Below are 53,582 nucleotides of genomic sequence, written 5' to 3'. Positions count from 1 at the left end.
GCAGCTGCCGTTCCGACAGCGTCAGCAGACTGCGCCCGTCAAACACGATTTCGCCACCCGGCCGGGCGTGCCGTGGCAGGAGCCCCATCAGGGCAAGGGCTGTCAGTGATTTTCCGGAGCCCGATTCTCCGACGATCGCCAGCATCTCTCCCGGATTGGCGTTAAAGCTGACGCCCTTGACCGGCTCGGCGGTCGCAAAGCGGACGGAGAGATCGCGGACTTCGAGAAGATGGCTCATCAGCGTTCCTCCGAAAAGCGCGGATTGAGCGCATCGTTGAGGCCGTCGCCCAGAAGATTGAGTGCCAATACGGTAAAGACGATCGCGAGACCCGGCAGGGCCGTCAGGTACCAGGCAGTGCGGATCACGTCGCGGCCAGCGCCAATCATCGATCCCCAGGAGACGCGATTGGGATCGCCGAGCCCCATGAAGGACAGCGCCGATTCCATCAGGATCGCGCTTGCGACCATGACCGAGGAGGTGACGATCAGCGGCGGCAGGGCGTTCGGCAGGATTTCGCGGAAGATGATGCGTGCATGGCCGAAGCCGAGGCTTCGGGCGGCCAGCACATAGTCCTTCTCGCGGATGGAGCGGAACTCGGCCCGCGTCAGCCGCGCCACCGTCGGCCAGCTGACAATGGCAATCGCGATTGTGACGGTCGAGGTCGTCGGCTGAGCGATGGCGACCAGCACGACGAGCAAGACGAAACTCGGGATCGTCTGGAAGACCTCGATGAATTTCACCAGGAGATCGTCGACGATCCCGCCGAAATATCCCGCCATCGCGCCGATCGTGATGCCGGCCGAAAGCCCGAGGGCCGTCGCGGCGATGCCGACCGTGAGCGAAATGCGCGCCCCGTGGAGGATGCCTGCGAGCACATCGCGCCCCATCGAATCCGTACCGAGTGGATAGGACGGATTTTGGCCCGGCCAGAGGAACGGTCGCGCAACCATCTCCATCGGATCGCCTGGATAAAAGACGGGGGCAAGAAGGGCTGCAACTGCGGTGGCGATCAGGAACAGGACGCCGAACAAGGCGGTGGGATTGGACAGAAAGACCTTGAGCTCACGCCGCAGGCCGCGCCAGGCAATACCGGGTACGGCGGCGGCGCGCACGTCGGGCGCATGGATATGCGTCCAGCGCGGCTCGATAGGTTTTTCGGGCAGCGGCCGCGAGGCGTCGCTATCGTGCTCGGCCAGATCAATTGCGTTGCCGGCGTAGGTATGAAGCTTCTGACTGGTCATCGGCTGGCTCCGATTCTGGGATCAATCCATGCCTGCAGCAGATCGACGGCCGCGTTGGCGACGATCACAAGGAAGGAGGACAAGAGCAGGATGCCGAGCAGCACGGAAAAATCGCGGGCCATCACGGCTTCGAAGGCAAGCCGGCCGAGCCCCGGCCAGCTATAGACGGTTTCGACCACCACGGCCCCGCCGAGCATGCCTCCGAAATGCATGCCGGCCATTGTCGTGATCGGGATCAGCGCGTTGCGCAGCACGTGACGCGTGGTCAGGAAGAAGGGCGACACGCCCTTGGCGCGGGCGGTGCGGACGAAATCCTGCGACTTGACCTCCAGCATCGCCGCGCGCGTCAGTCGCGCATAGATTGCCAGATAAAAGAGGGAGAGCGAGGTTGCCGGCAACACCATGTAGCGGATCCGGTCGAGGAGTGCCGGTAGCCCGGTGAGCCGCGATCCGATCGTGCTGTCGCCGCCGCTCGGCAGCCAGCCGAGCTTGACAGAGAAAAACAGGATCAGCATCAGGCCGATCCAGAAGCCGGGAATGGAATAAAACAGCAGCGAGACGACCGAAATCACGCGGTCGGCAAGCCTGCCGGAAAAGCTTGCCATCAACGCGCCGAGGAGCAGACCGACGGCAATGGCGATCAGCAGGGCGGCCAGCATCAGCGTCAGTGTTCCAGGCAGCCGCTGGCCAATGAGATCGGCAACCGGCATTCCGTAGCGCGGCGAAAAGCCGAGGCTGAAATGCGCCAGGTTGTCCAGGTAATTGGCGAGCTGCACGAGGAGAGGGTTGTCGAGCCCGAAACGCTGGCGCAGAGCCGCCATGGTTTCCTCAGTGGCCGAACCGGATTCCGCCGCCATCACGTCAGCCGCGTCGCCCGGCGCGAGTTTGAGCAGGAAGAAACTCAATATGACGATGCCGAGCATGGTCGGCACGGCCTGAATGACGGTCTTTCTGATCGTGCGGGCGACCCGCTTGAGTGCCGACATGGATTTCCACCTCGCGTCGCCGGAAGAATTTCATCGTGTTGCGTTGCGATAGTAGTTGACTAAATCTGTGGGTTTTGTCAAATCCATATTAGTAAATAATTCCAAGAATAGATCGAATATCGAAGTCTTTTGAAATTATTTAACGTCATATGAGCATACATTCGAATTTCTTACCGAAGCAGGTCCGGAATTGGGTAAAAAACTCTACGGCTGCGCCGAAGTATGGAAAGGCGAACCCAGAACGCCCGGCAACGGGCACGCACAATCATCGAGGGACCGACCATGCCAGCATTTCCTGCTCCGACACGCCGCAATTTCCTTCTTGCTTCCGTTGCGCTCACCGTGGCGTCGGCAACACGCCTGCCGGCCTTTGCCGCTCCGGTGCGCGGCGGCACAGCGACGCTGCTCCTGTCGGCCGAGCCGCCGGTGCTGACGACCATTGCGAACACTGCCTTCAATTCCGTCTATGTCTCTCCGAAGGTCATTGAAGGCCTTCTGACCTATGATTTCGAGCTGAACCCGCAGCCGCTTCTGGCGAAAGAATGGTCAGTGAGCCCGGATGGGCTCGTCTACACGTTCCACCTGCGCGACGGCGTAAAATGGCATGACGGCCAGGCCTTTACCTCGGCCGACGTTGCTTTCTCGATCAAGACGCTGAAGGAGGTTCATCCGCGTGGCCGCAACACGTTCCTCAACCTCGTCGACGTCGAAACGCCGGATCCGCTGACGGCGATCCTGAAACTCTCCAAGCCGGCGCCCTATCTCATCACCGCCCTTGCCTCCTCGGAGACGCCGATCGTAGCGCGTCACATCTATGAGGGGACGAAGGTTGCCGAAAATCCTGCAAATCTCGCGCCGATCGGCACAGGTCCCTTCAAGTTCAAGGAATGGGTCCGCGGCAGCCACCTCGTCTATGAGCGCAACCCCGATTACTGGGACCAGCCGCGTCCCTATCTCGACCAGCTCATCGTCCGCTTCATTCCCGACGCAGCGGCGCGCTCGATTGCAATCGAAACCGGCGAAATCGATCTTGCGCCCTCCACGCCCGTTCCTCTCAGCGATCTCGAACGTTTGAAGACGGTCCCCGGCATCGCCTTCGAGGAGCGCGGCTATCAATATGCAAACGGTGTCAGCCGTATCGAGTTCAACCTCGAACGGCCCTTCTTCAAGGACATCCGCGTTCGCCAGGCCTTCGCCCATGTGATCGACCGCAAGGTGATCCTCAACACCATCAACTACGGCTACGGCGCGGCCATTCCCGGCCCTATCAATCCCAATCTTGCCAAATGGTATGATGGCGACCTGAAGACCTATCCGATCGATCTTGCCGCCGCCGAGAAACTGCTCGACGAGGCAGGCTATCCACGCGGCAGCGACGGCGTGCGCATCCGCATCAATCTCGACTATGTGCCGAGCGGCGAAACCTATCCGCGTGGTTCCGAATATATCCGCCAGGCGCTTGCCAAGGTCGGCGTCGATGCCACGGTGCGCAGCCAGGACTTCGCCACCTATACCAAGCGCATCTATACCGATCGCGATTTCGATTTCGCCTTCGAGGGAATGAGCAACCTCTTCGATCCGACCGTCGGCGTTCAGCGCCTCTACTGGAGCAAGAACTTCAAGCCGGGCGTGCCCTTCTCCAACGGCTCGGCCTACAGCAATCCGAAGGTCGATGCCTTGCTCGAGGCCGCAGCAATCGAGGTCGATGCCAAGAAGCGTGTCGATCAGTGGCGCGAGATCCAGCAGATCCTTGTCGAGGACCTGCCGGCGATCGACATCGCCAGCCAGCCGGAGCTGACCATCTACAACAAGCGCATCGCCGACCACACGGTCGGCGGAGAAGGCGTCTCGGGCAGCCTTGCCTACGCTTATCTCGCCACAGCCTGAGCCAAGAGGAAAAGGAACACGGATCCGTCATGTCCATTCAACACCCTCCCGGCTCTATCGTGGGTCTCCCGAAATTTTCCGCGCCCACCGACTTTGCCGAAAGCCCATTGTCGCAGGCGCTCAAGCAGCCGGTGCTGCTCGGCCTGTTCCTGCCGATCCAGGCCGGCGGCTGGACGCAATCCACGCTCGAGCGATCCACGGATTGGAGCTTCGATTACAACAAGGCGCTGACGCTGAAGGCCGAGGAACTCGGCTTCGATCTGGTTTTCGCCCTGTCGCAATGGCTGCCGAAAGGCGGTTACGGCGGTGTCTTCAACGGTCAGGCGCTCGACAGCTTCACGACGACGGCAGCGCTTGCCGGCCTGACCAAGAAGATCATGCTGATCTCCACCATGCATGTCCTTTACGGGCCGTGGCATCCGCTGCATCTGGCAAAATTCGGTGCGACGCTCGACCACATCACCGGTGGCCGCTGGGGCATCAATGTCGTGACGGGTCACCGTGCCGTCGAGCATGAAATGTTCGGCTGGCCACGCATCGAGCACGACAGGCGCTACGAACTGGCGGCCGAATTCCTCGAAGTCGTCCAGCGCCTTTGGAGCGATACCGAGAATTTCTCCTTCGAAGGCGAGAGCAGCTGGAAGCTCGGTGGCGGCTTCGTGACGCCCAAGCCGAATTTCGGCCGGCCGATCCTCGTCAACGCCACGGGTTCGGATGCCGGCATCGCCTTTGCCGGCCGCTATTCGGACATTGTCTTCATCACCAGCCCGACGGGCGCCGATATCAACAGCGCGCTTCAATCGCTGCCGGCCCACACGAAAAGAGTGAAGGATGCGGCCAGGGACGTCGGACGCACGGTGCGCACCCTGCTCAATCCGATGGTCATCTGCCGGCCGACCGACAAGGAGGCCTGGGAACTTGCCGACCGGATCGTCGCCCATGGCGACCAGCGCTCGCCGCAGGGCTTTTCGTCACTGAACTCGGATGCGCATGCCTGGAAAGGTCGCGATCCGCAGGATCCCTACCGTTTCGTCGGCGGCAATATCCGCGTCATTGGTTCGCCCGAAAGCGTGGTCGACCAGTTCCTGAAACTGAAAGCGGCCGGCGTCGACGGTCTGCAGCTCAGCTTCTTCGATTTCCGTGACGAGCTCGAATTCTTCGGCACCGATGTGCTGCCGCTGATGAAGCAGGCCGGCCTGCGCCACTGAAAGGGATGATCATGACCAGCAACACCATTTCCGAAATCTGGTATACGCGCTGCCCGGTGCCGACCCCGGTCGGGCTTGCCGCCCAGCTCGGCTATCTCGAGGAAGGCTTCCGCAAGGAAGGCGTGACGCTGAAGTCGATCATCGACTCTCCCGACCGCGCCATCCGCCAGAGCCATTTCAACCATACGCTCGACTGGTCCTTCCGCCACGGCGGCAATGTGCCGCCGATCCGCGCCCGTTCGGAAGGCCGCAAGACCCGCCTCGTCGGCATTACCTGGACGGACGAATTTCAGGCGATCATCACCCTGCCCGGAACCGGGATCAACACGACCAGGGATCTGAAGGGCCGCCGCTTCGGCATCGCCCGGCGCCCGGAAGGCATCGTCGACTTCATGCGCGCGACGGCCTTGAAAGGTCTCCTGTCGGCTCTGTCGCTGGAGGGCCTGACGCTCGACGATGTCGAGATCATCGACATTGCGCTTGCCGATTCCGTGCTCGCCACCCAGGAGGGACCATCGCTCTTCGGTCTCAAGCGTCGTCAGGCCTATGGCGAAGAGATCGCAGCTCTGCTGCGCGGTGAGGTGGATGCGATCTACGTGAAGGGTACGGCCGGCATCAGCGTCGCCAATCTGATCGGCGCCGTTCAGGTGGCGGAGTTCGGTTTTCACCCCGACCCGAAGATCCGCATCAATTCCGGCTCGCCGCGTGTCCTGACGGTCGACGAACTGCTGGCCGAGGAACGCCCCGATCTCGTCCACCGGCTTCTGGAAGCGATCTACAAGGCGGGTGATTGGGCGCAGGCCCATCCAGATGAAACGCGCCGCTTCGTTGCGCGCGAAGCCGGCGCCACCGAGGAGCAGGTGCTGGCGGCAAACGGGCCGGAGATCCACCGCCATCTCGGCCTTGGGCTGGACCCAGAACTGGTCGAGGCAGTCGGCCACTATAAGGATTTCCTCCGGGACTTCGGCTTCCTGGCTGCCGATTTCGATATCGCCGATTGGGTCGACCGCCGTCACGTCGACGGCTTTCACACCCGCGCCGTTGCCTGACAGGAGAACCACCATGCTGCAGGAAACGATCGATCCACTCGACAGGGCACGAAGGCTTGCCAAGGATTTCTCCGAACGCGCCCACCATTTCGATGCGAGCGGTGAATTTCCCTTCGAGAACTTCGCCCGACTTTACGAAGCGGGGCTACTCGGCTTGGTGACAGCGCCCGAGCATGGCGGCCATGGCGGCGGCCTTACAGATGCGCAGGCGGTGATCAGCGAGATTGCCCGCGGCGAGCCATCGACGGCGCTGGTGCTCGCCATGCATTACAACAGCCACTATACGCTGCGGCGGTTCGGAAAATGGCCTGTTCATCTTGCAGAGCGGGTTCTCCTCGCCAACCGGCAGGGTCCAGCCCTGATCAATGCTGCCCAGGCCGAGCCACGCATCGGCTCTCCCGCCCACGGCGCCTTGCCAGAGACGATCGCAAGGCGCGAGGGCGACAGCTGGCGTATTTCCGGGCGCAAGACTTATGTCACCGGCATACCGATCCTCAAATGGGTATCGCTGCTGGCGCTGACGGACGAGGCCGAGCCACGGCTTGCCTCCTTCCTGGTACCGACCGACAGTCCCGGCTTTACGGTCGAAAAGACCTGGAACGCCGCCGGCATGCACGCGACAGCCAGTGACGACATCATCCTTGAAGACGTCGTCATTCCCTTCGAAGACGTGATCGAGGCACAGCCCGCGTCGGAGCCGATCCGGCGGGAGGAGCATGCCACGGCCTTCTTCTTCTCGCTGATCGGCGCCGTCTACCATGGGGTGGCGCTGTCCGCCCGTGACAAGGTGCTCGCCTTTTCGGCCCGCCATGCGCCGGCAAGCCTTGGGGCACCGATCGCGACCGTGCCCCGCATCCAGGACGGTCTCGGCGAGATCGAGGTCCGCCTGTCGACGAATGCCAGGCTATTGCGCTCGCTCGGCGAAGATGTCGATGCCGGCAAGCCGGTCGGCATCGATGCCATGGCCGTGCGCCATGTGGTGATCGACAATGCGGTCGCCGTAACGAACCTCGCACTCGATCTTGCCGGCAATCCCGGCCTCAACAGGGATTTCGGACTGGAACGCCATCATCGCGACGCCATTACCGGCCGCTCGCACGCGCCGCAGAACCACATGGTCCGGGCAATCGCTGCGAAAAATGCACTCGCCCGCCTGGAAGCAGGACGCATCTGAAACTCACCATGAGATTAGAGCACCCGGCCGACCCACGGGGGCTGGCCGGGCACCCATTAAAATCAAGCGTTAGGGCTCAGCCATATCTGGCCAAAACTGTTGTTGATGCCCTGCGCTCCGGGCGCGAAATTCCTGACCTTCTTGCTCGCGACGATCTGCGAGCCGGCGGCGACGAGATCGACCGAGACGACATCCTCATGAATGATGCGCTGGAACTGAAACCAGAGGTCGCGTCGCTTGGCCTCGTCGGGCTCGACGGCAGCGGCTTCGAGCAACCTGTCGACCTCGGGATTGGCGTAGTGGCTGGCATTTGAAAAGACGAGCCCGATCTTGAAGTTCTTCGACCAGTAGGCGCGCTGTACTCCGAGTGTGGGATCGAACGTGTTGGACAGGGATTCGATGACCAGATCGAAGGCGCGGTCCGTGTAGACGGTCTTCAGGAACGTGGCGAGGTCGAACTTGAGGATTTCCGCGTCGATACCGACGGCAGCCAGAGATTGCCGGATGAAATCGGCATAGGAAGGCGGCAGGAAAGAATTATACGCAAGACGAAGCTTGAAGCGCACGCCATTTGCCCCGCGCGGGTAGCCCGCCGTGTCGAGCAGCTTTTCTGCAAGCTTGGGGTCCGGCTCACGAGCCTTGATGCTCGGATCATACCATTTTGGCAATGCCGTGCTGATCGGGCTCGGCGAGACATCGGCGTAACCGAACAGGGCGATATCGACGAGCTTCTGCAAGTCGATGGCATGGGCGATTGCCAGGCGCACGTCGCGCTTTGTCAGGATTTCGTTCTCATAGTTGAAAAACAGCTGCTGCTGCGGTCCCGAATAAGCATAGGTCGTCGTGTCCACGACGAGATTGGGATTGGTCTTGAGGCGCTCGATGTCGGACAGGGGAACGGGGTTGGCGCCGATGTCGATCTCACCCGTCTCGAGCGCGGCGGCACGAGCGGCCGGATCGAGAATGACGCGCAGGATGACACGATCGAGATAGGGCTTTCCGGCATCCCAGTAATTCGGATTGCGCTCGAAGATCAGGTGACTGCCGGGCACCCATTCCTTCAGCAGGAACGGGCCTGTTCCGATCGTCTGGGCAAGCTTGGGCTGCTCCTGCGGCTTGAAGGTTTCGTAGACATGTTTCGGCACGATCGGCGATTCCGAGCTCGAGAGCGCCGTAATGAGATAAGGCGCAGGTTTGGTGAGTACGACGATTGCCGTGTGCGGGTCGGGCGTCTCGACGGCCGCCACGTTCTGATAGGTGATCCGGCCGCGCGGATGGGCTTCCTTAAGCCGGAAAATGGTGAAGGCGACGTCGGCCGACGTGAAGTCCGCGCCGTCGTGCCATTTTACCCCCTCGCGCAGCTTGAACGTATAGCGCAACTGATCCTCGCTGACCGACCACTCGGTCGCAAGAAGCGGGATGGGGTTAAGATCGTAGTCGAAGTCGAACAACCCCTCGTTGATCTTCGGACCGATCGCCTGTCCCGTGCCCGAGGACGTATTGATGGCAATGAGCGCGCTCGGATCGGGATAATAGGCCCAATTGAGCGTACCACCTCTGACGGGCGTCTCGGTTGCAGCGGCGGCGGCAAACTGAGGAAAGCTCCCAATGCAAGCCCGGCAGAGCCTGCAAGGAGGAATTGGTTAAACTGGCGGCGATTGATCGACATGGAAGGCTCCGAAGGCGGCGACGCTCGAAAAAACGTGCACGGAGCCCCATGCCCCGATGACGGAATGATCCCTTCCCGACCCGCCGAAGCAAAGGCAGATTTTCTATCGTAGCGGCGAAGCAAAGCTTGTCGCGCAGGCATAGAAAGCAGCAAAGCCGTGCATGCCCGCTGCCGGCAGCAGCGGACATGCACGCCGAGAGTGACGGATAGGAAAGAGAGCTACCAACGCAGTCGGCCCAAAAGCCGACGCGCATTGCCGCCGGCCACAAGAGACTGTGACTGGGCGTCAAGACCTGCCGCCGCCAGGCTCTGCGCCAACCTCTCCCGAGAAAGGGCGGGAAGGATCGGCCAGTCCGTTCCGGCAAGAACGCGCTCTGCGCCGAAGAACTCCACCAATATGGCGATGATCGAAGGATCGTCGCCCATCGTGTCGAAGTAGATGTTGGGCTTGTGCCCGGCTGCGCGGTTTTGCCGGGAATAAGGACCGCCGCGCGCCGCCTGCACAACCGCCCCGAGGCCAAGGGTTGCGAAGACGAAATTCAGATCCGGAAATTCGTCCAGCAGGCCATTTTCCAGGACAGACAGAAACGCCACGCCGTTCATCAGCCCGCGGCCAAGGGAATTGCCAAGCTTGCCGGCGCCGGCAATGAGGACATCGGCTTGCGGCGCATTGACGGGATGTACGAAGACCGGCTTGCCGAAACGAGCTGCGACGGCGAGCGCAGGACGGGCCACCGGATCACCGATGAACTTGCCGTCGCGATAGGAATCGACGACGAGGCCGGCCAGTCCGAGTTCGCCAAGCGCCCTCTCCGCCTCGCGCGCGGCCACCTCGCCGGAAAAGGGATCGACCGTCGCCAGCACCGCCAGACGATCGGGATGTGTCTTGACGAGGCCGGCAAGCCAGTCATTCACCCCGGCGATCACTGCAGGATCGGTGGCGTTCTCCATGCCGAACAGGCTCTCGATCGTCGTGCTGAGAACGGCAAGCGAGACACCGGCCGAGGAAAACTCGTCGATCAGGGAAGCCGGATCGACAATCTTCTTCAGGACAGTGTCGGCAAGCCCGGCGGATATGCGCCTGCTGCCGTCAGCACCCCATTCTGGGGGCCAAAGATGTGTGTGAATGTCGACGATATCCAGTTCATGGCTCATGCTGACGCTTTCCTTCGAATAACGATTGTCGTTGGTGTCTCATATCTCGCGCCAGGGCGGGTCTCATCGGTGATGGATCTCAGAGCCAAGGCACCCAGCGCCAACAGCGCCGCTACGCGGCCTCAAGCCCGTGAATACGCCTGATTTCCTCGGCGACCAGTGCCTGGAGCCGCCATAGATTTCGATCGCGGATGCCCTTCTCTTCGAGATGCTTGACGGTGAGATAGAGATATTCGGCACAGGACCCCATATGGCCGCAGGCCCTGGCCAGAACCTCGGCGACGCTTTCCAGAGGCAGTCCGCGCAGAACGCGCTTGCCTTTCGGCCCGGCCCAGAACACCAGGGCGCGCAAAGGTCCCTGTGGCGTTTCGATCGGAACCCATCGGATGAAGGAGGAGTCGGTGATCGTGCCAATCTCCCTGCGGATCATGCGACGGATCTGCCCCATGCGGTCTTCTTCCGAGAGCCTGTAGGCGACGCCGTTGCATTGCCCGCCCTGATCGAGCGCCATCATCAGACCGGGAACGGCATCGGTCGCCCGCCACCGCGTCATCTGCAGGCAAAAGGACCTGTGCCAGCCGCGGGCACGGGCGTGCTGCCATTCCACCGCGTCGAAGTCCGGCTTCCAGATCAGCGAGCCATAGGCAAAAATCCATAGCGGCCGGCCCACGGCCTCACGGTGTAGTCTCTCCGAAAGAGCCTGAAGTTCCCCGTCGCTCAGCGGAACACGATTGGGATCCGGTCCGGGATCGGCTTCCAGCCTCAGGCTGAGTGAGACGAGATCAGCCGTCAGCGCCATCGTACGCAAGCCTGCGGGATGGTTCTTTCCTTCCGAGGCGGCCTCATGGATCGGTAAGGCTTTCGACAAGAGCGCCCGCATCCTAGTGGACCGTGAACTGGCTGAAATAGGCCTGTCGCTCACGCACTGCCCGGATCAGCAAGGCGGCCTCGCGCATGATCGCATTGAAGGTCGCATCGTCGGCCGATGCGATGCCGTCCGACATAGTCTGGAGAATTCCGATCAGGCGTCCGACGGATTCCTGCGATACCCCATTCTGGCCTTCCAGCCCTTCGGCAAGAGCGGCGAGCGTTCTCACAATCTCGTCAATGATCTGACGGCGGCGCGCCTGGCTTGCCGGCAGATCGCCAGCTCCAGCTAACGCCGTTTCTTCCAAGTCCCTGTCCATCATGGCTCGCCGCTTCATCGTCGTCGATCAAATCAGTCCGAGGACGAGCGCCAGAATGAAGGCAAACGATCCGGCTGCCGCAGCCTGATGGAGGCGCAGACAGACGGGAGAGAGCCAGTCGGCGCGATGTCGCGGCAAGAAGCGCTGATGATTGTCGACAATTGCCATTGTCGCCTCCGTTAGTACCAGATTGGAGCTGCCGCTCGCCAAAAGGAAAGCTCGTATTCAAGTGCCGTCTGGCTGTCTTCACCCTCAAGACCGGGCGATCCGATCTTTTGTCCGTGCACCCGCCGGTCAAAAAGTCGGGCAATTCTCGCAGCGAGACGGACAAGCATGCCTCGTGTCATAGCAAACCTCCTCGATCGGCCGGTTGTTACGGAGACAGTTCGGTTCGCCTGGCGCTCAAAAGCAGGTCGCGAGGCGACGCCATCTTTCCGAACAGTTTCAGCAGGCGATTTTCTTCAGACTTCGCCAGCCGGTAGCGTCGCGAGAAGTCGAAGACGCTCCACAGTTCCTCGCTCGTTGGCTCAGTCGCGGTCTTTTCCTGCAATCTCTGGTGCATGACCGCCCCCTATTCTACGGCATACAGCGCAGGGCGAGAGCCTGGGAAGAATGCGTCGATCTCGCTTATGACCTCGTCTATGCGCTTGGAAAGCTGCTCGGAGGAAACGGCGTAGTCGGCAAAATCCCGATCGGACCCGTAGATCGCAGTCGGCAGGGTATGAGACATGAAGAAGCCGAACAACGGGCGCAGTTGATGTTCGACCATCAGCGCGTGCCGGTCGCCGCCGCCCGTCGCGGTGATGATGATCGGCTTTGCCCGCAGCTCGCGCGGATCAATCAGATCGATCAGATGTTTGAAGAGACCTGGATAGGAACCTTTGTAGGTGGGGGAGCCGACGATCAGCAAATCAGCGCTGACGATCTCGGAGATCACGGCCTCGGCCTGTCCGTCAAGATCTTTGCGCCAGGTGGCGTCTCCGAGGGAAGGTCCGACATCGAGCATGTCGTAAACCTTGCTGGTAAAACCATGTTTGTCGCTCGCGATGCGGGCGATATGGCTCACGAGCGCCAGGGTCTTGGAGGGACGGTTGAAGCTGCCTGCGATTCCAACGAGTTTGAGAGCGGCCATCGGCTTTCCTTTCGTTGAAATCACTATTGTCTATAAAAATACTGGACTAAAGAAACGACAGTTTACGATCGATGCAATGGGCGAAAAAAATGCCTCTTTCTCCGGCGGCTTGAAGGGTCTTCATCGCATCGTTCCATCTGTGGCCGTGCGGCGTTGAGCCGGTCGATGCTTGTGTTTCAAGCGCCGATGCGGGCTGCGGCGGGAGCCGCAGGCGTGCTCGCGTCACCAGCCCGCGCAGGATCCTGCGGATAGGGCAGCCCATAACGGTCACGAACCGTCTTGCCTTCATATTCCCGCCGATAGACGCCGCGATCCTGCAGGATGGGAATGACCTTTTCGACAAATTCCTCGATATCATCAGGGGCGCGGGGTGGCTGGAGCGTGTATCCATCCACGGTACCGTCCGCCCAGAGATCGATGATGTCGTCAGCCACTTCCTCCGCGGTCCCGAGCAGGAGGCGATGATGGCCCTCCGACCTGCGCACCGCTTGTCTCGCGGTCAGCGTCTCATGCGTCAGAAGGTCAGACAGACCAAGCCCCATGCCCACGGCCTGCAGGCGGTTGGGATCGGGGATGAACCGTTCGGCATCCAGCACGGCGTCGGGATCGAAACCGGTCGGGTCGATGCCGTTCTCTTTGGCGAATCGCGCGAGCAATCCGTCTTCCGAGCCCGTGCCGCTATAAAGCTCGTGCTTGCGCAGCGCTTCCTCGCGGCTTTCGCCGAGGATGACGACAAGACCGGGCACGATGCGGATACCCGACGGATCGCGACCGATTGCGGCGGCGCGGTCCCTCACCTTTGCGCCGAAAGCCCGGCCTGCACCGCGCGAAAGGATGTTGCAATAGATGATTTCACCGTGACGCGCGGCAAGTTCGATACCCCCCTCGGATGCACCGGCCTGGGCGATGACGGGATGTCCCTGCGGCCCTTTCGGCACGTTGAGCGGCCCTCTGACCGAAAAGTAAGCGCCCTGGTGATCGATCGTATGTGAACTTCCCGCGTCCCAGAAACGGTTTTCAGGCACCTCGCCCTCGCGCGCCGGGTCCCAGCTCGCCCAGAGCTCCTTGGCGACATCAAGGAATTCGGAGGCTTTGGCATAGCGCTCGCTGCGCGGCGGCAGCGGCTCGGAACCGAAATTGGCGGCGACATTCGGGTTGAAGGAGGACACGACGTTCACGATCAGCCGGCCGCCCGAAATGATATCGGTCGACTGCACCCGCCGGGCAAAATTGAACGGCGAATTATAGGTCGAGGACATCGTCACGACGAAACCGATATCCGGCACCTGTGCCGAAAGGGCGGTGCAGAGGATCAGCGGATCGATCGTGTGAAAGGGGCGGCTCGCGGGATCGGTCATCAGCGCCGGATGATCGGAAAAGAAGGCCGCATCGAAGCGCCCCTTGTGCGCAAGCTCGGTCAGCCGGCGGTAATATTCCGGGTCGTTGATGTCGTGCCGGCTGCCACTCCTGTATTTCCAGGCATTGGCTAGATAACCGGTGGTGTTGATGCCGACGTTGAGATTGAGTTTGCGGGCCGGTGTCGTCATTGTCAGGCAACCTCGCTGCTCGGGCCGAATGGTGTGATGATCTTGCGGTAACCGACGGCAGCCGGCTTCTTGCCGGAGACGGCGAACTCGCCGACGACGCGATCGTGATAGATGCGCGGATTGTGCGAGGTGATCGTGCGGGCGTTTCGCCAATGGCGGTCGAGCGCCGTGGCACGCTTGGCCGCGGATGCGCCAAGGGCATCGAAGAGAACCGTCGTCGCCTCGAGGATGAGCGTCGAGATGACGGTGACCGCCTGGCTCGTTTCGATATCTGCAAGAAGGTGGATATCGGTTTGGTCAGGATCCACGCCGGCGATATTGGCTTCAAAGGATCGCTGCAGGGCTTGCGCGACATTGAGCACGATCGCGCCGGCAGCATAGGCCGGCCCCCTGACACGGCCGACCACTTCAAGCACCTGCGGATCTTCCGCGCTCGTCGCTCCATTCCCGCGCGGGTAGATCCGCGCCCGGCTGCCGACATGGCGGGCGAGCTCCTTGGCAGCAGCCCGGCCGATCCCGGCAAGGCTTGCCAGGTGGACGAGCTGGAAGAAGGCAGGCGTATAGGGAAAACGAGCCGAATCCGGTTTGATGTGGACGCCCTTCAGCCTGACGTTCTTGAACCGCGCGGTGCCGCTGCCGCTCATGGCCTGCCCGAAGCCATCCCAATCGTCGAGAATCTCCACGCCGGACACCGACGTGGGCACGAGAGCGGCGACCGGTGAACCCGATCCGTCGACGGCGGCGAGGTTGATCCAGTCGGCATAGATCGAGCCGGTGGTATAAAACTTCTCGCCGTTCAGGCGATAGAAATCGCCATCCGGCACGATTGTCGTGGAATGGTCCCCGACCTTGAGGCCGGCGAGCTCCGAAAAGCCGCTGCCGATCATCTCGCCGCGCCCGAGGCGAGTCAGCCACTCATCCTGCCAGCTATTGTTCGGGGCATTGAGGAGATCCTCCGTGAAGCCCAGATGGCTGCGGAAGATATTGGTGATATTGGGATCGGCCGCCGCGAGCTCGATCAGCAGCGCAAAAAGCTCCGGCAAGGTGACCTCGAGACCGCCGTAGACCGCCGGGATACGCAAGGCGCCGAAGCCCGCCTCCCGCAGCCATCGGACTTCCTCGAAGGGCAAGCGCCGCTGCTGATCCCTTTCGATCGCCGCCTCCCCTATCCGATCGAAAATGGGACGGAATCGTGCGGCAATTTCCTCATAGCGCGCCGAGGGGCCACGGCCCCAGCCTTCATCGATCCTGGTCATCAACACGCTTCCTCAATGTCTATGATTGTTCGGTTCTGGCGTTTTGACTGCCGGCTCGCTCACGCCCAGCCAGTCGAGCAGTTGCAGGCGAAGCCGGTTGAAGCCTACGCTACCGGTCAAGCGGGGTCGTGGCAGATCGACCGTCGCTTCGTGCGCCACCACCCCGTCTCGCATCACCAGCACCCGGTCGGCAAGCAGCAGCGCCTCTTCGACGTCATGGGTGACGAGGAGCACCGCTTGGCGATGTTTTTGCCAGAGATCGGCGACGAGGGCCTGCGCCTTCAGCCGCGTCAGCGCGTCCAGCGCCCCGAAGGGTTCATCGAGCAGCAGCAAATGCGGATTGCGCACAAGCGCGCGCGCCAGCGATGCACGCTGGGCCTCCCCGCCGGAAAGATCCTTCGGCCAGGCATCGCCGCGATGGACCAATCCCACTTCGGCAAGCGCCGTCTCCGCCCTCGCCCGGTTACCGCTCCTGCCGAGTCCGGCCACGACATTGCTCCAGACCCGCTTCCAGGGAAAGAGCCGCGGCGACTGGAACGCCACGCCGCGGCGCGGCGAGACAAAGACATCGCCCTCAATCTCATGATCCAGATCTGCCAGAATGCGCAGCAGCGTACTCTTGCCACAGCCGCTCGCGCCCAGCAGGGCGACGAATTCCCCGTGTCTGATTTCGAGGTCGAGATGATCAATGACGGTGCGCGGCCCAAAGCAGCGCACAAGCCCGTGGACGCTGACCGAGAGGCCCGTCGGAGACGGCGCGTGAAAGGACATGCTCATGCTCCATCGAAGCTATGACGCCATCTGAGCAGCACGCGCTCGAGCAGCCGGACGATGAGGTCGGCCGAAAGCCCGAGAAGCGCGTAGATGACGAGGCAAAGGATGATGATGTCGACGCGATAGACTTCGCGTGCGTGGGTGATCAGATAGCCGAGACCGCCTTGCGCATTGACCGTCTCGGCAAATACCAGCGCCAGCCAGGCAGATCCCAGCGAGTACCGCAGGCCGACGAGCAGGTTCGGAAGTGCTCCCGGCAAAATGACCTGGAAGATCAGCACGGTTCGCCCGAAGGAGAGCGTGCGCGCTGCCTCGATGAGGGTTTTGTCGACATTGCGGATCCCGGCGAAAGTATTGATGTAGAGTGGAAACGTCACGGCGAAGGCGACGAGCGTGATCTTCGGTGTTTCGTCGATACCGAGCCAGATGATCAGGAGCGGCACGAGGCCGGCCCAGGGGAGCGTGCGCGCCATCTGCATCGGCGCATCGATGAGGTCCTCTCCGAGGCGCAGGAGGCCGGAGATGACCGCGAGGCCGACGCCGATCACGAAGCCGAAACAAAAGCCGATGACGACCCGCTGGAGCGACAGCAAAAGGGCTTCCGACAGGTCGCCGCTCGTGATCATGTCGAGGAGGGTTGCCCAGAGTGTGCCCGGTCCCGGAAACAGGTCTTGCGAAATCCAGCCATAGCGCGTGGCGAGCCACCAGGCGACCACGAGCGCAGCAGGTCCGAGGCTCTTGCCGAAGCCCCGCGGGAGGGAAGCCGTTTTCTGCTTGCCTGCCGGAACGATACGTTCAAGACCGGCAACCGGGCGAGGATCGGACACGCCCGATCCGGGTAGCGCCGATTGCCCCTCGGAAAGGCTGGTGAGCAACGCCATCAATTCGTCTTTGCCAGCTTCTTGTTCTCATCACGGATTACGTCGCCAAAATCCTCGAGGACATAGTCCTCGACCCTGAAATCGCGCTTGAACTGGCCGTTTTCATGAAAATAGGCGACTTCCTTCTGCCAGCCAGCGAGCACGTCGTCATCGGTTGCGGGAACATACTCCACCCGCGAGCGGCTGGCCTGGAGGTTTGCCGCATCGAGCGAGATCTGCGACAGCTTGGTGACCTGCTCGGCCCATTCCGTCGGATGGGCGTTCACCCAGGCTTGCGCCCGGATGATGCGACGCGCCAGGTCCTCGAGAGCGGCCTTGCGGGCCGCATCCTCGACGGAGGACGTCGGCGCGTAGAGGACGCCCGCCGTGTCGATCACCTTGCTCAGCGGTTTCAGAATGCGCGCGCCATGCTGCTGCTGGGCGATCGCCGTGTTCGGATCCCAAACCACGAAAGCATCGACCTGACTGTTGACCAGCGCCGAGAGGCCGTCCGTCGTGTTGAGGTTCAGGATCAGCTTGTCGTCCCATGGCACGCCGGCCTGTTCCAGCGCCTTGGCGAATTGATAGTGCTGCTTCGTGAAATAGGGCAAAGCGACCTTGTGACCCTTCAAATCGGCAACGTCTTTCAAGGGGGAATCGCCGCGCACAAGGATGGCGCTGCCGCTTTCCTTGCGCTCCCGCGTGCCGGCGAGGATCGTCACTTTCACGCCATTGGCAATCGCCGCCAGCACGCCGGTGTCACCGCCTGCTGCAATATCGACATGTCCGGCGCGCAGCGCTTCAACGAGTGGCGGTGTGGAATCGAAATCCGCCCATTTGATCTTATAGGGAAGATTTTCGATTTCGTTGGCCGCGATCAGCTGGCGGTGCAGGCCCGTCTTGTTCGGGGTGCCGACCGTCAAGGTCACGCTCGAGAGGTCGGGGGCGTCCTGCGCCCAGGACGCACCGGCAGATAGGCTGGCAAGGGCGATGCCAAGGCCAGCGCGGCGGATCAGCACGGTAATGTCTTTCAATCTCACTCTTCGTTCCTCCTGACCGATCGGCCCTGTGGCGCTCCAATGAGCGCAGCGCCGGTGAATGACGGTCAAAAACCTACGAGAGGCAGGAAATGCTGGTAAGAAAATAAACTCTATAGATTTTATAGATTGTGAAAATGCTTTTCTGGTTTTGGTCTGTGCTCGCACCGACCGGCTTCGAAACGGCATGGCCCGGCCGCTAGTCTTGAGCCATCACCAAAGGACAAGGAGACCGACCATGGGCCAGAAGACGATTTCCCGCGAGACATTCCGGCATTGGCTTGCAGATGGGAACGAGCTTGCAGTTCTCGATATCCGCGAGCCCGACGTTGTGGGTTACGCCTCGCCGCTCTTTGCCACTAATCTGCCGACCGACAGAGTTGTACGTGAACTTTCGCGTTTCGTGCCGCGCAAGGTCGTCCGCACCGTGCTCGCCGACGGCGGCGATGGGGCGGCCGAGCGCCTGGCCGCGGAACTTGCAGTTGCCGGATGGCCGAACATCTTCGCGCTCGACGGCGGCATTCCCGGCTGGACGGCAGATGGCGAAGAGGCCGAATTGCCTACATTCGATACGCCTGGCGTCGACTTTACCCTTGCAGTCAAGGAGGAAAAGGGCACGCCGGTCATCTCTGCCGATGAATTGAAGCGACTTCGCGATGCCGGTGAAGATGTTATCGTCATCGACACCCGCACCGTACCCGAGTTTGCGCGTGAGCACGTGCCGGGCGCCGTCAGCGTGCCCGGTGCGGAACTGGTATTGCGCTTCAAGGACGTGGTGCCCTCCGAAAAGACGAGGGTCGTTGTCTCTTGCGCCGGCCTGCCGCGCGCCATCCTCGGCGCACAGACGCTGATCGACGCTCAAGTTCCCAACAAGGTGTCCTATCTTCACGACGGGACCAAGGCCTGGACGGCAGCCGGCCTCAACCTGGAGACGGGCAAGACGCGCACCTACGGACAGGCCAGCGAGACGGCTGTCGAATTTGCCCGCCGCCAGATCGGCATCTTGAGCAGCGGGGATAATCTCCCCGAAATCGATATCACGACCGCAAGGGCATGGGCTGCCGATCCCGATCGCACCACCTACCTGCTCGATGTCAGGACGCCGGAGGAATTCGAAACCGGCCATCTCAATGGCACGCTGTCTTCGGAAGGCGGCCAGCTGCTCGGTGTGGCCTATAGGACCATCGCGGTCAGAGGGGCTCGCGTCGTGCTTGTCGACGACCTCATCGGCGCACGCGCGCGCATCGTGGCCCACTGGCTGCAACGACGTGGTTATGAAATCGCCATCCTGTTGATCGATTTTGCGTCGCAGGAATTAAGCAACGTGGCCTGACGCGCAGGCGCTCTGCACTGACCTTGACCGGAACCGCATCGGCCGGAGATCCAGGAAAAGAGCTGTTAATGGATCTCCGGCCGATTAGACCACATTCCCATCGTCAAACCGTTCAACGGACTTTGCGGATGCCAGCGTAGCCATCGTCGAACGACGGTTCGTATGGCGTTCGCGCGCGGGCCGCCTATTGTTCCCGTGCGAAGACCCGGGACCGCAGGATCTTGAGATAGCCTTGGGAGGAGCGCGACCGTCAGGTCGGGCTCCGCATCGACCTCCAGGGTCTGGCCCGATGGGGTGAGAGCGACGAGCCGACGGGAACCCGGACGGTCCAAAACCCTGCTGATCGTTGCAGGAATGCCTCCCGCCTCGTTTGGTGCCCAGGCAAGATCGTTGGGGCGCAGGAGGATCTCGGCGGGGCCATCGGCGCAACCGGGAGCGTCGACCAGCAGTCCGTCGAAGGCTGCCCGGCCTCTATTCACCGTTGTTTCGATCACATTGGTATCGCCGAGGAAGCGCATGATGAAGGCAGAGGCCGGATTGCGGCAGATCTCTTCAGGTGTTCCTTGCTGGACGATCTTGCCCTCATTCAGGATGACGACACGATCGGCAAGATCAAGCGCCTCCTCCTGATCGTGGGTGACGAATAATGTGGTAATCCCGAGTTCCTCGTGGATCTCCCGCAACCAGCGGCGCAGGTCTCGCCTGACATTGGCGTCCAGAGCGCCGAACGGCTCATCGAGCAGCAGCACCTTGGGATCGACGGCAAGGGCGCGCGCCAAGGCTACGCGTTGTTTCTGGCCGCCGGAAATCTGACCGGGAAACCGCCGCTCCAGGCCCTCAAGGCGCACGAGGCGCACGAGGCGCAACAGATCATTTACGCGTTCCGCAATCTCGGCCTTGGTGCGCTTGGCCGCCCGTGCCGTTCTCATCGAGACTTTCCCATTGGCAGGGGTGATCCATTTCGCGATCAGCTTCAGCGCATCACGCTTCAGCCAATGGCTCGAACGGCGCCTGCAACGCGGCCATGTCGGCACGAGCGGGCAGGAGTAGCGTAGCGGCCCGCCATCGGCGAGAGTGGGCTATTGCCCGCGCCATGGCAGGCCTTGCGACTTGCGCTATGTTCTCATCAAGCACTCTGGCTTGAGGTTTCTTTTCCGGAGGATTGCTGACAACGCCCGCAAGTACAAGGAGACGATCAATGGCAACAGTCAGGCTTCTGAGCGACGAAGAAGCGGCTGCAATTCCTGCCGTGAAAATGGTGTTCGACGACATCAGAGCGACGCGTCAGACCGATTTCATCAACAATTTCTGGCGGGCGCTCGCCAATGATCCTGCGAACCTGAAACGTGTCTGGGAGACCGTGAAATCGGTAATGGGAACTCCTGGAACCCTCGATCCGCTGACCCGCGAAATGATCTACATAGCGGTCTCCGCCGCCAATGCCTGCCAATACTGCGTGCAATCCCATACCGCAGCTGCGCGCGCACGCGGGATGACGGACGCCCAGCACGGCGAACTACTGACGATCATCGGCCTTGCCGCGCAGACAAACCACCTTGCGCTCGCAATGCAGGTTCCGCCCGATCCGGCGTTCGATGTCCACTGAGCGAAAGGGCATCGAGAAAACTGCCGAAGTCAGAAAATCCTGTAAATTTAGAACAATTTCTTACAGATAGGCGGAGTTCTAGGACAACTTCGAATACCTTTCCGTTTTTGCCAATGCTATAGTCTATATAAATTGTAGACTATTATTGACGCTTCGCTTCCTGATATTGGCCTCGGCCGGTTCAGTCGCTGCGAAGCTCAACGGAGAGGCGCCATGAGCAGGCAGGTTATCGAGTATGACGGATTGCCGGTCGGCATCGTCGTGCCGGACAGTGATAGGTTGAAGTTCATTGCCGTCAGATATGAGGTCTACGATCTCGATGAGCAACGGTTTGCGTCCGCATCGGATGTCCTGCGCGCCATCCACATTCTGATGGCGGGCCGCAGGACAACGGCAAGACAGGCAGCCTGACAGGAGGCCTCCCAATGGGGCGACTGCGACGCATACTTCGACTGGCGGTACGCCACCGCGAGCTGGAACGGGGTCTCATCATCAACGAGTTTCGAGCCCTGTTTCTCGACGACTTCGACGCGGGCATCGCCGAGGCGGAGATGCGGACAAGCTTGCGGGAAGTCTCCGATGAGATTTCCTTCCTAAATCGTCGCTCTCGCTAGGCACCACAGCAGCCTCGTCATGGCAGGGCTAGATCATCGTCACGTTGATCAGGAAACAGGAAGAGGCTAGCCGTGGCGATCCTGCCGTACGGCAGCGAATTGTCGTGCGTGCCGAGCCGGTTGAAGCCGGCAAGCCAGCCGTTGTTCGTACCGTTCGTCGTGAAGGAGAGCACCTAGGCCATCCAACGGGAGCGAACCTCAGATACGCATACTCCAGTTCCCCATCACACGGATGTCGCCTGCACCGCGTGCGTGACGTTGCCAATCCATTCATTCAGCGACGCAGCGGCGGCATGGCTCTGTGAGACGATCTGCGGCACCAGATCGATATCGGCAACACTGCCAAGACCCAGGAGGCCCATCGCAAAAAGACCCCGAACTGAACGGTGCGCAGCAATAGTGCGCCCGCATTCATCGGCGACGAGACCAAGTTCGAGTGCATCGCGCTTTGCCAGACCGCAGGCAACAACGGATCTTATAAGGGAACTATCATTGCTGGACGGACGAAACCGGCAGTCCACCGTGAAATCGGCGTGAAGTACTTCGAGGCCTTGCGAGACCGACAGCAACACGCCATTGCTGGCAATGCGTTCAACCTTGCCCTTCCTCAATGTGATGGCGCCACTTTCGATAGCCTGATGCAGGTGCCTGTAATCGTCTGGCGGCAACCGGTGGCGATGGCTGTCATACACTGCTTTCACATGGCGTTTGAACCTTGCGCGTTCATCCGGCCTCAACTCCTCCCAAAGCTCGCGTGCCTGTAGCCGAAACCCGTTCATGATGCCCTGCCATCCAGAACCCTCAGCGTCCGCCCGCGTTGCCGCATCGCGCAGATAGCGGAACGCACCACGCAGCGTTCGCGGGATGGGTTCGCCCGCAGCCGCGGATCCGACTGCCGCCTGGGCATGTGATTGCGGCAGAAAGCCGGATTCGGAAATGAGATTGATATGAGGGACCTTGCCGTCTTTCAGAAGCGCAAGGGCCTGCCCCACGGCTTTGACACCGCCTCCGATCACGACACCGCTTTGGGCTTCGACGGGTATCGTGGGCTTCTCCAGACTGTCGCGCAAACCATAGCCCGTCGCCAAGAAGACGACGTCGAAATGCTTCCTCTGGTCATTGCCGAAAAAAACAGAAAAGCCCATCTGCGGATGGCGATCGACTGCGGTAACGATCTCCGGAAGGAATTGAACAACCACGTCTGGCCGTGCCATCAACGCCTCAGCGAAACGCTTGTAGACGTAGTTGCCAAACACCCGTTCCGGAACGAATGAGTGCTCGAGCCCTGCAGAATTGGCGGGAAGGCCACCATGCCAATCCCCGTCTGCTTCCAGCCAGCTCTGGAAGTCGTCCCTGCGCCTGGGATCGACGGACAAGTCACGAACACGACTGTTCAGTACCGTTGCCACAGCATGGTTTACGCCCTCTCCGACATCGATCTTGGGTCGAGGATCGAACATTATCAGGTGAAAAGGACGATCGATGCCTTTGAACAGAGCGATTGCGGTCATGATGCCGGTAAAGCCCCGGCCGACGATCGCAATTCTTGCAAGGCGGTCCACGTCTTTCCCCTGAGGGGCAAAAGAGTGGGGCGAGAGAAGAGTCATGCGTTGGCTCCTTCTGCGTCGGATCAGCTCGGTTTACAAAAACATAGCCGGGACTGTTCTTGCCGCGTTAATCTCTACAAAGATGATAGACAATGGTCGCCGGATAGCAAGATGTATTCGGCAAGTCATCCTCGCCCAACCCCTCGCCACAGGACGCAAACCGTTTAATTCGCTGGGTAATTTCTCAAACGGGGCTGCCGCGAAATGCGACCTTTGACCTGCGTCGAAGGCAGAATTTTCTCTTTTTCTATCGAATATATAGGAAAATAAACGAGCTTTCGTCGTCGTCGCGAACCTTTGCAACCTCCCCCCGCGGCAGCAACCGGCCTAGCATCGCTCCCTACAATGGAGACGAGTGCTCGCGGTTTGAGGAGGTTGGCATGGCAGATTTGAACCGCAGCTTGAGTGATCTGTCAAAAGAACCGCCCCCGTCGTCAGACGTTTCCAGATTGTGGGACGCGCTTTGCGGTGAGGCGATGGATGCAGCCTCGAAGGATCCGTCCCTGGCCCGTACAATGAATTCCGCAGTTCTTTATCATGCGAGTTTTGCTCAGGCGCTCGCGCAGCGCATCGCCTTCAAACTTGCCAACCACGACCTTGATCAGGATGAGCTGTTGTCCGTGATCGCCCAGGCGCTGATCGGCAACCCGGATATCGTCGATCATGCTGCTGCGGATTTGGCGGCGATCAAGGAACGTGACCCCTCAAATGCGGAAATCCTGACGCCATTCCTATATTTCAAGGGATTCGTGGCTTTGCAGGGACAGCGTGTCGCGCATTGGCTTTGGCATCATGACCGCATCCATATGGCTCGGCACGTGCAAAGCCGCATTTCCGAAGTCTTTGGGGTCGATATTCATCCCGCTGCGAAAATGGGAAAGAGCATCATGCTCGATCATGGAAGCGGCCTCGTTATCGGCGAGACAGCGGTTGTCGAAGACGACGTATCGATCCTTCAAAACGTGACCTTGGGCGGAACCGGAAAGGAAAGCGGTGATCGCCATCCGAAAGTAAGGCGTGGGGCGCTTATCGGAGCCGGAGCAAAAATCCTCGGGAACGTAGAGATCGGCGTGGGCGCCAAAGTTGGGGCCGGCAGCGTGGTCGTCAGTTCCGTTGCGCCCTACACCTCCGTCGTCGGCATTCCGGCGACACCGACCGGAAAACGCCATTCAAGCCTTCCCGGCATCACGATGGATCAAGCGATGGCAGAGCCGGAATACATCATCTGATGCAGGCTTTCGCAGACGCTGCTGTCCCGGACCCTATCTCGAAGGGACTCTGGAGCGGATATTGCCCCTCGTTGCGTTCTGGTTTCGCATCTTTCGAGGAACCGTACTCGCCGCTTCAGGCTCTGCTATCTTTGCCCAATCGGGAATAACAATAGCATCATTGCGACCAAGCCCAGACCCGCACCTACCATCTGTGAGGGAGCGAGCCGCTCGTCAAAAACAAAATATGCAATCACGTTGATGAGCAGCAGCTGAGCAACGGCGGAAACCGATATGGCGAGCCCCATTCCACCCTCTCTCATCAGCCGCACCATGATCAGATTACCCACACAATAAAGCGCGAGCGACAGGACCAGCACAAGAATGCTGTTGGTCGCGATATAGGTGCGTGAAGCGGTCGCCGCGCCGAGGAATGTTGCCATTGCGCCGGCGAGCCAAAGCAGAAATTCTATTCTCATAAGTGACCTTCGTTCGTCTTTCCGCAAGCTGCATACAGCTGTCGGCCGAGGATCGCCAGCATTGGATTCCACCTGCGGATCGGCTGTTCGGGCCTAGTCGGACGCCTCTCTCGAGCCTCGCATCGAAAGCGTGATGACGTTCTCGATGCGCAGCGGCAGGCTCTTGCCGACATCGTCTTTCAACATCCATCGGCTGATTGCGGGTCTTTTTGAGACCGCCGGCGGTAGAATTTGTCAAGGAGCGCCTCGATTTGAGTGCCTTATACTTCGCATCAGCAACGACCTTCGGTCATCATCTCAACAGTCGACGATCCTCGGCGGTTCATTCCTCCCGACCCGCTACGTCGGCTGTTCCCCCTCTGGAGGTTCTTGACCTTCACACCTCGAGGCCCGGCTTTACGCCCGCGGCCTCTTTTTTTGTCCATCAGGCACAGATCCCGTTGCCACACAGCCGTTGTTTGCGCGCTCTTTTCAGAGCGCGACTTTTCCAGAAAACGCCATCGGCTGGAGTTTGTTGTCTATAAATTGCAACCCGCACCGCCTGCCCCTGAAACAGACGGCGACGCGTTTCTCAGCACAATTTCGAATTCTGTCTTTGGATCGGAGGATTTGATCTAGCTTTTCAACCCCTGGCGGGTGCTCGGACGTGGCCCGGTGGTGTGTCGTGAACTCGTCTCCAGGCCCGCCGAAACTGGCGAGCCGACGAAAAGCCGATGCGTTCGGCGACGTTTTCCATATCGAGTCTTGAACCGATGATGAGTTCTCGTGCGAGCGCAATTCGCATGCGGTTTACATAGTCAGTAACGCTCATGCCGGTGTGCTCGTTGAAAAGCCGTGACAGATTGCGCGGGCTCGTCGCGGCGATCTTGGCAAGCGCCTCGACGGACCAGTTCTGCGACGGATCGGCACCGACGGCATCTTGAGCTCTGTGGATCGCCGGATGGAGGTGGTTTCGCCCTTCCAGCCACGGCGACAACTGGGGATCACCGCCGGCCCTTCGCAGGTAGATGACCAGAGTGCGTGCCACGGCAAGCGACACGGCGTGGCCGACCTCTTTTGCAACAACGGCTAGCATGAGATCGATCCCAGCAGTGACGCCTGCACTGGTCAAGCGCTCGCCGTCCTCGACATAGAGCCGGTTCTCGCGGACGCGAGCGGTCGGAGCAAGTCGGACGAGGTCCTGCAGCATGGAATGGTGGGTGGTGCATTCATGCCCCTCGAGCAGCCCCGCGCGCGCCGCAAGCAAGGCACCGGAACAGATCGTCGCAAGCCGGATGCCAGGACGAACGATCCCCCTCAGCCATTCAACGATTTCCGCTTCGAGAGCCGCGTCTCCCGGAGCAGTCTCAACCGCTCCAGCGAGCGGTTCATCCACCGCACCGGAAACAACGAGAAGTGCGTCATCGGGCAGGCGTGCCGGAAGCGGGGAAATCCTGGCCAGGTCGAGACCGGTCGAACTTCGCACCTCAGCGGCAGGTCCGATGTAGGTCGGCAAGAACGCTATCGATTCCTGTTCGAGATTGGCTCTGCGCAAGACTTCCATCGGACCTGCGATATCGAGCAGGAGCGCCCGCGGCGGCACGACCACAAAAACCGGGATGATGCGCCGGGGGCCTTCCACCATTATGCGGCCGCTCGTGCTGAAAGCCCGTTGAGCACCTGCTCCACGGTAACGATACGGGCAAAACGATCGGCAAGGACCAATTCCGTGCGCGCCCTGATCTCGGCGGCACTCCATTCGCGGCCGGATGTATCGGTCATTGGAAAGGTCAGTGTCGCCTCGCCGACATAGTCGACCTCATAACCGAGGTCGGAGGCGTGCCTGGTCGTCGTCTCGCAGCACTGCTCTGTGCGAATGCCGGAGATGATAATGCGCCGGATGTGGTTTTCAGTCAGCCAGACGTCCAGGCCGCTGCCAACGAGCGCGCTGTGGCGGCGCTTGCGAAACACCGCATCCGCCTCGATCTGAAGCGGCGTCAGCGGACGGACGAAACCCGAGCCTTCAGAGAAAACGCCGGCCTCCTCGACGTGAAATATCTGGACGACCGGAAGACCGGCCCTTTTCGCGCCATCGACCAGCGCCTGCTGAGACGCGATGTAAGTCCCGATCTCATCTTCGCGAAAATAGGGTCGATGACGGAAGGATTCCTGGGCATCGATGACGAGGAGTGCGGTATCTGCAGACATGTGATTATCTCCAAGGATGAGCGTGAAGACAGTCTACCGACAACACCATACTGCGAAATGCCGATTGCGGACAGATAGCGGACAGATCGCGCCAACCCGAAGACCGAACACCGGAGGGCCCCATTTGTCGAAGGCACTCACACAGATTTGCTGCGCAATCACATCACCGGGCGTCCCGACATGACCGGCATCCGATGCGGAAGCGTCCGTTGGAAGAAACGGATGCCGCCGATCATTCTGTCCTGTCCGTTGGATTCGCAAAGCAGCTCCGCATCGGCCGGCGGCCTAAACATCGATCTTGTAACCGAGGTCAATGTCGCTCGCCGCTTTCCCATGAAGCCCCCAGTTTGAGGCAGGCACTTCGACGAGGATGGTATTGACATCGGAGGCAGGGATACCGAGGGATGAGAGCTCCCTCGCCAAGCCAGCGTAGAGCCGCCGCTTGGCGTCGTCCGTACGGCCGGAAAAGAGGGTTACCTCCACCACCATATAGGAGGAACCTTTCCCGGGCGGGGTGATGATGGCGCCGTCATCGTACTCAAAGAGACGCACACACCGGTCGTCACTTGGCAGTTTCAAAGCGTCCAATAAGGCACGTTGCACGGCTTCGATAAGTTCGAGCTTGCGCTCTCCTATCCATCCACGCCGTGTCTCGATCCGAGTCGAAGGCATCAAAATCTCCAGTCCAGCACGTGATGTAGATCTTAAGAGTTCGGGATGATCGGCATGGCGTTCTTTTTACAATTCATCGCCGGGCAGCGTTCGCCCCGCTCCAAGGTTCGATTGATGATAGCCGCGACGCTGGTTCATCGATTGGCGATCTGGACCCGTCTGCGCTCAGTCGTTCCTGGCAAGCGCTGCGTTCCGTTATGCCCCGGTCAGTTGTGTCTCGCCCGTCGTGACAACGCCTTCATCGTGCGACCGAGCAAGCGGTTCTGAAAAAGCGTGACGTGGATGGCGTGGATCATCATGTGATGTCAGAAAGAAGCGACGGGCGACGTCGATATAGCCATTATAGACGAGACCACCATTGATCGAGACAAGCAGGTTCCGGTGCCGGCGGTAGAGACGCGGAATCCGGTACCATGGTATGCTGGGTCTCTGATGATGGAGAACATGCAGGTTGTTGTAGAGGAACAGCAGACCGAACAGCGGGCTGTTTTCAACGATGGCCGTGCGTTCGTGGTGATGATCGGCAAAGCGGTGTTCGGCGTAGGAGCGGAGCCTGCTGAGGGACGCGCCGCCATAGACGAATCCCAGCAGATAAAGCCAAATCGGCATTTGGCAAATTGCGCCAATCCAATAAAGAACGACCGCCATGCCGATGAAGTGCCATGCCCACAGTATCGCACGATGCCTGTCTCCGCCGGTGACCCTGACGAACTCTTCCCCCGCAAAGTTTAGGATCATGACGAGGGGGCCAAGGGTCAACCGTCCCAATAGCGTTGTATTCCAGACAGCCAAGCCGCGGCCGAAGCGGCCCATGCGGTTCCAAGCCAGCTGGGTAAAGTATGAGGATTCCGGATCCTCAATCGGATCAGTCAGATGTTCGTCGCGGTGATGGACCAGATGGGCCTCGCGATAGATAGCATAGGGCAACCAGAGTGATAGGGGCGGCCAACCGATCGCATCGTTGATTCGCCGATTTCGCGTCGGGTGCTCGTGTATCACCTCGTGTTGCAGCGATCCGTGCCAGGCAATCAACCAGCTTCCGAGCGCGGTGACGACAGCGAGCGGCAATTTCTGCCAAAACCAGGTCAGTGCGAGAAAGCCGCCATAGATGACGAGCGCCAAGGCAACGGTCTGCCATTCAATGCGTGCAATGGAAACGACGGACTGGGAGGGAAGATTTTCGACACCCGTACGGAGCGGCATTCACGAGATCCAAAAAAGCAATATCTTGAAACATCACTATGAGGCGATCAAAGCGCGCTTGCGCCACACAAGTTTGCCGACAGCGTTTCGAAAAAGGAAAACTCGTGCGCCCCAGCGTAAAATCGCAAAATATTTATCTATTAAAAATATAGACTATTCCAGCAGCCGCCGTAGCCCGCTGACAATTGGAAATTTGATTCGGCAAATGGGATGCGTGGCAAGCGGAATTGTCGCTCGAATGGAAGCGCGCTCGGCCAGCCAGGCGGGTCGTGCCGGGTACAAGCGCGCCAGTGTGTGAAGGCATCATCGATCGCGAAGCGCCATCAACACGACTGACCGCGCGCTTCCTCTCAGAAGGCGATTTGGACCTTCATCGACCGATTTCGGTCGCCGGCCACCTCAAAGGCGCGGATGGCATCGTCCAATGGATAGGTCTCAGTCAACAGGGGCCTGAGATCGACGCGACCTTGGTTGACGAGGTCGATGGCAAGAGCGAATTCCTCGTGAAAGCGGAATGTTCCCTTCATCTCGATTTCCTTGGCGACCACCACGTTCTGCGGGATCGAAACATCTCCGCCAAGGCCGAGCTGGACGAGGGTCGAGCGGGGTCGGAGAACTTCAAGCCCCGCACGGACTGCGCGTTCGTTTCCAGACGCTTCGAATTGGACGTCAAAGTAGCCCTTTTTTTCAGCGTATGCCGACAGCTTCTCAGGGCTTTCCGCGACGTTGATGACGCGATCGGCCCCCACTTCCAGAGCCTTGTTCAGGACCGCGTCCATAACATCTGTTGCGACGATCTCGCGCGCGCCGTGCGCCCTTGCGGCAATGATGGCGAGCGCACCGATCGGACCGCAGCCCGTCACGAGCACACGTTTGCCGGTCAGCGAGCCTGCGCGGTTGACGGCGTGCAGCGTCACCGCAAAAGGCTCGGCCATGGCGGCTTCGCCGATCGACACGCTTTCGGCGATCTTGTGGCACTGCCACGCCTCTGCAATCAAGCGCTCGCGAAATGCGCCCTGGATGTGCGGCATCGGCATGGCGCTGCCGTAAAAGCGCATGTTAAGGCAATGGTTCTGCTGGCCCTTCAGGCAATAGTCACAGGCACTGCATGGCCGGCTTGGCGAGACGGCGACACGATCCCCCACTACGAGATCCGAGACACCCTCGCCAAGTGCCTTGACGACCCCGGCAACCTCATGCCCGAGGATCATCGGCTCGCGAAGGCGCACCGTCCCGAAGCCGCCGTGATTGTAGTAATGCAGATCGGAGCCGCATATCCCTCCTGCCTCGATCGCCACTTCGACCTGACTGCGCCCCGGCGCCACGACAGGCCGCTCCTCTATGCGAAGATCCTTGGCAGCGTGAATGACAAGAGCTCTCATCGATGTGGTCCTCAAATGACGGGGGTTGGAGGTGTGGCGCCGGCGAAGTGGGCGGCGAGATTGTCTCGCACCAACCTGCCCATCGCCTTGCGGGTTTCGATCGTCCCGGAGGCGTGATGGGGCTGGAGGAGTACGTTGTCGAGCCCCAGGAAACGCGCATCGAGCTTCGGCTCGCCTTCGAAAACATCGAGCGCCGCCGATCCAAGTGCACCACTTTCAAGTGCATCGAGCAAAGCGTCTTCATCGATATTGGAGGCACGCGAGATATTGATGAGCATACCGTCTGGACCGAGCGCTTCGATGACATCCTTCGAGACGATGTGGCGGGTCGCCTGCGATGCGGCGAGCGTCACGAACAGGAAGTCGGAACGCGCCGCAAGTGCGACAGGATCGGCGACAAAGGTCATGCCCGCGGCATAAGGCTTCTCGCTCACGTCCGAATAGGCAATGTCCATGTCAAACCCGCGAAGACGCTTGGCGACCTCGAATCCGATCCGGCCGAGCCCGAGAACACCAGCGCTGCGACCCCAGACTCGTCTCTTCAGCGGATAGAGCCCACGGTTTTCCCAGCTGCCGTCCCTGACCCAGGTCTCGGCGCCAATCATGCCCCGAGACTGGACAAGCATCATCGCAATGCCGAGATCGGCTACATCATTGGTCAGGACGTCGGGCGTATTGGTGACGCGCACGCCCCTTGTCCGGCATGCACCAAGGTCGACGGCATCATAGCCAACCCCGTAGACCGAGACGATTTCAAGCCCGGGTAGCTTTTCGATCATCGCGGCCGACGCACCGAGTTCGCCGCGTGTTGCCACCGCGCGGATACCGGCACCGTGGTCGGCAAGGAACTTCTCCTTGTCTTCGGCCTCGTAGAATTTGTGGACCGTATAATCCCGCTCGAGTTCGACCAGATCCCATTCCGGATAGGGTCCGACCAGAAGGATTTCAGGTTTTGTCATGGTTTCCTCCACTATCTTGATTATTCGTGCCGGCGGTTGGCGAGCGATGCGACGCTTGCCAACGCAACCGAGACCATCCGTGCAAGCGGCTGGTCGATTTCGATCGTTACGACGTCGCGCTCGCCGAGAGGCAACTCCAGGGTGGCTAGCTGGCTGTCGAGGAGTGCGAGCGGCATGTAGTGACCCTTGCGACCACTCAGCCGTGCGGCTAGCGTTAAGCGATCGCCCTGCAGGAAGATGAACGAAAGAGGTCGGCCCGCCCTCGCCCGCAGGAAGGTTCGATAGGACCGCTTCAGCGCCGAACAGGAGATCACGGTCTCTTCGACCACGGCAAGTTCGTCGCCGAGGGTCTGCAGCCATGGCCAGCGATCCTCGTCTTCGAGAGCCACACCCGCCGTCATTTTCTCGATATTGCTCGCCGGATGACGGCTATCGCCTTCGACGAAGCGGTAGCCGAGATGGGACGCCAGAAGCTTTCCCACCGACGTCTTGCCGCATCCCGATACGCCTATCACCACGATGGGGCCGAGATGCGGGCTGGTGTTAAAGGCAAGTGGTGATGCCGCCGTCGACATAAAGCGTGTGTCCATTCACAAAGGAGGAAGCCTTGCCGGCAAGAAAGACGGCCGCGCCGACCAATTCCTCGACATTGCCCCAACGGGCGGCGGGCGTGCGCTTTTCAAGCCAGGACGAGAACTCCTCACTGTCGACAAGCGCCTGATTGAGCGGCGTCTTGAAATAGCCGGGCGCTACGGCGTTGATCTGGAGACCATATCTCGCCCAGTCGGCGCACATGCCGCGCGTCAAATTCTTCACAGCGCCCTTCGTCGCCGTGTAGGGCGCGATCCCGGGACGGGCGAGCTCGCTCTGAACGGAGGCGATGTTGATGATCTTGCCGCTTTTGCGCTTTATCATGTGACGAGCGACTGCCTGACCGACATGAAACACGCTGGAAATATTGGTGCGCAGAAGTTGGTCCCACTTCTCGACGGGAAAGTCCTCGAGCGGCGTGCGGAACTGCATGCCGGCATTGTTGATGAGGATGTCTATCGGCCCGATTTCGTCCTCGATGCGGTCGACGCCAAGACGTACCGCCTCGGCATCGGTCACGTCGAAGTCGCAAGCCGACACGGTGACGCCAGCCTCTCTTACGCCGCGGACGGCAGCGTCAAGTTTTGTCCGGTCCCGACCGTTGAGGACGATGTCAGCGCCGTGATCGGCAAGGCCCCTGGCGAGCGCAAGACCGATGCCTTGCGACGAGCCGGTGACGAGCGCTCGCCGCCCGGAAAGGTCGAATAACGGAAAGCTCATTGACTGTCTCCAACCGCCTATGCGGGAATGCTGGACCGGTGCGTCAGATATCGACGACCAGACCCTTCGCCTTCAGGACCGGCTCCAGCTTGCTGACCTCGATGACCGACTTGCCCTGCTTGTAGGCCTCGATGAAGCCGGCTTCGGCATCTTCGCGCAGCTTCGACAGCCTTGCCGCCTCCTGGGCTTCGGCCCGCCGCACGACAACCAGCCCGTCAGCATCGCCAACGACGATGTCGCCGGGATTGATGATCTCGCCGCCGACGATGATGGTGTCATTGACGGCCGCGATCGTCTCCTTGACAGTGCCCTTGATGCAGACGCTGAGCGAAAAGACCGGAAAGCCGAGGTCGCGCAATTGAAGCGTGTCGCGCACTCCCGTGTCGGTCACGAGACCGCCGATGCCCTTTGCAAGGCAGGCATTCGCCAACACGTCGCCGAATGAGCCGGCCTCTTCGTATTCGCCGGCCGAGACCACGATGATGTCACCGGGCCTGGCGTAATTGATGGCGAGCTGCAGCATGATGTTGTCACGCGGCGCGCATTTGACGGTGAAAGCCGGCCCGCACAGTTTCATGCGATAGTCGACCGGCTTCAATCGGGAGGAGAGCGCCCCGCGTCGGCCCTGCGCCTCATGGATTGTTGCGGGCGAGAACTTGGAAAGCGCCTCGATGTCGGCCTTGCTCGGCCGTTCGGCGATGTCTTTGATGTGGATCATAGGAAACCTCGGGCAACGGTTTTGGGAGCGGCGGGCAGACCCGCCGCCGGCATTGATGGATGATGTCTCAGATTGTTTGCGGCAGATGCCGGCTTAGGGGATCGGGTCGAACTTCAGCTGCGAGAGCGGTACGACCTTGTCGGTACGGGTCATCTTGTATTCGGTGTTCGGGCCAAGCCAGGTGTCCCAGATCTTGTTGATCTCGCCGCTGTCGTCGAGCTTGTGCAGGATCTCGTTGACCTTGGCTGTAAGCGCCGGCTGATCCTTCTGCATGCCGATGCCGATCGGCTGGTAGAGCATCGGTTCGTCGATCATGCGCATCTTCTTGCCGCGGGTCTGGGACTCGTTGACGAGCTTGGTGGTGGTCATGGTATTGGCGACCATGCCGCGCGCCTTGCCCTGCTGGACCGCGAGATAGGCCGAGCCGGTATCCTGGAATGTCAACGGATCGGACTTGTTGAGCTTGATCGACATCTCAGAGGTCGAACCCTTGGTCGAGGCAAGCCGCTGGCCCGCATAGTCGGCCTTCGTCTTGCCCGCATCGTCGGCCGGCACGATCAGCATTTCCTTGGCGACATAATAGGGATCGCTGTACTGGATCTGCTCGGCACGGCTGAGCGTATAGGCGAGATTGGCGACGGTGATGTCGACACGGCCGAGCTTGACCTCCGGAATGCGGGCTTCGACCGAGATCGGCTTGATTTCGGCCGTCACGCCGAGCCCCTTGGCGATCGCCTTGCAGAGGTCGACGTCGAAGCCGACCATCTCGCGCGTCTTGACATCCGGCGAGGAAAAGGGCGGCACGTCGGCATAGGTCGCGCAACGCAGCGTCTTGTTAGATAGGATCGTATCGAGCTGATCGGCCTTCGCCGGCAGCGCGGCGGCGCCGACGAGGACCAGGCTTGCGGTCATGCATTTCCAGTTCATTGCTGTTCTCCTTGTTATGAAGTCGTGCCCCGTCAATGCCGCAGGTCCGACAAGAAGCGCTGGGCGCGCGGATGACGGGGATTTTTAAAGAATTCGTCCGGCGTTGCCTTTTCCAGGATCTCGCCGGCGTCGATGAACCAGATCCGATCGGCGACATCGCGGGCGAAGTTCATTTCGTGCGTCACACAGAGCATCGTCATGCCTTCTGCCGCCAGACCCTTCATGACGGTCAGAACTTCGCCGACCATCTCCGGATCGAGCGCGCTCGTCGGCTCGTCGAAGAGCATGACCGGCGGCTCCATCGCCAGCGCCCGGGCGATCGCCACACGCTGCTGCTGTCCGCCGGACAGTTGGCCCGGATAGGAATTCGCCTTGTCGGCCAGACCGACGCGGTCAAGCAGCTTGATGGCCTTGTCATGAGCCACGTTCGCCGCCAGACCCTTGACCCTGATCGGCGACATCGACACGTTTTCGACGACGGACAGATGCGGGAAGAGATTGAAGCTCTGGAAGACGAAGCCGATCTGGCTGCGCAAGCGGTTGAGTTCGCCTGCCCGCATCCTGGCGTGAATGTTCTGGCCCTCGAATTCGATCGAGCCGCTGCTGATTTCCTCGAGCCGGTTGACGGTACGGATCAAGGTCGACTTGCCCGAGCCGGACGGCCCGCAGATGACCACGACTTCGCCGCGCTTTACCTCGGCGTCGATGTTCTTGAGCACCGGATGGTCGCCGTAGCTCTTGCAAACCCCCGTCAGGCGAATGGCCTGCCCGTCCTGCGGCTTTGGTTGAGGCGCGGTCATAGTTGCTCCGTAAGTGTCTTGAGGGCCACGCTCTCGGCCGGGAGACGCACGTTGACGGGTCCGGCACGGCGACGCGTGATGCGCCGCTCGACGGTATTGGCAACATAGGTCAGGCTCCAGCAGAGCACGTAGTAGACGAGGGCAAGCACAAGGAAGACCTGGAAGGGCTGGGTGAGCAGCTGGTTGTTGACCTGGCTTGCCGCAAAGGTCAGATCCGGGACATTGATGACGTAGCCGAGCGTCGTATCCTTGATCGTCGAGACGAAGGTCGAGATCATGCTCGGGATCATGTTGTAGAGCGCCTGCGGCAGGATCACATATCGCATCGCACCCATGTAGCTGTGCCCGAGGGCGCGCGCGGCATCCATCTGCCCCTGACCGAGCGAGACGATGCCGGCCCGGACCACTTCGCTGAGAAACGCCCCCTCGTAGATGACGAGCGTCACGAGCATGATCCAGAAGCTCGGCACGTCGGCGCCCGTCCAGAGCGGTACGAGAAAATAGAACCACAGGATCAGCATCAGGAGCGGCACGCCGCGCGTGACGTAGACGAGACCCGTCACCGGCCATCTGAGGGCGGAAAACTTCGACAGGCGGGCAAGCGCCAGCAGGATGCTGACGGGAAAGGCGAGCGCGATCGCCAGCGCCGACAGAAGAAGCGTATTGGCAAGGCCGCCGAGCGGGCCGTTCGGATACTGGCCGATCAGAAGCAGGAGCCAGTAGTCCTTGATGATGGCGACGATGTCCTGGATCATCGGCGCACCTTCCAAGCCGGGTCGGCGCGCATCGAGATCGCCGCGCCCGTGCTCATGATGATGAGCGAGAAGAACAGATAGATCACTGTGCCGATCAGGTAGATCTCGAAGGTGCGGAAGCTGACATTGTCGATCTCCTTGACCGCATGGGTCAATTCCGCGGCCCCGACGACGATGGCGAGACTGCTATTCTTGAAGAGCGAAACGGAATGATTGATCAGCGGCGGCAGCGCGTTGCGGATGCCCTGCGGCATGATGACGAAGCGCATCGCCGAGACGTAGCCGTGGCCAAGCGCCTTGGCTGCCTCCATCTGCCCAGGACTGACGGCACGAAGACCGGAGCGAAGGTCCTCGCTAAAATAGGCGGCCTGGCAAAGCCCGAGCCCGATGACCGCAAAGATTGCTTCGGCGTTATGCTCCGCAAGCCAGCCCGTCACGGCATCCGGCATCAGCGTGTAGATCCCGAAGTACCAGAGCATGAGCTGCACGAGGGTCGGGACATTGCGATGGTAGGAGACATAGGCCTTTACGACCGGATCGGCGAACCGGATGGGCGAGATGCGCAGGCAGAGCAATAGGATGGCGAGCGTCATGGCGAGCAGCCATGAACCGGCATAGATGACGAACGTCATGACGATGCCATGCGCGAGCATGGAGAGGTATTCCGGATTGGACAGGATCGCAGAGAGATCGAATCCGCTCACGGTCTTGCCCCTTCGCTGCGATCGTCGGCGGCCGGCGACTGCGGCTTTGCGGTCTGCAGGCCGCCCATGACCTGCAGGGTGGGGGTGATTTCCATATGGCCGATATTGACGGCAACCGGAGCCGCGATGGCAAAGGCGATCGCATCGGCGATGTCGCTTGCCTGCGGCAGTTCGAACCCGTCGATGAACCGTTCGCGCACGCTCGGATCATTGCCGTGAACGTGGTTGAAGATATCCGTCGCTACGCGGCCGGGGCAAATTTCGGTGACGCGTACCCGTTTGCCGAAGGCGTCGATGCGCAATTGGTTCGACAACATGGCGACACCCGCCTTGACGGCGTGATAGGTCGAGTTGCCCCCAAAATTATAGTTGCCGGCAATCGAGGAGATGTTGATGACGTGACCGCGATCGCGCGCGACCATACCCGGAACAATCAGACGGCACAGATGCAGGACGGCACGCAAGTTGACGTCGACGAGAAGATCGATGTCGCCTTCGTCGGCTTCGAGGAATTTCTTCGGCCGGTCGACGCCGGCATTGTTGACGAGAATGTCGAACTCAACGCGGCCGGCAAGTTCGGCGATCGCCTGGCGATCGGTCACGTCGATGGCGTGGGCGATGCAGCCCGTGCGGGCAGCAAGTGCTGCCAAGGCGTCGCCACTGCGGGCGATCGCGTGCACCTCGATGTTTTCGCGGGCGAACCGCTCCACGATCGCTGCGCCGATACCGGAAGAGGCGCCGGTCACCAATGCTGTCTTGTAATCTGCGAATGGCATCTGCGTTCCCTTGTTGTTGGCTTGGACCTTAGCGGAGCTTTGAACCCTTGCCTAAGACCGATTATGTCTGGAGTAATAAGCAACTCTTATGGATGCGGCTCAGGCGTCGAACCCCTTCTCGCACAGGGCTCCGCGCGGTCGTTCTGGCCTGACGACGCCGGCGGGCGGGCGCGTTGCAAAAGCGCGGCAGCTCTGTAAACATGCATCGCAAAGCCTGTAACGCACTGTCGCAAATGGATATAAAACGCCTCAAGTCCTTCATCGTCATCGTCGACAGCGGCAGCATCACGCGTGCAGCCGACATCCTGCATCTCGCCCAGCCGGCGCTCAGCCAGCAGCTTGCGGCGCTGGAGGACCATTTCGGCCAGAAACTGCTGATCCGCAGCCAGCAGGGCGTCAGCATGACGGATGCCGGACACGCCGTGTATCGACATGCCCAGATCATCCTCAGGCAGATGGAACAGGCCCAGGCCGATGCGGCCGCCGCCGGCAATTCGCTTGCGGGGCGCGTCTCGGTCGGCCTCGTCCCCTTCAGCAGCGCGGCGATGTTGTCGGTCGATCTCTTGTCCGAAACCAGGAAGCGCCATCCCGGCATTCTCCTGCATCTGACTGAAAGCGTCGGCCAGACCTATAGCCAGTTGATCATGAACGGCCGGCTGGAAATGGCGCTGATCCATGGTGTCGGTCCGATCAAGGGCGTCCGTTTCGACCCGATCCTGAGTGAGGAATTCTACCTCGTCGCGCCCCAGGACTTCGCCATAGAAGCGGATGCCAAGCCAGTCCCGATCGGTGCGCTTGACGGCATCCCGCTGCTCTTGCCGCCGGCCTACAACTTCGTGCGCAGAGCCGTAGACACGGCATTTACCCGTAGCCGGATCAACCTGAAAGTTGTCGCTGAAGTCGAGGTCGTCAGAACGCTGGCGCGTGCGGTTGCAAGCGGGCTTGGGGCGACGATCATGCCGAAAGCGATCGCCGACCGTATCGTCGCGGAAGCAAGCGAGCCGCTCGTCCGCCGGCTCGTTTCTCCCCGCATCGAGGAAACCCTGTCGCTCTGCACGTCCGATCAGAATGCCCTGTCGGAACCCGCCCTTGCCGTTCGAGGCATTCTCGTCGAACTAACCGAACGCCTGAAGGTCTGAAAAGCCCGCCAGAGACGGGCCTTCGAGCGCATCTGAACCATCAGCGCATGTTGGCGCAGAACTCAGCAATACGCGCACATCCTTCGCGCAGCATCTCCATGCTCGTCGCATAGGAGATGCGGAAATACGGGCTCATGCCGTAGGCCGCGCCCTGGACCGTTGCGACGTGGTGCTCGTCGACGAGCCCCGTGACGAAATCGACGTCACCCTCGATCTTGCGCCCCCCCCTGGTGGTCTTGCCGATCAGCGAGGCCATGTTCGGATAGACGTAGAAGGCGCCTTCCGGCTTGTGGCAGCGCAGACCGTCGATCTTCGACAGGGCGTCGACGACGTAGTCACGCCTTTCCCGATAGATCGCCGCCCTCTCCTTCAACAGTCCCTGAGGGCCGTTGAGCGCAGCGATCGCAGCGGCCTGGGCGACCGTCGAAATACCGCCGCCATTCTGGCCGTTGACGTTGCTGATGGCCCCGATCAGCGCCTTGGAGCCGCTGGCGCAGAAGCCCAGTCGCCAGCCGGTCATCGCATAGGCCTTCGAAACGCCATTCATCGTCAGCACCCGGTCGTAAAGTCTGGGTTCCACCTCAGCGATGGTGCAGAACGCGAAGTCGTCATAGACCAGATGCTCGTAGATATCGTCGGTCAGGATCCAGACATGCGGATGGCGCAGCATCACCTCTGCGATCGCCGCCATGTCGGCGCGTGAGCAGGCAGCCCCCGTCGGATTGTTGGGAAAATTCAGGATCAGCCATTTCGTGCGTGGCGTGATCGCGGCCTCGAGGTCTTCCGCACGCAGCTTGAATCCGGCCTGTTCGAAACAAGGTACGGCCACCGGCACGCCGCCCGCAAACTTGACGATGTCGGCGTAGCTCACCCATGACGGCGTCGGGATGACAACCTCGTCGCCGGGATTGCAGGTCGCAAGCATCGCATTGAAGATTACCTGCTTGCCACCGCCCGAGACGACGATCTGGCTGGCGTCATAGTCGAGGTTGTTGTCGCGCTTGAACTTTCCGGCGATTGCCGCCTTCAGCGCCGCGGTACCGTCCATCGGCGGATATTTCGTATCGCCGGCAATTGCTGCAGCATGGGCCGCTTCGATGGCATGGGCAGGTGTTGGAAAATCCGGCTCTCCCGAAGACAGGCTGACGACCTTGATCCCCTTGGCGGATAATTCACGGGCACGCTGGGTCATTGCGGCTGATGCGGATACGGAAACGTTCTTCAGACGGTCGGCTATGGATGACATGGAACAGATCTTTCGCTCTTGGGATGGATTCGACGATCAGCGGGCGACGTCACGAGGCAAGTTCGGATGCGGGTGCCAACACTGCGCCGACGGCTTCGATTTCGTTGCGGATCAGGCTTGCGAGTTCGAGCGAGCCGGGGGTGTCGCTATGTACCAGGATGGACCGCGCCGGCATCGCGATGATGCTGCCGTCGATCGCCTCGACGGTGCCCTCGAGAAGAAAACGGCGTACGCGTGCGCGCACCGACGCCTCGTCCTTGACGAGCGCCCCAGTAAGGCCGCGGGCGACGAGATTTCCAGCCGCATCATAGGCGCGGTCGGCAAGGAAGAGCGCCAGCGTTCTCAGCCTGGCCCGCTTGGCCGCTTTCTCGATCTCGCTGCCGGGCGTGACGAAAATCACCAACCTGTCGTCCACCTTTGCGATCGCGTCCATCATCAGGTCGGCCAGCAGCGGGTCCCGGTTGACCATGTTGCCCATCGCGGCATGGAAGCTGAAGTGAGCAACACTCATGCCTTGCGCGCTGGCGATCGCCGAAAGCGCGCCGAGCTGATAGAGTAGTTGCTGGCGCAGCTCGTCCGGCTGGAGTGACATCTCGCGGCGGCCGAAGCCGGCGCGATCGGGCAGGCCCGGATGGGCGCCGATGCCGACGCCGTTTTCCTTTGCAAGACGGACCATGCGCCCCATCGTCTCCGGATCTCCGCCATGGAAACCGCAGGCGATATTGGCCGACGAGACGATCCTCATCATCGCTTCGTCGTCACAAAGCCGATAGGGCCCAAATCCTTCGCCCATGTCGGAATTCAGATCGATCTTCATCGCGTCCTCCATTTCAACACGCTCGCGCCGTCAGCCGATCACGCCGAGCGCCCGCTTGACCATCGCTGCTGTGCGTCTGACATCATCGACATAGCGGGTGACGGCCTGCTCGATTGCCCTTGCCTCGGCATGGGTCGCGCGAACGAACCTTACCCTGCTGCCGATACGCGCCTGACCGAGCCGCCACAGGTCGCTTTCGATCACACCCGCAATCTTCGGGTATCCGCCTGCCGTGTTTGCATCGCTCATCTGAATGATGGGCTCACCGCCCGGTGGAACCTGAACCACGCCGGGAACCACGCCGTGCGAGCGCATTTCGACAGGCACACCGGGCTTAATCGGTTCGCCGGACAGCCGATAGCCCGTCCGGTCGCTCTGCGAAGAGATCCGCCAGGCCTGGCTCCAGAACCGGCCGGCGTCGGCGCCGTAAAGCTCGTGCTCGCCGGCGACGATGGCACGAACCGAAAGCTCTCCATCGATGGCCTCGGGAAAGAGATCGCGCAAGGCGACCTCCGGTTCGATGACAGAGGTGCCGCCCTTCGGGAGCGGCAACGCCTCGTCGGTGGTCGCCATCGAGAGCGTGTCGCCGGCAGTCAGCGGCCTGCCGCAATTGCCGCCGAACCCGCCGCGCAGCGTGGTGCTGCGCGATCCCATGAGGAGAGGCACATCGAACCCACCGGCCACCATGACGTAGGCACGTGCCAGACGACGGGGCTGCTCGATTTCCAGGACATCACCCTTGGCTGCGCGATGTGTGCACCATGGCAACAATGTACGTCCGGTGAGGCGTGGCCAGCCTTCCGCGCCGGTGACGACAAAATCCGCGTCGGCGGCAAAACGAAGCTTGAACGGAAAGGTCTGTACTTCGATGGCGGCAGCACTCTCGGGGTTGCCAAGCAGAATGTTGCCGATCCTGACGGCGAGCGGATCCATGGCGCCGCTCGCCGAGACGCCGATGTCGCGAAAGCCGGGCCGGCCGAGATCCTGGATCGTATTGAAGGGACCTGTCTGGACGATCTCGATCACAGTTCGATCCTTTCCGGCACGAAACGCACGCGGTCACCGGGTGCCATCAAGGCGGGTGTCGACGACGTCGGGTCGAACATCTTGAGATCGGCATAGCCGATCGAATTCCAGCCGTTTGGCCCGGTCAGCATGGCGACGCCGGTTTGCATGCCGCCGATCGTGACGCTGCCCTTTTCCATCCGAAGCGACGGCACGGTCTTGCGCGGCATGTAGATGCGTGGGTCGAGGCCGTGCAGGTAACCGAAGCCCGGCGCGCTTCCGAGCGCAAAGACCCGGTAGGACGCTTCATGGTGGATCCGCACGATCTCCCGGTCTTTCAACCCCGACAGGTTGCAAAGGGCAGGAAGATCGGTAGCGAATTCTCCGCCGTATTGAACGGGGATTTCGATCGTCTTGCCGGCCAGATCGATGCTGCGGGCCTCCTGCCACGCGGTCTGCAGCCGCTCGACGACAGGGGTCGGATCCTCCGGCGTCTCTTTCAGGATCGCCAACAGATTGGTCATGCCCGGAATGACTTCCGCCACGTCATGCCATGTCGAAACCAGGCGCGACGCCGCCCAGATGAGGCGCTGGGCGGGAAGATCAAAGTCGCCTGGCGCCTCGAGCAGGAAGGATTTCGCCCCGATGAAGGAAACCCGCGCACCGTCGCGAACGGCCGTCAGCGTCTCATCTCGCGGGGCATGGTTGTTGGGCTGTATCGTCATGTAAATTGCTCGAGTTCGAACAAGGGTTCGCCAAAGCCCACCAGGGCATCGGCATTGGCCAGGCGTCGCCGCACTATGGCTGTGCGACCGGCAGACAGAGGAAGGAGGATCGGCCCGACAGCGATGAAGCCGAGGATGTCGTCTTCGCCGACCCGGTGCGGCGCGCTGTTGCTCGCCTCGCCGCCCGGTTCCGACGGTCGAAAATGGCCAGCCAAAGGCGCCTTGAGGAGGAAAGTGGAAGCGGACGCCTGCGGGGTAGTGGTCGAACCGGAAACCGCAACTTCCTTTCCCTTGGCAATAACGATCCGCAGATGGCCTTCGGGCGTGGTGATTTCCAGCCCCTCGACCCCTGCCCTCGTCAGCGCATCGGCGAGCGTGGCAATCGTTTCGGCGTCAGTAAGGTCGATTTTGCTCATGTCGACCTCCGCCGTGCGAGCCATTGTTCGAGATAATGGATATCCGTCTCGCCGCGGCCGAAGGCCTCGTCATCAAAGAGCGCGCGTAGGAAGGCAAGATTGGTCGAAATTCCACCGATCTCGGTCGCAGCCAATGCCTCGCGCATCCTGGCGATCGCCGCCGGTCGGTTCGGTGCATGCACGATCAGCTTGGCGATGAGGGAGTCGTAATAGGGAGAAACCCTGTATCCTTCATGGATGTGCGTATCCACCCGCACGCCCTCACCTTCGGGAAGTGTCAGACGACCGATCATCCCGGCCGACGGCAGGAAGCTATCCGGATCCTCGGCATTGATGCGGCATTCGATCGAATGGCCAGCGCATCGGACCTCGGCCTGATCAATCTCCAGGCGGCGGCCCTGGGCGACCTTGATCTGCTCCTGGACGATGTCGAGACCGCTCGTCATTTCGGTGACAGGATGTTCGACCTGCAGGCGCGTATTCATCTCAATGAAATAGAACCTGCCGTCCTCGAAGAGAAACTCGAAAGTCCCGACGCCGCGATAGCCGATCTGACGGCAGGCCTCCACGCAGGCCAGCCCGACGGGATCGATGATCCGCGGCGAGAGACCCGGGGCTGGCGCCTCCTCGACCACTTTCTGGTGGCGACGCTGCATCGAGCAGTCCCGATGGCCGAGCCAGAGGGCATTTCCGTTGTTGTCGCAGAGGACCTGGATCTCGATGTGACGAGGATGCTGAAGGAACTTTTCCATGTAGAGCTCGGCCGAGCCGAAGGCCTGTCGCGCTTCCTCACGGGTCAGCGCGACGGCCTCATGCAGCTGCCCCGCATCCGTAACGACGCGCATGCCGCGACCGCCACCACCGCCAGCGGCCTTTATGATGACGGGATATCCGATCTTGCGGGCGGTGCGTTCGATCACATCCCGGTCTTCCGGAAGGGCCGTGTCCGGACCGGGCACGCAGGGAACGCCGGCTGCGATCATCGCCCGCTTTGCGGCGATCTTGTCACCCATTGTTGCGATGGCCGAGGCTGGCGGTCCAATGAAGACGAGGCCGGCTCTTTCGATCGCCTCCGCAAAAGCCGCCTTCTCCGACAGGAAACCGTATCCGGGATGAATGGCGCCGGCACCGGTCAGCCGGGCGGCAAGCAGGATTGCATCCTGATTGAGATAACTCTTTGCCGCCGGAGCAGGTCCCACGCAGAGGAAGTGTTCAGCGTCGCGCCGGTATGGCGCCTGCCTATCGGCCTCCGAGCAGATCATGACGGTCTTGATCCCAAGAGCGTGGCAGGCACGCTGGATCCTCGTTGCGATCTCGCCGCGGTTGGCGATCATCACGGTATCGAACCGGAGGGGCGCCCCGGCACTGTCGGAAAACTGCCTCATGCCGTGATCTCCGCAAGGAGGTCCCCGGTCTCCACCTCGCCGCCGTCGATCTCGGACAGACGTGTGATGCGTCCCGCGCGCGGAGAGGTAATACGGTTGAAGACCTTCATGGCCTCGATGATGAACAGCGTCTGACCTTCCTCGACCGTCTCGCCCAACCGCACGAACGCTGGTTCGCCGGGAGAGGGAGCGCGGTGGAGGATGCCGAAGACGGGCGCCCTGACTGTCACCGCGGCAGTGTCGGCCGTAACCGGTGCCGTAGCCTCGTCCTTGGAAAGGTCAGATAAGATCGGAGCGGGCGCGGCTACCTGGTCGTTGAGGCGAAAGATCCGGACTGTCGTGTCCTTCTGTGTGACCGTCAGCTCGGTGACGTTCGACCGGCCAACGAAGTCGATCAAGGTCTTTATCTTTTCCAGATCCATGAGCATCTCGGTATTTTGGAATGCAACTTCCAGCCGCGCCCGACGGCGACGACTGCATGACCATTCCCTAGCATGATGCTTGTGACGATGGGGTCAGACGAAGTTTTGATGACCGGCAATTTGCGCCGGCCGGCACCAGTGAAGCACGGTGCGCGGAGAGTTCCATACTCTTCGGCTCCGACCTTTCGATGCGGGGGATATGTCTAGTCGGAGGTCTTTGAGAGCATCCCGAACGCTCTGCGATCTCGCAGGCACCTTCCACACAAAAGAAGCGCATCGGAGCTTTCAGCATAGCGGCCGCACCATAGGCGCGGTTTGGGGTCTCGGTCTTGCGCCGTGGCAGGCGCCCTCGTGCTGGGAGGCGGCTCTCGTATCCTCTCCGTCCTCTTCGTCGTGACAGACAGCCTCAAGCCTGATTTTGGTGCTTGAATCGCAGATTACAGATTGGTACGGCGATTCACATTATCATACTGCAATATGAATTACTTGATTGAAAATCAGTCTATGTGCTGATAAACATTGCTCTAAGATCAGCTTGCAGTCTGAGAAATGTGAATGAAAAGCGATAGTCGGAAAAGGGGGCGCCTACGCCTCGATGAAAGACTTCGGACGCTCCAACCGATTGACCGGTTCAAGGCACCGCCGAAAGGATGGGTGCGTGCGCTGCGTGACGCGCTCGGGATGACGGGTGCGCAGCTCGGCACGCGCATTGGCGTGCGGCCTCAAACCGTAGAAGCCATGGAGAAATCGGAAGCCGCAGGCACGATCCAACTTAACACTTTGCGTCGCACAGCTGAGGCGCTGGATTGCACACTCGTCTACGCACTTGTTCCCAACAGTTCACTCGAGGCCATCATCGAGGCGCGCGCGAGAAAAATCGCAACGCGCGAGCTTCACCGCGTCGCGCATACAATGCGGCTCGAAGCTCAGGGCACGGATGAAGCGGACTTCGAATCCCGCGTCCAGGCATACATTCGCGATAGGCTCTCCGAGCGCGACCTCTGGAATGAGACATGACGGACCTGTTTCAGGAGCCCGAGGACGCAACACCCCTTGAACCGCATGAGAGAGAGGGCCTACTTCAGACATGGATCACGCACCGCCGTGATCTCAACGAGGCGGAACAGGAAAACATCGTCGACGGTGCGGCCTGGGCGCGTGGTCGTCGGCGCGTATCGCTTGAGCGAATGCTCAGCGAGGACTTCATGCGAACACTGCACAAGCAGATGTTTGGCTACGTCTGGGAATGGGCCGGAACCTTCCGAACGACGGAGCGCAACATCGGCGTCCAAGACTACCTCATCGGAATGGAGCTCGCGAGCCTGTTAAGCGACGTCCGCTATTGGGTTGAGCACCAGACATTTCCACCGGATGAAATTGCGATCAGGTTGCACCATCGCCTGGTCGCGATCCACCCGTTTCCAAGCGGAAATGGCCGTCACGCTCGCCTGGCGGCCGATCTTCTGATCGAACGTCTTGGCGGCGACCGTTTCAGCTGGGGTGGCGGAACTCTGGCCGATGTCGGTGAACTGCGCACTCGCTACGTCGCGGCCCTTCGCGCCGCCGACAACCATGATATCGCGCCGCTGCTAGAATTCGCGCGCACCTAAGAGGCTCGGCCTCTATGCGCATCGTTCGCTTGAACGGATTCGAACCTCCGACACGGCATTTTAGTGTCGAAGCTCCAATAGCAATTTTAGACGATTCGACTGGATAAAAGCGCACTCCCGATAGGATCAGGAGTTCAGCGCGTTGTTAAGATCATGCAACCCGATCATCAGCATCATGGGGTCCGATGGTGAAGGTAAGAAGCCGATCGCCTCATAGAAAGCGCGTGCGTCACTGGAAATTGCATGCACCAGCACGCCGCGGATTCCGAGGATTTCAGCAGCATTAAGCAGGCGCAAGCCCGCGTCGCGGACTAGTGCCCTACCGATACCGCGGCCTTGGTAGGATCCATCAATGGCGAGGCGGCCAAGCACTGCAACCGGAATAGGATCAGGCATGTTGCGCCGAAACCGGCCAGGTGTTTCCGGCTGCTTCACGGCGCCAGAGGCGAGCGCGTAGTAGGCGATGACGCGGTTTGCTTCGCACACGACGAAGGTGCGCGATGCGCCGCCTGCCTGATTGGCGCGGGCGCGACGGCGCAACCAGTCATCCAGTTCAGGCACGCCGGAACTGAATTCGGCCAGTTCGTGATGATCACCAAGTGGGACCGGTGAGCTTAGGGTCACGCCTCATCCCATGGCGCTTTGGTCGACATGGTGCGTTTCAGGCGATCGTTGGCCTGTGCGGGGGCATCCAGCCGGGCGAGGTACTCGGCGTAGATCTCGGGACTAACCGTGAATATGGTACGGTCGAGCAGCACTTCCTCGGCACGGCGCTCGGAAGCCTCCAGCATGAAATCCGTACGCGTTTTGCCGAGTAGCTCGGCGGCACGGTCGATTAAGTTGCGGGTCGCAGGCTTGATGCGCATATTTAGCGGTACGCTTGCGTCCGGGCTTTTGGTCCGTTGCGATGTGGGCATGGGAAGCTCCTGTGTACACGCATGAGATAACGTAACGACATCATCTTTACAAGCCTGTAAGGATGATGTCGTTACGTATTGCAGTCTCATCCTTTTGATTCGCGACCGCCTCGAACGGATTCCAACCGAATTCAGGTACGCGGTATCACCGCACAGGTTGTGCTATTTAACGCCTGACGCATCCTATGCAGTGCGCCGAGTGGCGTCAAATCTGTCCTGGTTGGACTTAGGGATCGCTGAGGTTCTGGCAGGCGAAGAAGGCTTCAATGGCCGGTCATCTTGAGAACAGCTTCGGGAAGACGCTCCCCCTGTACCTTGATCTTCGAAGCTTCCTCGTCGATCTCTGCGAGGTCCGTGAGCGTCAAGTCGAGTCCGGCACCCCCGATGTTTTCCTCCAGGCGATGCAGCTTCGTCGTGCCAGGGATCGGCACGATCCAGGGCTTCTGCGCCAGCAGCCAGGCGAGCGCGACCTGCGCAGGCGTTGCTTGCTTGCGGGTGGCGATCGTCGTGATGACCGAGACGAGTTGCATGTTGGCCTTGCGTGCCTCGGGCGAGAAGCGAGGCACCATATTGCGGAAGTCGCCGTCCTCGAACTTGGTATTTTCGTCGATCTTGCCGGTCAGGAAGCCTGCGCCGAGAGGGCTGAAGGGGACGAAGCCGATATCGAGGTCTTCAAGTACCGGCAGCAGTTCCTCTTCAGGCCCGCGCCAGAACAGCGAGTATTCGCTCTGGACGGCGGTGACAGGCTGGACTGAATGCGCGCGCCTGATAGTCTGGACGCCAGCCTCCGAAAGTCCGAAGTGCTTCACCTTGCCTTCGGCGATGAGGTCGTTCACGGCGCCCGCCACGTCCTCGATCGGAACGTTCAAATCGACGCGATGCTGATAGAAGAGATCGATGTGGTCGGTCCTCAGGCGCTTCAGTGCGGCGTCCGCGACGGCCTTGATATGCGACGGCCGGCTGTTGGTGCCACCGGTGCGCGCGCCGGTCTCAAGATCTATGTCGAAACCGAACTTGGTGGCGATCGTGATCTGGTCGCGAATGGGCTGCAGGCCCTCGCCCAGCAAGGATTCGTTGGCGAACGGACCATAGGCCTCGGCCGTGTCGAAATGGGTAATCCCGCGCTCATGGGCGTCGCGAAGAAGCCTGATCATCTCGCTCCTGTCACTCGGGGCGCCATAGACGCCGCTCATGCCCATGCAGCCGAGCCCGAGTGCAGACACTTCAAGTCCCGAATTTCCTAGCTTACGTTTTTGCATCGTCTTTCCTTCGATTGTTCGTCGCGTCATTGTCCGGAGAGGAAGTCCGAGCTGACGCTGAGTTCTTTCCATGCATCGATCTCGCGCCGCTGTGCGTCGACTTCATTTCCGACGATCTTGACGGCGTCGCTACCGAGAAGGAGTCGTGCCGGCAGTTCAGATCTGCCGATCAGACCGAGTAGCACCGCTGCGGCCCGTTCCGGATCGCCGGGCTGGGTGCCATGGGTCTTGTCATTCTCCTTGCGCCGCGGTCCTGCGGTCGTGGCGTAGTCGTCGATCTTCATCTTCGCCTGCTGCAAGGACCGGCCCGCGAAATCCGTCCGGAACGCACCCGGCTCGACAATCGTCACGCCGATACCGAGCGGTGCGAGTTCCTTGCGCAGCGCGTCGGACAAGCCACCGACAGCAAACTTCGAAGCCGAGTAATAACCGGAGCCTGGTGCAGCCAGCCTGCCGGCGATCGAGGATATGTTCAGGATGGTACCGGAGCGGCGCGCCCGCATTCCGGGTAGCACCGCCTTGATCATCGACACAGTTCCGAAGAAGTTCGTGGCGAAGAGATCGGCGACTTCCTGGTCGTCCCCCTCCTCGACCGCCGCGCGATAGCCGTAGCCGGCATTGTTCACCAGCACGTCAATCGAGCCAAACCGCATCTCCGCCTTGGCGACGACCTCGGCCACCTGGGCCTTGTTCGTGACGTCGAGCGCGGCGGCCAGAGCCGTGTCAGGGAACCGAGCGGCGAGATCCTGCACCTTCGCAACGTCGCGTGCCGTTACCGCCGCGGTGTGGCCGGCTGCAAGAACGGCTTCTGCGAGGCTCTGTCCTAGTCCGGTCGAGCAGCCCGTGATCATCCAGGTCGTCATCGTGTTTCCTTCCGATTTTCCAGGGCTTGGCCGAGTTACGTCCGTGGCGGGGCTTCGACGCCGGAATAGACCAGCACTTGATCCGGAAGACGCGCGCCCTTGACTGGATCGCCGCCACGGCCTTGTTCAATTCCGCGATCTCGTCGGGAGCCAACCTGACGAAAGCGGCACCGATGTTTTCCTGCATGTGCGGCATCTGGGTGCTGCCGGGGATCGGAACGATAAATGGCTTCTGCGCCATCAGCCATGCCAGAGCGATCCGAGCAGGCGTGGCGGTCTTGCGTTCGGCCCACGTCCTCAACAATGCGACCAGAGCAAGATTGTTCGGCAGGTTGTCCGGTGCGAAGCGGCCTTCGATGCCACGGATATCGCCCTCGGCAAACCGCGTCCGCTCGTCGATCGCGCCGGTCAGGAAGCCGACGCCGAGCGGACTCCATGGAACGAAGCCGATGCCCAGCTCCTCGCAGAGCGGCAGGACGGCGTCTTCCGGTCCCCGCCACAGCATCGAATACTCGCTCTGGATCGCGGTCAACGGCAATTCTGCGTGGGCGCGGCGAACCGTCTGGAGACCCATCTCGGAGAGACCCCAATGGAGAACCTTGCCTTGCGCCTGAAGATCCTTCACGACGCCTGCAACGTCTTCGATCGGAACGGCCGGGTCGACGCGATGCTGGTAGAGAAGGTCGATGCGGTCGGTCCGCAGGCGCTTGAGCATGCCGTCGACCGCGAGCTTGATATGAGCCGGCCGACTGTTCAGGCCCGGCAGCCGCTTGCCGGTCTCCAGGTCGATGTTCCAGCCGAACTTCGAGGCGATGACCACCTTGTCCCGAAATGACTGCACGCCCTCGCCCAGAATTCGTTCGACCTCGTGCGGCCCATAGGCTTCCGCAGCGTCGAAGAGCGTGACGCCGTTCTCGTACGCAATCCGGATGATGGCGTGCATCTCCGTGCGCGTTGGAATGGTCGTCTGATAGGTGCGGCTCATGTTCTGGACGCCGATGCCGATGCTGGACACCTCCAGCTGTCCGAGTTTTCGTTTTCCGAGCGCCGCGCTCCGGGAAGTCGGGCTTGCAGTCGTCGCCGATTGGGCGGCCGCTGGAGAGAAGCTGGCCTCCACCAGAGGCATGGCAGCGACAGATCCCGCCGCGCCAAGGAAGCTGCGGCGGCCCATCTTTAACGTCTTCTCGTCCCTCATCGGAAATCCTTTCGAGCTCATGGGCTTCACGGCCCGCAATATAGCCCTCGCCGATCTCCAGGATTAGATGGCATAATCCGCATCTCCCTATAAGCAGGACTAATGAATGCCGCACGAGAACTACAACGACCTCGCCGCCTTCGTGACCGTCGCGCGCGAAGAGAGCTTCACCAAGGCGGCCGTGAAACTGGGCATCTCGCAGTCGGCATTGAGCCAGACGATCCGCGGTCTCGAGGAGCGTCTCGGCCTGCGGCTCTTGACGAGGACGACGCGGCGCGTGTCGCCAACGGCCGCGGGCGAGCGGTTACTGCAAACCGCAGGACCTCGGTTCGAGGAGATCCAGGCCGAGCTCGTCGCCTTGAGCGCGATGCGAGACCGGCCGACAGGCACCGTCAGGATTACGGCAGGCGAGCATCCGGCGATCTCCGTCCTTGCGCCCGCGCTGGACCGGTTCCTTCCGGACAATCCCGACGTCACCGTCGAGATCATCGTCGACTACGGCCTGACCGACATCGTCGCCGAACGCTTCGATGCAGGAGTGCGCCTCGGCGAGCAGGTCGCCAAGGACATGATCGCGGTCCCGATCGGCCCGGAGCTACGCATGGCGGTGGTCGGCTCGCCCGCCTATTTTCGGCAGAACCTGTGGCCGGAGACGCCGCAGGATCTCACGGCCCACAATTGCATCAACATGCGCCTGCCGACGCACGACAGCATCTTCGCCTGGGAGTTCGAGAAGGACGGCCGCGAACTTCGGGTCCGCGTCGAAGGACAGCTCGTCTTCAACAATCTGGCAATGCGCCGCGAGGCCGCCCTTCGGGGACTGGGGCTTGCCTACATGCCCGAAGATCAAGTGGACGCCGATCTCAAGAAGGGAGAACTGATCCGGGTGCTGGAAGACTGGTGCGAACCCTTTACAGGTTATCATCTCTATTATCCGAACCGGCGGCACCCCTCGCCGGCGTTTTCTCTCGTTGTGGAAGCGCTCCGGGTTCGCAGATAACGCGCTAATCAACGCATCGTGATTGATAAGGCAGCCTTATGACCACATGCGGATTTCAGTCCCTAACCCCCCCGTGTCCGCTCCCTTATTCTCCTGCGACGACCGAAGACTGCGGCCCTGCCTTGCCAGGTGTCCCATACGCGCAGTCACCAGCAACGGGGAAGACATGACGAAGCAATCACGAGCGCAGCAACTGATGGGGATGATCGCGCCCAAATTGGCCGAACTGACCGACAATGTCCTTTATGGCGACGTTTGGGAGCGGCAGGAGTTGTCGAAGCGCGACCGCAGCCTGATCACGGTCGCTGCTCTCATTGCCCTGAACCGTCCCGATCAGCTTCGATCGCATCTCGGCATCGCGCTTCAGAACGGAGCGACGAAGGAAGAGCTCAGCGAAGCCATAACCCACCTCGCCTTCTACGCCGGCTGGCCGAATGCGGTGACCGCAGCGGGTGTCGCAAAGGAAGTGTTCGAGGGAGCGTCCGAATGAAGAACGTTGCAGGCCTTGTCGCAGGCGCATTGCTTTCCGGCTGCGCGGTGGCCTTGATCGGATGGCAGGTCCACGCGGAGCAGAACCGCACGACATTCCCGGATCTCGACAGGCTGATCCATTACACCACCGTCACGCGCGGCGAAGTCACCGAGCACATCATGACGTCGCGCGAGGCGATCGAGGCCGTCAAGAAAGGTCAGCCGGTTCCACCCGAGACGCATGTCGTGCTCGTCGACTATAGGGGCGGTCAGGTTTTCCGCTACTTCGTCATGGAGAAGCGCGAGGGCTGGGGCGCGGACTACGACGACAACCGCAGGACTGGAGACTGGCAATTCCAATGGTTCAAGCCCGACAAGACGATCAACATGGCCGAGAACACGGCGCGCTGCCAGTCTTGCCATACCTCGCGGGCCGACCGGGACTTCCTCTACACGCACAGCGACATGCGGCGCTTCGAATTCGAATGATGCCGCTTCCCGTTCGCCTGCTCCTTCATCTTGCCGCACTTGGCCTTCTCGTTGCGTGCCTCGCCTATTGGTGGCTCGACAACCTTGCCCACGAGATATTCGGCACGCTTCTCTTTACGCTGTTGATCACCCATGTCGCCGTCAATTGCCGCTGGTACGGTGCCGCCATGCGCGGCCGCTACGGCGTAGCAAGGGTTTTCAACACGGTCACGATCGCAGGACTGGCCGTCACGATGGCGACGATGCTGGTGACAAGCTTCCTGATATCGCGCGATGTCTTCGCCTTCGCCTCTCCCGACGGGGCGTTCGCCGTTCGGGAGATCCACATGTTCACCGCATACTGGGTCGTGCTGATCGTCTCGGTGCATCTGGGTTTCCGATGGCGGATGGTAATGACGGTGCTTGCCAGGATGTTCGGCATCGTCGAGACAAATATTTGGCGATCGGCGCTATTGAAGGCAATGGTGGCGATCATCGCGGTGTTCGGCGTCAGGAGCTGCTTCAAGATGACCTTCGGCTCCAAGCTGATGCTGACCTACACGCTCGACATGTGGGATTTCAACGGTTCGACGCTGGGCTTCTTCGTCAACTACGGTTCAATCATGGCCCTTGTCGCCACCCTGGCGCACTATAGCGCCGCGTTCATACGACGGCGCGAGCGTTTGTCAGAGGCGCCCCCCAGCACTGCAGACGCTGGCGTCAGGCGGTCCTGAGGCGTCGGGAGTTTTTGCCTGACGAGCGCATCGACGCGCTCGGCTATCTCCTCGGCCGCGACCGCATACGGCATGGGACAGAGACGGCAATGGCCGTGATGCGGACATTCGGCCGGAACCTCGCCATTCGGTTTGCACATAGGTTTTCTCCGGAAATTCTGAACCGGCAGCGGGCGAGCCTTCTGTCGCCCGCTGCCCGCCTTTCAGGCTGCCAGTTGCAGTGTGCCAGCGAGCTGCGCGAAGTCGCCGACCGAAAGGGCGGGGCGGACGGCGAAATCGATGACCGCTTGGAAGACTTCCGGTGGCGCATCCTTCTTCATGGCCCCGAGCAGCGCAGCACGTTCGGCCGGATTGATCGCCGGGATCATGATGCGCATAAATGCCATGCTCTTTTCCGGCGGCAGGGAGGCGATGATACGCATCTCGATACCCAGCATTTCATGGTCGGTGAAGTTGCGCCACAGAAGGGGGCCAGTCACCGTTTCCTCCTCGTGCATATGCGCGAA

At 60.9% G+C, this 53,582-nt stretch carries 60 protein-coding genes and 4 pseudogenes (2 of these 64 running past the window's edge); 18 read left to right on the top strand and 46 right to left on the bottom strand.

Going from position 1 to position 53,582, the window contains the following annotated elements; all coding sequences use genetic code 11:
• The 3 genes in view from AC1DM5_RS25670 to AC1DM5_RS25660 are tightly spaced (each overlapping or abutting the next) and all read right to left on the bottom strand, a layout consistent with a single transcriptional unit that may run on beyond the window.
• A protein-coding gene (locus tag AC1DM5_RS25670; protein WP_477820054.1) for an ABC transporter ATP-binding protein crosses the window boundary here: on the bottom strand, positions 1–238 show its 5' end (the start). Its footprint begins 758 nt before the window's first position; 238 of the gene's 996 nt are visible here — the first part of the coding sequence; its start codon is at positions 236–238; the stop codon falls past the left edge of the window.
• Positions 238–1,242, bottom strand: coding sequence for an ABC transporter permease (locus tag AC1DM5_RS25665; RefSeq protein WP_477820053.1), 1,005 nt, complete (start codon positions 1,240–1,242; stop codon positions 238–240). The genes AC1DM5_RS25670 and AC1DM5_RS25665 overlap by 1 nt, the downstream gene beginning before the upstream one ends.
• Positions 1,239–2,228 (bottom strand): ABC transporter permease, encoded by a 990-nt coding sequence (locus tag AC1DM5_RS25660; protein ID WP_113320712.1) that lies wholly within the window; start codon positions 2,226–2,228, stop codon positions 1,239–1,241. Before AC1DM5_RS25660 ends, AC1DM5_RS25665 begins: the two co-directional genes overlap by 4 nt.
• A 282-nt stretch (positions 2,229–2,510) precedes the next feature.
• Between AC1DM5_RS25660 and AC1DM5_RS25655 the strand changes: the two genes are divergently transcribed.
• Genes AC1DM5_RS25655 through AC1DM5_RS25640 form a run of 4 tightly spaced genes read left to right on the top strand, consistent with a single transcriptional unit; the run spans position 2,511 to position 7,546 of the window.
• A complete protein-coding gene (locus AC1DM5_RS25655; protein ID WP_113300554.1) occupies positions 2,511–4,115 on the top strand; it encodes an ABC transporter substrate-binding protein in 1,605 nt (534 codons plus the stop codon).
• Positions 4,116–4,144: 29 nt separating this feature from the next.
• On the top strand, positions 4,145–5,323 hold the full coding sequence (locus AC1DM5_RS25650) for an LLM class flavin-dependent oxidoreductase (RefSeq protein WP_477820052.1): 1,179 nt from the start codon (positions 4,145–4,147) through the stop codon (positions 5,321–5,323).
• An 11-nt stretch (positions 5,324–5,334) separates the two neighbouring features.
• The gene (locus tag AC1DM5_RS25645) at positions 5,335–6,372 is read left to right on the top strand and encodes an ABC transporter substrate-binding protein (RefSeq protein WP_477975952.1); all 1,038 of its coding nucleotides are present in this window, start codon (positions 5,335–5,337) and stop codon (positions 6,370–6,372) included.
• Between the two features lie 13 nt (positions 6,373–6,385).
• Complete coding sequence (locus AC1DM5_RS25640) at positions 6,386–7,546, top strand: acyl-CoA dehydrogenase family protein (protein ID WP_477820050.1); 1,161 nt, start codon at positions 6,386–6,388, stop codon at positions 7,544–7,546.
• 62 nt (positions 7,547–7,608) lie between these two features.
• Here AC1DM5_RS25640 and AC1DM5_RS25635 read toward each other — a convergent pair.
• The 7 genes and pseudogenes from AC1DM5_RS25635 to msuE form a co-directional block, all read right to left on the bottom strand.
• Positions 7,609–9,215: pseudogene (locus AC1DM5_RS25635) on the bottom strand (ABC transporter substrate-binding protein).
• 219 nt (positions 9,216–9,434) lie between these two features.
• Positions 9,435–10,370: an amidohydrolase family protein gene (locus AC1DM5_RS25630; protein ID WP_477820049.1), complete on the bottom strand. Its 936-nt coding sequence runs from the start codon at positions 10,368–10,370 to the stop codon at positions 9,435–9,437.
• 112 nt (positions 10,371–10,482) lie between these two features.
• A complete protein-coding gene (locus AC1DM5_RS25625; RefSeq protein ID WP_477820105.1) occupies positions 10,483–11,169 on the bottom strand; it encodes a gamma-glutamylcyclotransferase in 687 nt (228 codons plus the stop codon).
• Between the two features lie 82 nt (positions 11,170–11,251).
• Positions 11,252–11,560, bottom strand: coding sequence for a hypothetical protein (locus AC1DM5_RS25620; RefSeq protein ID WP_477820048.1), 309 nt, complete (start codon positions 11,558–11,560; stop codon positions 11,252–11,254).
• 24 nt (positions 11,561–11,584) lie between these two features.
• Complete coding sequence (locus tag AC1DM5_RS25615; protein ID WP_477820047.1) at positions 11,585–11,725, bottom strand: hypothetical protein; 141 nt, start codon at positions 11,723–11,725, stop codon at positions 11,585–11,587.
• Between the two features lie 205 nt (positions 11,726–11,930).
• Complete coding sequence (locus tag AC1DM5_RS25610) at positions 11,931–12,119, bottom strand: hypothetical protein (protein WP_477820046.1); 189 nt, start codon at positions 12,117–12,119, stop codon at positions 11,931–11,933.
• Between the two features lie 9 nt (positions 12,120–12,128).
• Positions 12,129–12,689: an FMN reductase gene (gene msuE / locus AC1DM5_RS25605; RefSeq protein ID WP_477820045.1), complete on the bottom strand. Its 561-nt coding sequence runs from the start codon at positions 12,687–12,689 to the stop codon at positions 12,129–12,131.
• Here msuE and AC1DM5_RS25600 point away from each other — a divergent pair.
• Positions 12,649–12,846, top strand: a complete 198-nt coding sequence (locus tag AC1DM5_RS25600; protein ID WP_477975968.1) for a hypothetical protein — start codon at positions 12,649–12,651, stop codon at positions 12,844–12,846. The genes msuE and AC1DM5_RS25600 overlap by 41 nt on opposite strands.
• Before the next feature lie 19 nt (positions 12,847–12,865).
• Here AC1DM5_RS25600 and AC1DM5_RS25595 read toward each other — a convergent pair whose 3' ends face one another.
• Genes AC1DM5_RS25595 through AC1DM5_RS25575 form a run of 5 tightly spaced genes read right to left on the bottom strand, consistent with a single transcriptional unit; the run spans position 12,866 to position 18,166 of the window.
• Positions 12,866–14,236, bottom strand: a complete 1,371-nt coding sequence (locus AC1DM5_RS25595) for an NtaA/DmoA family FMN-dependent monooxygenase (RefSeq protein WP_477820044.1) — start codon at positions 14,234–14,236, stop codon at positions 12,866–12,868.
• Between the two features lie 2 nt (positions 14,237–14,238).
• Positions 14,239–15,492: an acyl-CoA dehydrogenase family protein gene (locus AC1DM5_RS25590; protein WP_477820043.1), complete on the bottom strand. Its 1,254-nt coding sequence runs from the start codon at positions 15,490–15,492 to the stop codon at positions 14,239–14,241.
• A gap of 12 nt (positions 15,493–15,504) precedes the next feature.
• Positions 15,505–16,269, bottom strand: a complete 765-nt coding sequence (locus tag AC1DM5_RS25585; RefSeq protein ID WP_477820042.1) for an ABC transporter ATP-binding protein — start codon at positions 16,267–16,269, stop codon at positions 15,505–15,507.
• Complete coding sequence (locus tag AC1DM5_RS25580) at positions 16,266–17,147, bottom strand: ABC transporter permease (RefSeq protein ID WP_477820041.1); 882 nt, start codon at positions 17,145–17,147, stop codon at positions 16,266–16,268. Before AC1DM5_RS25580 ends, AC1DM5_RS25585 begins: the two co-directional genes overlap by 4 nt.
• A complete protein-coding gene (locus AC1DM5_RS25575) occupies positions 17,147–18,166 on the bottom strand; it encodes an ABC transporter substrate-binding protein (RefSeq protein WP_477820040.1) in 1,020 nt (339 codons plus the stop codon). Before AC1DM5_RS25575 ends, AC1DM5_RS25580 begins: the two co-directional genes overlap by 1 nt.
• A 235-nt stretch (positions 18,167–18,401) precedes the next feature.
• On the opposite strand from AC1DM5_RS25575, the gene AC1DM5_RS25570 reads away from it, so the two are divergent.
• Entirely contained in the window at positions 18,402–19,496 is a 1,095-nt protein-coding gene (locus AC1DM5_RS25570; protein ID WP_477975949.1) for a rhodanese-like domain-containing protein, read from the top strand.
• A 184-nt stretch (positions 19,497–19,680) separates the two neighbouring features.
• Here the strand turns inward: AC1DM5_RS25570 and AC1DM5_RS25565 are convergent.
• Positions 19,681–20,425, bottom strand: a pseudogene (locus AC1DM5_RS25565) (sulfate/molybdate ABC transporter ATP-binding protein); the annotation flags it as partial.
• A 269-nt stretch (positions 20,426–20,694) separates the two neighbouring features.
• Here AC1DM5_RS25565 and AC1DM5_RS25560 point away from each other — a divergent pair.
• The 3 genes from AC1DM5_RS25560 (at position 20,695) to AC1DM5_RS25550 (ending at position 21,716) form a co-directional block, all read left to right on the top strand.
• The gene (locus tag AC1DM5_RS25560; protein ID WP_113184984.1) at positions 20,695–21,102 is read left to right on the top strand and encodes a carboxymuconolactone decarboxylase family protein; all 408 of its coding nucleotides are present in this window, start codon (positions 20,695–20,697) and stop codon (positions 21,100–21,102) included.
• Between the two features lie 213 nt (positions 21,103–21,315).
• Positions 21,316–21,513, top strand: a complete 198-nt coding sequence (locus AC1DM5_RS25555) for a hypothetical protein (RefSeq protein ID WP_477820038.1) — start codon at positions 21,316–21,318, stop codon at positions 21,511–21,513.
• Between the two features lie 14 nt (positions 21,514–21,527).
• Positions 21,528–21,716: a hypothetical protein gene (locus AC1DM5_RS25550; RefSeq protein WP_477820037.1), complete on the top strand. Its 189-nt coding sequence runs from the start codon at positions 21,528–21,530 to the stop codon at positions 21,714–21,716.
• Between the two features lie 17 nt (positions 21,717–21,733).
• Here the strand turns inward: AC1DM5_RS25550 and AC1DM5_RS25545 are convergent, their stop codons facing one another.
• Both AC1DM5_RS25545 and AC1DM5_RS25540 read right to left on the bottom strand, forming a co-directional pair.
• Positions 21,734–21,889, bottom strand: coding sequence for a hypothetical protein (locus AC1DM5_RS25545; protein WP_477820036.1), 156 nt, complete (start codon positions 21,887–21,889; stop codon positions 21,734–21,736).
• A 51-nt stretch (positions 21,890–21,940) separates the two neighbouring features.
• Positions 21,941–23,278, bottom strand: a complete 1,338-nt coding sequence (locus AC1DM5_RS25540) for an FAD/NAD(P)-binding protein (RefSeq protein ID WP_477820035.1) — start codon at positions 23,276–23,278, stop codon at positions 21,941–21,943.
• Positions 23,279–23,703: 425 nt separating this feature from the next.
• On the opposite strand from AC1DM5_RS25540, the gene cysE reads away from it, so the two are divergent.
• Positions 23,704–24,552 carry a serine O-acetyltransferase gene (gene cysE / locus AC1DM5_RS25535; RefSeq protein ID WP_477820034.1) on the top strand — a complete coding sequence of 283 codons (849 nt, stop codon included), beginning with the start codon at positions 23,704–23,706 and terminating at the stop codon, positions 24,550–24,552.
• Between the two features lie 125 nt (positions 24,553–24,677).
• On the opposite strand, the gene AC1DM5_RS25530 is transcribed toward cysE, so the two are convergent.
• The 5 genes from AC1DM5_RS25530 to AC1DM5_RS25510 form a co-directional block, all read right to left on the bottom strand.
• Positions 24,678–25,010 carry a hypothetical protein gene (locus tag AC1DM5_RS25530; RefSeq protein WP_113184976.1) on the bottom strand — a complete coding sequence of 111 codons (333 nt, stop codon included), beginning with the start codon at positions 25,008–25,010 and terminating at the stop codon, positions 24,678–24,680.
• Between the two features lie 622 nt (positions 25,011–25,632).
• A complete protein-coding gene (locus AC1DM5_RS25525; RefSeq protein WP_477820033.1) occupies positions 25,633–26,634 on the bottom strand; it encodes a GlxA family transcriptional regulator in 1,002 nt (333 codons plus the stop codon).
• Complete coding sequence (locus AC1DM5_RS25520; RefSeq protein ID WP_477820032.1) at positions 26,634–27,197, bottom strand: isochorismatase family protein; 564 nt, start codon at positions 27,195–27,197, stop codon at positions 26,634–26,636. The genes AC1DM5_RS25525 and AC1DM5_RS25520 overlap by 1 nt, the downstream gene beginning before the upstream one ends.
• A 285-nt stretch (positions 27,198–27,482) precedes the next feature.
• A complete protein-coding gene (locus AC1DM5_RS25515; protein WP_477820031.1) occupies positions 27,483–27,869 on the bottom strand; it encodes a tautomerase family protein in 387 nt (128 codons plus the stop codon).
• A gap of 195 nt (positions 27,870–28,064) precedes the next feature.
• Positions 28,065–29,072 (bottom strand): fatty acid desaturase, encoded by a 1,008-nt coding sequence (locus tag AC1DM5_RS25510; protein ID WP_477820030.1) that lies wholly within the window; start codon positions 29,070–29,072, stop codon positions 28,065–28,067.
• Here AC1DM5_RS25510 and AC1DM5_RS25505 point away from each other — a divergent pair.
• Positions 28,978–29,370, top strand: coding sequence for a hypothetical protein (locus AC1DM5_RS25505; RefSeq protein ID WP_477820107.1), 393 nt, complete (start codon positions 28,978–28,980; stop codon positions 29,368–29,370). The genes AC1DM5_RS25510 and AC1DM5_RS25505 overlap by 95 nt on opposite strands.
• A gap of 52 nt (positions 29,371–29,422) precedes the next feature.
• Here the strand turns inward: AC1DM5_RS25505 and AC1DM5_RS25500 are convergent, their stop codons facing one another.
• The 10 genes from AC1DM5_RS25500 to AC1DM5_RS25455 all read right to left on the bottom strand — a co-directional run bounded on the left by AC1DM5_RS25500 (position 29,423) and on the right by AC1DM5_RS25455 (position 37,404).
• A complete protein-coding gene (locus tag AC1DM5_RS25500; RefSeq protein WP_477820029.1) occupies positions 29,423–30,454 on the bottom strand; it encodes an L-idonate 5-dehydrogenase in 1,032 nt (343 codons plus the stop codon).
• An 11-nt stretch (positions 30,455–30,465) separates the two neighbouring features.
• Entirely contained in the window at positions 30,466–31,413 is a 948-nt protein-coding gene (locus tag AC1DM5_RS25495) for a 2-hydroxyacid dehydrogenase (RefSeq protein WP_477820028.1), read from the bottom strand.
• Positions 31,414–31,433: 20 nt separating this feature from the next.
• The gene (locus tag AC1DM5_RS25490; protein ID WP_477820027.1) at positions 31,434–31,988 is read right to left on the bottom strand and encodes a gluconokinase; all 555 of its coding nucleotides are present in this window, start codon (positions 31,986–31,988) and stop codon (positions 31,434–31,436) included.
• On the bottom strand, positions 31,957–32,724 hold the full coding sequence (locus AC1DM5_RS25485) for an SDR family oxidoreductase (RefSeq protein WP_477820026.1): 768 nt from the start codon (positions 32,722–32,724) through the stop codon (positions 31,957–31,959). The genes AC1DM5_RS25490 and AC1DM5_RS25485 overlap by 32 nt, the downstream gene beginning before the upstream one ends.
• A 43-nt stretch (positions 32,725–32,767) precedes the next feature.
• Positions 32,768–33,442 carry a 4-carboxy-4-hydroxy-2-oxoadipate aldolase/oxaloacetate decarboxylase gene (locus AC1DM5_RS25480; RefSeq protein WP_477975947.1) on the bottom strand — a complete coding sequence of 225 codons (675 nt, stop codon included), beginning with the start codon at positions 33,440–33,442 and terminating at the stop codon, positions 32,768–32,770.
• 93 nt (positions 33,443–33,535) lie between these two features.
• Positions 33,536–34,369: an ABC transporter substrate-binding protein gene (locus AC1DM5_RS25475; RefSeq protein ID WP_477820024.1), complete on the bottom strand. Its 834-nt coding sequence runs from the start codon at positions 34,367–34,369 to the stop codon at positions 33,536–33,538.
• Positions 34,370–34,401: 32 nt separating this feature from the next.
• Positions 34,402–35,169: an amino acid ABC transporter ATP-binding protein gene (locus AC1DM5_RS25470; RefSeq protein WP_477820023.1), complete on the bottom strand. Its 768-nt coding sequence runs from the start codon at positions 35,167–35,169 to the stop codon at positions 34,402–34,404.
• The gene (locus tag AC1DM5_RS25465) at positions 35,166–35,924 is read right to left on the bottom strand and encodes an amino acid ABC transporter permease (protein WP_477820022.1); all 759 of its coding nucleotides are present in this window, start codon (positions 35,922–35,924) and stop codon (positions 35,166–35,168) included. The genes AC1DM5_RS25470 and AC1DM5_RS25465 overlap by 4 nt, the downstream gene beginning before the upstream one ends.
• Positions 35,921–36,628 (bottom strand): amino acid ABC transporter permease, encoded by a 708-nt coding sequence (locus AC1DM5_RS25460; RefSeq protein ID WP_477820021.1) that lies wholly within the window; start codon positions 36,626–36,628, stop codon positions 35,921–35,923. Before AC1DM5_RS25460 ends, AC1DM5_RS25465 begins: the two co-directional genes overlap by 4 nt.
• Positions 36,625–37,404 carry an SDR family oxidoreductase gene (locus AC1DM5_RS25455; protein ID WP_477975945.1) on the bottom strand — a complete coding sequence of 260 codons (780 nt, stop codon included), beginning with the start codon at positions 37,402–37,404 and terminating at the stop codon, positions 36,625–36,627. Before AC1DM5_RS25455 ends, AC1DM5_RS25460 begins: the two co-directional genes overlap by 4 nt.
• Positions 37,405–37,637: 233 nt before the next feature.
• On the opposite strand from AC1DM5_RS25455, the gene nac reads away from it, so the two are divergent.
• Positions 37,638–38,543: a nitrogen assimilation transcriptional regulator NAC gene (gene nac, locus AC1DM5_RS25450; protein WP_477820019.1), complete on the top strand. Its 906-nt coding sequence runs from the start codon at positions 37,638–37,640 to the stop codon at positions 38,541–38,543.
• 40 nt (positions 38,544–38,583) lie between these two features.
• Here the strand turns inward: nac and AC1DM5_RS25445 are convergent, their stop codons facing one another.
• The 7 genes from AC1DM5_RS25445 to AC1DM5_RS25415 are packed head-to-tail and all read right to left on the bottom strand — an operon-like array spanning position 38,584 to position 44,559.
• Complete coding sequence (locus AC1DM5_RS25445; RefSeq protein WP_477820018.1) at positions 38,584–39,789, bottom strand: pyridoxal phosphate-dependent aminotransferase; 1,206 nt, start codon at positions 39,787–39,789, stop codon at positions 38,584–38,586.
• 49 nt (positions 39,790–39,838) lie between these two features.
• Positions 39,839–40,606, bottom strand: a complete 768-nt coding sequence (locus AC1DM5_RS25440; protein ID WP_477820017.1) for a 5-oxoprolinase subunit PxpA — start codon at positions 40,604–40,606, stop codon at positions 39,839–39,841.
• A gap of 30 nt (positions 40,607–40,636) precedes the next feature.
• Positions 40,637–41,632, bottom strand: coding sequence for a 5-oxoprolinase subunit C family protein (locus tag AC1DM5_RS25435; protein WP_477820016.1), 996 nt, complete (start codon positions 41,630–41,632; stop codon positions 40,637–40,639).
• The gene (pxpB, locus tag AC1DM5_RS25430; RefSeq protein ID WP_477820015.1) at positions 41,629–42,336 is read right to left on the bottom strand and encodes a 5-oxoprolinase subunit PxpB; all 708 of its coding nucleotides are present in this window, start codon (positions 42,334–42,336) and stop codon (positions 41,629–41,631) included. The genes AC1DM5_RS25435 and pxpB overlap by 4 nt, the downstream gene beginning before the upstream one ends.
• Entirely contained in the window at positions 42,333–42,752 is a 420-nt protein-coding gene (locus AC1DM5_RS25425; protein WP_477820014.1) for an acetyl-CoA carboxylase, read from the bottom strand. The genes pxpB and AC1DM5_RS25425 overlap by 4 nt, the downstream gene beginning before the upstream one ends.
• A complete protein-coding gene (locus AC1DM5_RS25420; protein ID WP_477820013.1) occupies positions 42,749–44,137 on the bottom strand; it encodes an acetyl-CoA carboxylase biotin carboxylase subunit in 1,389 nt (462 codons plus the stop codon). Before AC1DM5_RS25420 ends, AC1DM5_RS25425 begins: the two co-directional genes overlap by 4 nt.
• Positions 44,134–44,559, bottom strand: a complete 426-nt coding sequence (locus tag AC1DM5_RS25415) for an acetyl-CoA carboxylase biotin carboxyl carrier protein (RefSeq protein ID WP_477820012.1) — start codon at positions 44,557–44,559, stop codon at positions 44,134–44,136. The genes AC1DM5_RS25420 and AC1DM5_RS25415 overlap by 4 nt, the downstream gene beginning before the upstream one ends.
• Before the next feature lie 555 nt (positions 44,560–45,114).
• On the opposite strand from AC1DM5_RS25415, the gene AC1DM5_RS25410 reads away from it, so the two are divergent.
• Both AC1DM5_RS25410 and AC1DM5_RS25405 read left to right on the top strand, forming a co-directional pair.
• Positions 45,115–45,576 carry a mobile mystery protein A gene (locus AC1DM5_RS25410; RefSeq protein ID WP_477820011.1) on the top strand — a complete coding sequence of 154 codons (462 nt, stop codon included), beginning with the start codon at positions 45,115–45,117 and terminating at the stop codon, positions 45,574–45,576.
• Entirely contained in the window at positions 45,573–46,169 is a 597-nt protein-coding gene (locus AC1DM5_RS25405; RefSeq protein WP_477820010.1) for a mobile mystery protein B, read from the top strand. The genes AC1DM5_RS25410 and AC1DM5_RS25405 overlap by 4 nt, the downstream gene beginning before the upstream one ends.
• A 126-nt stretch (positions 46,170–46,295) precedes the next feature.
• Here AC1DM5_RS25405 and AC1DM5_RS25400 read toward each other — a convergent pair whose 3' ends face one another.
• From AC1DM5_RS25400 to AC1DM5_RS25380, 5 genes and pseudogenes are all read right to left on the bottom strand, one after another.
• Positions 46,296–46,793 (bottom strand): GNAT family N-acetyltransferase, encoded by a 498-nt coding sequence (locus tag AC1DM5_RS25400; RefSeq protein ID WP_477820009.1) that lies wholly within the window; start codon positions 46,791–46,793, stop codon positions 46,296–46,298.
• The gene (locus AC1DM5_RS25395) at positions 46,790–47,086 is read right to left on the bottom strand and encodes a type II toxin-antitoxin system TacA family antitoxin (RefSeq protein WP_477820008.1); all 297 of its coding nucleotides are present in this window, start codon (positions 47,084–47,086) and stop codon (positions 46,790–46,792) included. Before AC1DM5_RS25395 ends, AC1DM5_RS25400 begins: the two co-directional genes overlap by 4 nt.
• A gap of 263 nt (positions 47,087–47,349) precedes the next feature.
• Positions 47,350–48,345 (bottom strand): aldo/keto reductase, encoded by a 996-nt coding sequence (locus AC1DM5_RS25390; protein WP_477820007.1) that lies wholly within the window; start codon positions 48,343–48,345, stop codon positions 47,350–47,352.
• Positions 48,346–48,371: 26 nt separating this feature from the next.
• Positions 48,372–49,208 carry an oxidoreductase gene (locus AC1DM5_RS25385; protein ID WP_477820006.1) on the bottom strand — a complete coding sequence of 279 codons (837 nt, stop codon included), beginning with the start codon at positions 49,206–49,208 and terminating at the stop codon, positions 48,372–48,374.
• A 35-nt stretch (positions 49,209–49,243) separates the two neighbouring features.
• Positions 49,244–50,403 (bottom strand): annotated as a pseudogene (locus AC1DM5_RS25380) (aldo/keto reductase).
• A 106-nt stretch (positions 50,404–50,509) separates the two neighbouring features.
• On the opposite strand from AC1DM5_RS25380, the gene AC1DM5_RS25375 reads away from it, so the two are divergent.
• The 4 genes and pseudogenes from AC1DM5_RS25375 to AC1DM5_RS25360 all read left to right on the top strand — a co-directional run bounded on the left by AC1DM5_RS25375 (position 50,510) and on the right by AC1DM5_RS25360 (position 53,076).
• Positions 50,510–51,403, top strand: a complete 894-nt coding sequence (locus AC1DM5_RS25375) for a LysR family transcriptional regulator (RefSeq protein ID WP_477820005.1) — start codon at positions 50,510–50,512, stop codon at positions 51,401–51,403.
• Positions 51,404–51,525: 122 nt separating this feature from the next.
• Positions 51,526–51,893, top strand: a pseudogene (locus tag AC1DM5_RS25370) (carboxymuconolactone decarboxylase family protein).
• Positions 51,890–52,363, top strand: coding sequence for a cytochrome P460 family protein (locus AC1DM5_RS25365; protein WP_477820004.1), 474 nt, complete (start codon positions 51,890–51,892; stop codon positions 52,361–52,363). The pseudogene AC1DM5_RS25370 and the gene AC1DM5_RS25365 overlap by 4 nt, the downstream one beginning before the upstream one ends.
• The gene (locus AC1DM5_RS25360; protein ID WP_477975943.1) at positions 52,360–53,076 is read left to right on the top strand and encodes an ACT domain-containing protein; all 717 of its coding nucleotides are present in this window, start codon (positions 52,360–52,362) and stop codon (positions 53,074–53,076) included. Before AC1DM5_RS25365 ends, AC1DM5_RS25360 begins: the two co-directional genes overlap by 4 nt.
• 203 nt (positions 53,077–53,279) lie before the next feature.
• Here AC1DM5_RS25360 and AC1DM5_RS25355 read toward each other — a convergent pair whose 3' ends face one another.
• Positions 53,280–53,582, bottom strand: the end of a protein-coding gene (locus AC1DM5_RS25355) for a hemerythrin domain-containing protein (protein WP_477820002.1). It continues 405 nt past the right edge of the window; only the last 303 of its 708 coding nucleotides appear in the window; its start codon lies off the right edge, out of view — the gene reads right to left on this strand; it ends in the stop codon at positions 53,280–53,282.

Source organism: Rhizobium sp. 01T437 (assembly GCF_056398505.1).
This window is presented reverse-complemented; position numbering and strand designations above follow the sequence as displayed.

What these genes read in the sequence shown, in the direction of transcription:
- AC1DM5_RS25665 (WP_477820053.1), bottom strand. Translation starts at nt 1,242, where the DNA reads ATGACCAGTCAGAAGCTTCATACCTACGCCGGCAACGCAATTGATCTG.
- AC1DM5_RS25660 (WP_113320712.1), bottom strand. Translation starts at nt 2,228, where the DNA reads ATGTCGGCACTCAAGCGGGTCGCCCGCACGATCAGAAAGACCGTCATT.
- AC1DM5_RS25655 (WP_113300554.1), top strand. Translation starts at nt 2,511, where the DNA reads ATGCCAGCATTTCCTGCTCCGACACGCCGCAATTTCCTTCTTGCTTCC.
- AC1DM5_RS25650 (WP_477820052.1), top strand. Translation starts at nt 4,145, where the DNA reads ATGTCCATTCAACACCCTCCCGGCTCTATCGTGGGTCTCCCGAAATTT.
- AC1DM5_RS25645 (WP_477975952.1), top strand. Translation starts at nt 5,335, where the DNA reads ATGACCAGCAACACCATTTCCGAAATCTGGTATACGCGCTGCCCGGTG.
- AC1DM5_RS25640 (WP_477820050.1), top strand. Translation starts at nt 6,386, where the DNA reads ATGCTGCAGGAAACGATCGATCCACTCGACAGGGCACGAAGGCTTGCC.
- AC1DM5_RS25630 (WP_477820049.1), bottom strand. Translation starts at nt 10,370, where the DNA reads ATGAGCCATGAACTGGATATCGTCGACATTCACACACATCTTTGGCCC.
- AC1DM5_RS25625 (WP_477820105.1), bottom strand. Translation starts at nt 11,169, where the DNA reads ATGGCGCTGACGGCTGATCTCGTCTCACTCAGCCTGAGGCTGGAAGCC.
- AC1DM5_RS25620 (WP_477820048.1), bottom strand. Translation starts at nt 11,560, where the DNA reads ATGATGGACAGGGACTTGGAAGAAACGGCGTTAGCTGGAGCTGGCGAT.
- AC1DM5_RS25615 (WP_477820047.1), bottom strand. Translation starts at nt 11,725, where the DNA reads ATGGCAATTGTCGACAATCATCAGCGCTTCTTGCCGCGACATCGCGCC.
- AC1DM5_RS25610 (WP_477820046.1), bottom strand. Translation starts at nt 12,119, where the DNA reads ATGCACCAGAGATTGCAGGAAAAGACCGCGACTGAGCCAACGAGCGAG.
- msuE (WP_477820045.1), bottom strand. Translation starts at nt 12,689, where the DNA reads ATGGCCGCTCTCAAACTCGTTGGAATCGCAGGCAGCTTCAACCGTCCC.
- AC1DM5_RS25595 (WP_477820044.1), bottom strand. Translation starts at nt 14,236, where the DNA reads ATGACGACACCGGCCCGCAAACTCAATCTCAACGTCGGCATCAACACC.
- AC1DM5_RS25590 (WP_477820043.1), bottom strand. Translation starts at nt 15,492, where the DNA reads ATGACCAGGATCGATGAAGGCTGGGGCCGTGGCCCCTCGGCGCGCTAT.
- AC1DM5_RS25585 (WP_477820042.1), bottom strand. Translation starts at nt 16,269, where the DNA reads ATGAGCATGTCCTTTCACGCGCCGTCTCCGACGGGCCTCTCGGTCAGC.
- AC1DM5_RS25580 (WP_477820041.1), bottom strand. Translation starts at nt 17,147, where the DNA reads ATGGCGTTGCTCACCAGCCTTTCCGAGGGGCAATCGGCGCTACCCGGA.
- AC1DM5_RS25570 (WP_477975949.1), top strand. Translation starts at nt 18,402, where the DNA reads ATGGGCCAGAAGACGATTTCCCGCGAGACATTCCGGCATTGGCTTGCA.
- AC1DM5_RS25560 (WP_113184984.1), top strand. Translation starts at nt 20,695, where the DNA reads ATGGCAACAGTCAGGCTTCTGAGCGACGAAGAAGCGGCTGCAATTCCT.
- AC1DM5_RS25555 (WP_477820038.1), top strand. Translation starts at nt 21,316, where the DNA reads ATGAGCAGGCAGGTTATCGAGTATGACGGATTGCCGGTCGGCATCGTC.
- AC1DM5_RS25550 (WP_477820037.1), top strand. Translation starts at nt 21,528, where the DNA reads ATGGGGCGACTGCGACGCATACTTCGACTGGCGGTACGCCACCGCGAG.
- cysE (WP_477820034.1), top strand. Translation starts at nt 23,704, where the DNA reads ATGGCAGATTTGAACCGCAGCTTGAGTGATCTGTCAAAAGAACCGCCC.
- AC1DM5_RS25530 (WP_113184976.1), bottom strand. Translation starts at nt 25,010, where the DNA reads ATGAGAATAGAATTTCTGCTTTGGCTCGCCGGCGCAATGGCAACATTC.
- AC1DM5_RS25525 (WP_477820033.1), bottom strand. Translation starts at nt 26,634, where the DNA reads ATGGTGGAAGGCCCCCGGCGCATCATCCCGGTTTTTGTGGTCGTGCCG.
- AC1DM5_RS25520 (WP_477820032.1), bottom strand. Translation starts at nt 27,197, where the DNA reads ATGTCTGCAGATACCGCACTCCTCGTCATCGATGCCCAGGAATCCTTC.
- AC1DM5_RS25515 (WP_477820031.1), bottom strand. Translation starts at nt 27,869, where the DNA reads ATGCCTTCGACTCGGATCGAGACACGGCGTGGATGGATAGGAGAGCGC.
- AC1DM5_RS25505 (WP_477820107.1), top strand. Translation starts at nt 28,978, where the DNA reads ATGACGAGCGCCAAGGCAACGGTCTGCCATTCAATGCGTGCAATGGAA.
- AC1DM5_RS25510 (WP_477820030.1), bottom strand. Translation starts at nt 29,072, where the DNA reads ATGCCGCTCCGTACGGGTGTCGAAAATCTTCCCTCCCAGTCCGTCGTT.
- AC1DM5_RS25500 (WP_477820029.1), bottom strand. Translation starts at nt 30,454, where the DNA reads ATGAGAGCTCTTGTCATTCACGCTGCCAAGGATCTTCGCATAGAGGAG.
- AC1DM5_RS25495 (WP_477820028.1), bottom strand. Translation starts at nt 31,413, where the DNA reads ATGACAAAACCTGAAATCCTTCTGGTCGGACCCTATCCGGAATGGGAT.
- AC1DM5_RS25490 (WP_477820027.1), bottom strand. Translation starts at nt 31,988, where the DNA reads ATGTCGACGGCGGCATCACCACTTGCCTTTAACACCAGCCCGCATCTC.
- AC1DM5_RS25485 (WP_477820026.1), bottom strand. Translation starts at nt 32,724, where the DNA reads ATGAGCTTTCCGTTATTCGACCTTTCCGGGCGGCGAGCGCTCGTCACC.
- AC1DM5_RS25480 (WP_477975947.1), bottom strand. Translation starts at nt 33,442, where the DNA reads ATGATCCACATCAAAGACATCGCCGAACGGCCGAGCAAGGCCGACATC.
- AC1DM5_RS25475 (WP_477820024.1), bottom strand. Translation starts at nt 34,369, where the DNA reads ATGAACTGGAAATGCATGACCGCAAGCCTGGTCCTCGTCGGCGCCGCC.
- AC1DM5_RS25470 (WP_477820023.1), bottom strand. Translation starts at nt 35,169, where the DNA reads ATGACCGCGCCTCAACCAAAGCCGCAGGACGGGCAGGCCATTCGCCTG.
- AC1DM5_RS25465 (WP_477820022.1), bottom strand. Translation starts at nt 35,924, where the DNA reads ATGATCCAGGACATCGTCGCCATCATCAAGGACTACTGGCTCCTGCTT.
- AC1DM5_RS25455 (WP_477975945.1), bottom strand. Translation starts at nt 37,404, where the DNA reads ATGCCATTCGCAGATTACAAGACAGCATTGGTGACCGGCGCCTCTTCC.
- nac (WP_477820019.1), top strand. Translation starts at nt 37,638, where the DNA reads ATGGATATAAAACGCCTCAAGTCCTTCATCGTCATCGTCGACAGCGGC.
- AC1DM5_RS25445 (WP_477820018.1), bottom strand. Translation starts at nt 39,789, where the DNA reads ATGTCATCCATAGCCGACCGTCTGAAGAACGTTTCCGTATCCGCATCA.
- AC1DM5_RS25440 (WP_477820017.1), bottom strand. Translation starts at nt 40,606, where the DNA reads ATGAAGATCGATCTGAATTCCGACATGGGCGAAGGATTTGGGCCCTAT.
- pxpB (WP_477820015.1), bottom strand. Translation starts at nt 42,336, where the DNA reads ATGACGATACAGCCCAACAACCATGCCCCGCGAGATGAGACGCTGACG.
- AC1DM5_RS25425 (WP_477820014.1), bottom strand. Translation starts at nt 42,752, where the DNA reads ATGAGCAAAATCGACCTTACTGACGCCGAAACGATTGCCACGCTCGCC.
- AC1DM5_RS25420 (WP_477820013.1), bottom strand. Translation starts at nt 44,137, where the DNA reads ATGAGGCAGTTTTCCGACAGTGCCGGGGCGCCCCTCCGGTTCGATACC.
- AC1DM5_RS25415 (WP_477820012.1), bottom strand. Translation starts at nt 44,559, where the DNA reads ATGGATCTGGAAAAGATAAAGACCTTGATCGACTTCGTTGGCCGGTCG.
- AC1DM5_RS25410 (WP_477820011.1), top strand. Translation starts at nt 45,115, where the DNA reads ATGAAAAGCGATAGTCGGAAAAGGGGGCGCCTACGCCTCGATGAAAGA.
- AC1DM5_RS25405 (WP_477820010.1), top strand. Translation starts at nt 45,573, where the DNA reads ATGACGGACCTGTTTCAGGAGCCCGAGGACGCAACACCCCTTGAACCG.
- AC1DM5_RS25395 (WP_477820008.1), bottom strand. Translation starts at nt 47,086, where the DNA reads ATGCCCACATCGCAACGGACCAAAAGCCCGGACGCAAGCGTACCGCTA.
- AC1DM5_RS25390 (WP_477820007.1), bottom strand. Translation starts at nt 48,345, where the DNA reads ATGCAAAAACGTAAGCTAGGAAATTCGGGACTTGAAGTGTCTGCACTC.
- AC1DM5_RS25385 (WP_477820006.1), bottom strand. Translation starts at nt 49,208, where the DNA reads ATGACGACCTGGATGATCACGGGCTGCTCGACCGGACTAGGACAGAGC.
- AC1DM5_RS25375 (WP_477820005.1), top strand. Translation starts at nt 50,510, where the DNA reads ATGCCGCACGAGAACTACAACGACCTCGCCGCCTTCGTGACCGTCGCG.
- AC1DM5_RS25365 (WP_477820004.1), top strand. Translation starts at nt 51,890, where the DNA reads ATGAAGAACGTTGCAGGCCTTGTCGCAGGCGCATTGCTTTCCGGCTGC.
- AC1DM5_RS25360 (WP_477975943.1), top strand. Translation starts at nt 52,360, where the DNA reads ATGATGCCGCTTCCCGTTCGCCTGCTCCTTCATCTTGCCGCACTTGGC.